Genomic DNA, 57,153 nt, shown 5'->3' with positions numbered 1-57,153 from the left:
TGGCGGGCGGCGCACTCCTCTGTCTCATACTCTCGTTTTGCATTGGCGCGAATTTCAAGATAGCGGCCCAGATTGCGCGCCAGCGCAGTGACATTGACGAGCGCCGTGTCCCGATCTTGCTCGTCGGATTTGCTGGGGAACAAACCCGTCTTGCCCTTGAGGGCACCGAAGCTACTCGGCTCTTCGGCGATCTTGAGCAGTGTCGCTGACGCCCTCGTCGTGTCAGCCAGCATCGCAGCGACATCGATGGCCTTGAATGCGGTCTCAGGTTGGGCATAGACGAGGTGGAACCGAACGAAGACATCTTCCCATAGCTTTTTTAAACCCGGGTCGGCCGCGAGCCTGTCCTCGACGACCTGCCCGATCGACCTCGAAAAAATGGTGATCCCGGAAACCATGGGCTCTGCCTCCTTGATTGCGTGGTATTTCATCGCCGGCCCGACCAGGCCGAGTCGGGATCCGACAGCGGCCAGGCGCGACGCGAGCGTGATGAGGTTGTGCTTTTGCCTGACTGTCCAAGCGAGCCGGTCACGAACAAGCGTTCGGGCGACATTGACGGCATGAAGGCCGCGTGCGTCAGCAAAGCGGAGCGCCTGTCGGTAGGGGCTGCCTTGCGCATAGTCGAGCGTCGTTTCCTTGACGTTCGTGCGAGACAGCAATTCGATGAGGCCTCCAGCCTTTGTGAAGGACCGGCGGCCATAATAGACGCTGAGATCCTCGCGGTGGCGGGTCATGGCGACATAGGTGAGGTGACGGTCGAGGGAAAGAGATGCCAGCAACTTCACTCGATCGACAGTAGCGCCCTGGGCTTTGTGCACCGTAGTGGCATAGCCGTAATCGACATTGTTGTAGAAGCGCTGCTCGACCGCGATCTGGCGGCGACGTTCGCCTTCGCCGATGACGGCAACGATGCGGCCAGGCCCCGCTTGAACGACCGTGGCAAGCATGCCGTTCTTGACACCAAGTGATCCCTCGTTCTTGAGAAAAACGATCTGGTCGCCGGCCGCGAAGTTGCGATCTCCATCGGCTGTCTTGAAGGTAGACCCGCCATCGATGACGCCGCGCTCAATGAGCTTGGCACGCGCCAACTCGTTCAGCGTCCGGACATCACGACGCAAATGCGCAAGGATCAGGGAAGACCTGGCTGGATCATAGTCGCGGCTCCAATCCGCAATGAGGTTTGAGACCGCTTCAATCTTCAGCTCGGCGCTGATCATCCTTCCATTCGACCGATAGGCTTCGACCGCCTTGCCGATGTTGCCATGCGCAAGATCGCGCGAGGCGTCACGCATCCATTGTTTGCGCTGGCGATATATCGTGTCGAGTTCGGCATAGCCGATACGATTGGCAATCGCTCGGAAGGCAGCGCCCGCCTCGATCGGCTGCAACTGTTCCGGATCGCCGACGAGAACGAGTTTGGCGCCGGCTTTGGTGACTGTTTCAACGAACAGCGCCATCTGCCGCGACGAGACCATGCCCGCCTCATCGAGAACGAAAATCGTCTTGTCGTCGAGCTGATCGCGGCCCTGGCTCCAACGGAGCCCCCACGACGAAAGCGTGCGGGAGATGATGCCTGCTTCCTTCTCGAGACCTTCCGCTGCCTTGCCGGCAAGGGCACCGCCAACGACGCGATATCCAGCTGCTTCCCATGCCTGTCGAGCGGCCCTCATCATTGTGGTCTTGCCAGCACCGGCCCGACCGATCACTGCCGCGATACCTTCGCCACCGGCGACATGTTCGATTGCGCTCGTCTGTTCATCGGACAGGCGATCATTGCGCGCAAAGGTCGCGCCGAGCACTGTCTTTTGAACCTTGTGCGACGATCGCTTCGACAACCAGATTGCTCGATTGACCATTTCGGCTTCCAGCCGGATCAACTCGCGGGTTGTGTACTTGTCCGGGGTACATTGACCTGTGGCGAAGTCGATCCTCTCCCGATCGAGACGCAGGGTCGCGGGGCTCTGCAGGATGCGAGCAAGAAGGCTTTGGAAAAGGATTGCGTCGTCGATATAGCGATGCAGGAACTTGGCGACATCGCGCTCATCGAAGACGCTCTTTTCCCGCGCAATCAGGTCAAGTACGATCCCCGGATTGCGCTGAATTCGTCGCGCATTCTCGGCCCGGCGCTCATCTTGCAATTCCAGCCGCTCGAGCGAGACCTGTTCGCCCGAGCCTTCCGCCTTCCGTTCGATTGCCTTGGCGCCGACACCGAGATGGATGGTCGGGGTCAGCTCGATACCCTGCTTTTCGAAGGAACGGCCATCGATGCGGATGTCGAGACCGGCAACTGCCAGATGCCGATTCTGGCAGGCAAACCAGCCGTCGCGAAAGACATTGAAATCATCCAGTCTTCCAGCCCAAAGCTCATAGACGATCTTGCCGCTGTCGTTGCGGAGCGGATTGCCGTCCGCTCCGAGCACGGGCACTTTCTTGGCACCGAAACCGTCTTCCGTCAGCGGCCGCAATGTGGTCATCAAATGGACATGCGGATTGCCAGGCGCATCGTGGAAGACCCAATCGGCCACCATGCCCTTGTCGATGACATGCCTTTCGACAAAATCGCGGACAAGCTCGATATTCTGCTTAGCCGAGAGTTCGATCGGCAAGGCAATCGTCACGTCCTTGGCAAGCTGTGCGTCAGAGCGCTTCTCGAAATCCTCGACCTTGTTCCAGAAGGCTTCCGACGCAGATGAAACCGAGCGGTCGGCAATGATTTCGCGTAACCACCCCGGCGCGTCGACTGGAATGACAAACTCCTCATGAAGCAGACCCTGCTTCCGGCTGTAGTCGATCGTCCGGGCTTCCCGCTCATATTCCATCTTGGTGCAATGGCGGTAGGCAGCCGACAGCACTGCGCTGCGGCCGGACCCGCGGGCAACGATCGTGACTGAAAAATGCGGGACGGTCACTGTGAAACCAGCTCCTTCGAGCAATCGAATTCAATAAGCTCGTCAGGAGCGGCGGCCCGAAAAAGGCCAAGCGCAGAGCGTCGCGTCAGCGACGTATAATTGCGCCCTTCGGATCCGCTCCTTCGGAACGGTCGGGATCATGCTCAAAGGTGTTGGCTGCGCCAACTCGCATTTCTGTCAGTAGATCATCTCGCCAATCTGCGGGACCTTCCTGCTTGAGGAAGTCGAAACCGTATGAAAGGCCGACCGGGAATGAAGAAACCGTCCGCAAGAATTCGCGAAGAAATCGTCCGTCTCCAGGAGCAGTTGAAGCAAGCCGAAACGCGGGAGGCCGAGCGCATTGGTCGCGTCGCTCTCAAGGCTGGGCTAGGCGACATGGAAATCGAGGAATCAGACCTTCAGACGGCATTCGAAGGTCTCGTCAAACGATTTTGCGAGACGAGACCCGCGTCGATAGAAAAGGACAAAGGCGGGGCAAGTAGAACTCCGCAAAGCGCGTCGAACCGCCCTGGAGCAGATCAAGTCAGCACTGGCGAGAATTGATCGGATGCAGCGCGCAAGAAACTCGCAAGCGCGGAAGAAGGATACACGCGACAAGATCGAACTCGGGGGCCTGATAGTCAAGGCGGGCCTTCGCTACGAGAAGCGCGCACTTCTTCTCGGCGCTCTGATCGATCTCAATCGCCGTCTCGGGATCGACGATGGCGAGCGAGCGCGACTGATGGCCATCGGCAACGAGGCATTCCGCCATGACAGCAAATAGGGTGGTGCTCCTCTTCATACCGATCATGTTGATGATTGGTGTTACCGTTGGCACCACTGGCATCGAGCAATGGCTGGCAACGTTCGGCAACACCGATGCGGCCAAGGCCGCGCTCAAGCATCTAGGTATTGCCGCGCCCTTCGTCGCAAGCGGAGGCGCCGGGGTGATCGTCCTCTTCGCCGCAGGCGGCTCGGTCAACATTCGTTCTGCTGCCTGGGGCGTCGTTGCCGGAGCCGCCGCCACATTCCTGATGGCATTTGCCCGCCAGGTGTTTCTCCTTTCTGTTTTTGCAAACCAATTGCCCAGAGGCAGCAGCATGGTTGCCGATCTTGAGACAGGGACGATAGCTGGGGCGGTGACTGCACTGATGACTGGATGTTTCGCGCTGCGGGTTGCGCTTCTCGGAAATGCGGCATTCCCGCGCGCCGAGCCAAGGCGTGTTATGGGCAAACGCGCCCTCCATGGGGAGGCCGACTGGATGACGATGCAGGAAGCGGCGCAGCTTTTCCCGAATAGCGGGGGCATCGTGATTGGAGAGTGTTACCGCGTCGATCGTGACGACGTTGCTTCACATCCATTTCGGGTTGACGATCCTGAGACCTGGGGCGTTGGCGGCAAGTCGCCGCTGCTCTGCTTCGATGGATCTTTCGGATCGTCCCACGGCATCGTCTTTGCAGGGTCCGGTGGCTTTAAGACGACTTCAATCACCATTCCAACCGCGCTCAAATGGGGCGGGGCGCTTGTCGTGCTTGATTCATCGAACGAGGTTGCGCCTATCGTGATCGAACATCGCCGAAAGGCTGGCAGGGACATTCTTGTCCTCGATCCAAAGCACCCAGACATCGGGATCAATGTCCTCGACTGGATCGGACGTTTCGGTGGCACCAAAGAGGAAGACGTGGCCTCGGTCGCATCTTGGATCATGAGCGAAAATGGGCGAGCACAGGGCGTACGCGATGACTTCTTTCGTGCTTCCGCACTTCAGCTCCTCACCGCAATCATTGCCGATGTCTGCCTGTCCGGCCATACGAAGAGCGAAGAACAGACCCTTCGCCAGGTACGCAGCAACTTAGCGGAACCGGAGCCGAAACTGCGCCAGCGACTGCAGGAGATTCACGACAACTCCAAATCCGATTTCGTGAAGGAGAACGTGGCCTCTTTCGTGAACATGACACCGGAAACCTTCAGCGGTGTCTATGCGAATGCAATCAAAGAGACGCATTGGCTTTCCTACCCAAACTACGCTGCGCTGGTATCCGGATCGAGCTTTATGACAGATGCGATTGCCGACGGCGACACGGATGTTTTCATCAACATCAATCTCAAGACGCTCGAAATGCACTCCGGGCTGGCGCGCGTCATCATCGGCACGTTCCTGAACGCCATCTACAATCGGGATGGCAGGATGAATACGCGCGCGCTTTTCCTTCTTGATGAAGTGGCACGCCTTGGGTACATGCGAATTCTAGAGACGGCGCGAGACGCTGGTCGCAAGTACGGCATCACCCTGATGATGATCTACCAGTCGATCGGTCAGTTGCGTGAAACCTACGGTGGCCGTGATGCATCAAGCAAGTGGTTTGAGAGCGCAAGCTGGCTTTCCTTTGCGGCGATTAATGATCCTGAAACGGCAGATTACATCTCACATCGCTGCGGCATGACCACGGTAGAGATCGACCAAGTCAGCTTGAGCTCCCAGTCGCGCGGATCATCGCGCACGCGATCGAAGCAACTGGCGCCGAGGCCACTGATTCAGCCGCACGAAGTCCTTTGCATGCGAGCCGATGAGCAGATCATCTTTACCACCGGCAAGCCACCGCTTCGCTGCGGCCGCGCCATCTGGTTCCGACGTGAGGACATGCGGCAATGCGTTCGGGCGAGCCGCTTTTCAGTCACGTCGGGCGGCCCCTGAAGGTGAGCTCGAACTAGCCCGCGTCACATCGCGACATCACTGAAATGAATCGGTGAGCCGGAACCGATTCAAAACTGTCGTTGGACCCGGAATCTCCAAAGCGCGATTCTGTGTGCATGATCTCGCAACCCTACAAACTCTACATCGAGCGCACCGATCCGGCCCGCAACATGGCTCGCTTTTATGCCATGTCGATTGACGCGACTCTGTTTGGTGACGTTTGCCTCACCCGTCGATGGGGACGCATAGGCGCCAAAGGACAGACAATGACCCACCATTTCGAGCGAGAGCACGATGCAGTGGTGCTCTTTCTGGATCTGATCCGGCTTAAGCGAAAGAGAGGGTACGCCACGGTCGCCAGTGGGCGTCGCTCATCCTGAAGACGACTGATGAGCAAAGGACCTCGCGTCAGAATTCTGACTGCCAGCTTTAAGCACTACGCGCGGGAGGCATCGTCCCTATCGCGATGAAACGCGATCCGCAGCAAAGGTGCACCGGGTCGCACTCGAGACGAAAGTGAACGCCCTAAGGGTGGTAGCTCGACTTGCGCGATATCGAACTGTTCGGCCATGGCGACGGCAAGCTCTGCTCTGGCAATTTCGAGCTCGGCTACGATTTGACGACGCCCAGAAGCCCAACCTGCATTGCGGAGTTCGGCGCGCAGTTCTTCGATCTGCTGTTCGATAAAATTGGTCATCGTTTCGTCTCCTGAAGTTCGTGAAGGACGACAACCGCTGCCAGTGACACTTAGATGGGGCAGGGGATCGCATCAATTCCGATGACGCGGGCGAGTGGGAAGCCTTTTTCAAGAGGCTCCGCACAATCGGGAAAACCGCTCATTGTCGGGGAGCTGACAGCCGATCAAGCTTTATTGGGCAGCTATACTCCCTCTGTTCGCAGCAAAGGCTGAAAACCGGCTCCGCCTTGTGGCGGAGCCGGGTCACTCGCTAGTCCCGGTTCGGGCGGGACCAGATAAGCTGGAGGCTTCCTCCGCCTTCGACTTCGGCGAGTGTCGCGTAAATCGGGGCAGCAAAGCTCGGGTCGTCAAGTTTGACGGAGAGGTAATCCCGGCCCTGCTCGGAGGTCTTTTGCCAAGCAGCGCCCAACTCGACATTTCCAGCATAGATGCGGAAGTGAGGGCCCTTTTCGGAGGGAGTCTCGACCCGGGAGATGCGAGCCTTGAGATTGAGGGCGAGAGTGCGGATCGAACCCGTAAATCCGTTCTCGGTGGAGGTGAAGGTGCCGATGGTTGCCATTCTAAGTTCCTTTCGTTGTTTCCGGCCGCGCCCATCGCGGCCTCGATGACAGTCACGAGTCCGTGGACGATCGGACCGCACCTATTTGGCCGAAATGAAACGGAGGGCGGCAGTCGCATGTTTGTTAGTAGGCGAGGAAAGACGGCGAAACGGGAAGGTGGAGTAAGAACACGCGACTGCCGTTGGGGGGATCGATCGAGGCGAAGCCGTACTAAGGTTAGGCACGTCTCATCGCGGTCGCAGACGGAGCGCCAACAATCCATGAAGGGAACTTGGGTCTGACGGCCTCGAATAGACGGTCTGTTCCAATGCCGGCTTATCGACGAAACGTCACCCAACGCGTTCAGTTCGGCCGTACCGGTGCACCGGAAAAGTCGCAGATGAAAGAACACGGTAAGGACGGCTAGCAACCGTGCCAGATCCAGCAGTTAGATAGTGCTGAGACATTTCCCAAGACCGCTTAATAAGCAGCGCACTCGGAAGCCCCGCCGCTTTGTCGAGCGGTTGGTCGATTTTGGCTCCGCTTCGATTGCGCTTCGCGTCAAACATTATTATCGTTTTATTTCAGATACTTAGCAAAACATGGCATAATATGCATTATGGAACCTGACTAAGTTCTCGCTTGCGTTGATTGTACTGTACTGCGCCGCGGCGGCGTCTTCGCGATCCCACCGTTTCACCCGGCACACCGGAGTCTCAAATCACGTCGATGTAGAAATCGGTGCCTTCCCACTGCTGCCAAGTTGTCCAGAAGATGGTGAAGACGACAAGGCCTGGGCCGAGCGTTTTGGTCGGTAAGTCGCAGACATGAGTACCGAAGCCCGTATCACGGGTATGGCTGTCCGTGACATGAGCCCAAGCGTCGGTTGACCAATGCACGATGGCAGTCTCACTCAGTTCAATGCGCAGGCTACGTCCTGCCGCCATCACAGTCCGCTTGTCGGTCAGCCGCCAGGCGAAAGGCGCGATCGGCGGCTGACCGGCGACATAGCGGGCAACAGTCTGGGGTGGTATGTCGAAAATGACACCATCGCGGATCGAGCGCAGCAATTTGATGTGTTCCGCATGGGCCCAGACCAAGGGCATGGCGCTACCGGAGGGGCGGCCAAGAAAAAGCTCCCGTTCGGGCACGTCCTCGCTATCCCAAATCTGCTCTGGCAGTAAACCGCCGTCGCATGCCGAGGCTTCCAGTGCCGCCAGCAGACGCCGCGCCTCATCCGGTCGCCCGGCGGCGAGCTCATAATGCGCGCGTTCACCGGTCAGAAGCGGCCAGAGCCTGCCGACGCCGCTGCCGGCGAACGGTGCGCCGTCGACGCGCTCGCCATAGCCGTCATCATTGTACCGATACCAGTAGGATCCGGCCGGAAGATCGCGCCTCAACTCGGCATCGATCGCCGCCACGGTACCGAGGATACGCGGATCGTCCGCGGATCGAAGTCCGAATCGAACAAGCGCAAGCGCATCGGGGCTGAGAAGCAGATCCGCTTCGATGATGGCCGCGCCGTCGTCGCGGTTGCGGATCGGGATGAAGTCGCGACCGAGCGAGGAGCTGCCGTCCGTCGCTGTGGCGATCCGCACATAGTAGCCATCGATGCCCAACCGGCGCGACAATTCCGTGTCGGAGGCGTAAGTCCATTCGTCGATCCGCTCGCACCAGCCGTCGGCTACCTCGCGAAGGTATTGCGCCGCCGATAATCGTCCGGTCGCTTCCACCGCGTCGGCCGCCGCCAGCAACCCGGCGATCTCGACGGCGAGCGTAAAAGGGGAGTAACCGGCATCTTCCTCCCAACGATCCTGCTGGGTGGCGGGACCGTTTCTGACAATATAGGCCGCAGCAGCCTCGATCATCGGCAGATATCGGCCAGCCCCCGACGCGTCGATCTCGCCGGCGCGCAGCAGCATGTCGTAAAGCAGGATGGGAAACGCCGTCTCGTCCATCTGGATGCCATGCCAGTAGGGGCGGCCGTCGAGCCAAGCATTCTGCACCCAATGGCCATCGGCTTCCTGGATCGCAGAAAGATAGTTGAGCACCGCACGCGCGTCGGTTCCCGCGCCCGCGGCAAGCAACCCGCCCGCCGTTTCCACCAGGTCGCGCGTCCAGACGAGATGGTAGCCGCCGAGGTCGTCGTCGCTCTTGTTGAAACCCCAAGGGATGGAAAGGCTCGCTATGATGGCGCCCGAGGCATCGTCACAGTGGGTGGCAAGCACACCTGTGCTGACGCGGTACCGGTTCAATTGGCCAGGTTCATGGGGCTCGTCGAGGGTAAGCAATCCCCCCTGCCAGTCCCGCCAGCCGTTGCGAAAATGCTTCAGCGCCGGCTCGACACCTTGTTCCAGGCTGAGTATGGCCCGAAAGGCAGCTTCCTCGGGTTGCGTGCCGAAGCCTATGGCGATCTGCACCCGCCCTTCAGTCGCCTCCATGTCGAGCGTCCCCGATAGCGCGACGTTGCCCGACGTCGCACAGTGGTATTCCTCCTTCAGCTCCTCCCCGCGCGACAAAGCCTGCCAGCCATCGGAGAAGCCGACATAGCCCGCTGAACGCGCAAGCCAGGGAGCAGAGGCAGCAATCGCAAGCGCCCTTCCCGAGCCCTCGGCGAAGAGCATGGGCCGACCCTTGAAATCACCATACCAGGCTGTGTTATCGGCGCCGCCATTGACGAGATGCGGCGCAATAAGTGCATGCAGCCGGTAGTCGGAAAGCTTGCCGGTCAACGCCTCAAAACGGAGGTCCTGCAACACCACCTCGCGCTCAGGGTCTGAAAGGATGGTCTTTGAGATCCGATAGCGGCCGTCGTGGGCGGTGTTGACGAGACGAAACGCCGGAACACCGTCCTCGACCGCATGTACTTGATGATCAGCGTCGCGCTTCTCCTCGGAAAAATAGCCGTCCGCCGTCACGATGAAGCCGAAATCGCGGACGCAGGCCATATCGAGCCGCGGCGCGTAGATCTCGTTAAGGATTCCGTGGCTTGCCGTGAACCAAACGCGGCTGGCCACGCTAACGGCGGTGCCAACCGCGCTCTTGTCGCTGGAGGTCCAACGGGGCTCGATACCGGGTGCGCCTGGTGGGACAAGAGCACCGGGGGGCAATGTCGGAAAGGCCAACTGCTGATCCTCCGTTCAAAATGCACTTCACTTCAGTGAGCCATCATCGGGTTGAAATCAAGCGACGCCGCATTGCCTTCCGGGACTTGACAGCCAGTCCTGATCTTGACCCCGATAGCGCAATGCGGGAGCAATTGTGGGCACGGCCCGTAGAGGAGCGCAGAACATGGCTGGGACGACTGTTACAATCGCAGCATCGCAAGAGCGCAAGCATGGCAAGCCCGAGGCGAGCACCGGACCGTCTGATCGCGCTGTGCTTGCCATCGATATCGGCGGGTCCCATGTGAAGGTTGAACTCAGCAGCGGCAGCGAACGGCGCGCGGTCGAATCCGGCCATCAGATGACAGCGGCCCAGATGGTAGCGGCATTGGGCAAGCTCACGGAAGACTGGCACTACGACCTTGTCGCGATGGGATATCCCGGACCGGTTATCGCCCACCGGGCCGCCGCCGATCCATTTAACCTCGGGCCGGGCTGGAAGAATTTTGATTTCGAAGCAGCGTTTGAACGACCAGTGCGGATGGTCAACGACGCACTCATGCAGGCGATCGGCAGTTACGAGGCGGGCCGCATGCTCTTTCTCGGCCTCGGCACTGGCCTCGGCTCGGCCATTATCGCCGAGAACGTTTGCATGCCTCTGGAACTGGCACACATGCCCTACCGAAAGGCGACATTCGAGGACTATGTCGGTGAACGCGGCCTGAAGCGTCGCGGCAAAAGCAAATGGCGAAAATCGGTATTCGACGTCGCCGACCGCTTGGGTGCTGCCCTGCTGCCGGACTACATCGTCATAGGCGGCGGCAATGTCGAACGGCTCAAGGAACTGCCACCGAATTGCCGCCGCGGCAACAATGACAACGCCTTCCGCGGCGGTTTTCGGGTCTGGTTGGACGACAGCCTGAGCATCTAAACTCGCCGCCTTTCACGAGAGTGGATGACCTATTTGGAACATCTGTAGGGCTCCGCCTAGTCCGGCGCGGAGGAGCTTCTGTGCAAATATCCGCAGTGTGAGAATTTGCGAGTTTTGTTGGTTGCGGGGCATGAAGCCACAGAGACTTGTAAATTGGATTGATCATCACTGATGATCGACCTGAGGCGTCTTAGTCGGGCTACCTTATTGCCATGCGTGCCTGCAATTTTTACGCGGCGTGCTTTCCAAAACCACACAAATGGCCGCGAACTTGCTGGACGCATGAGCTCGCACCCATCAGACTACCTTTCCCTAAGATACGCGACCGGGCGTCGAACTCCTATATGTAGTCTAAGGCGACCCGGAGCCAACACGCGGGCTATTTCGACGCCCTGACCCGATGAAGAATGCGATACAAGGGTCGGCCCCTCTCCCAGCAACGGAACCGCGAACAGCTTTCGCAGTGATCGGCGAGCCAGGCTCAGTCACGGCCGACTTCACGACTGAGCCAGCCATTAGATTAAGCAGCGTCGGGACGGTGAAGTGTTTTCACCTCTAGAAAATCTTCCAATCCGAACACCCCGCCTTCGCGGCCGTTGCCCGACTGCTTGTAGCCGCCGAACGGACTCCCATAGCGATGGGGCGCGCCGTTGATATGAACCATGCCGGCGCGCAGTCGTCCTGCCACACGCTCGGCGCGGGCTGGATCGCTGGTCTGCACGTATGCCGCCAGCCCGTAGCTGGTATCGTTGGCGCTTGCGATCGCCTCCTCTTCGGTTTCAAACGGCATGATAGCCAAGACCGGACCAAACACTTCCTCCCGGGCAATCCGCATGGAGTTGTTGACGTCGGCAAAAATCGTCGGCTTGACGAAATAGCCGGTTTCGAAGCCCGCCGGCTTGCCGGCACCACCGACGAGAAGGCGCGCGCCCTCCGCGATGCCGGCCTCGATCAATGCCTGCACGCGGCCATACTGGACGTCGCTGACAAGCGGCCCGATGTGGCCACCTTCCTCCGCAGGGCTTCCCACCGTGGCACTGCCGCCAACGCGCTGAGCGATCTCGACGGCCCTGTCGTAGACCGATTTCTGTACCAGTAGACGAGTTGGCGCGTCGCAGGATTGTCCCGAATTGTTGAAACATTCGAGGACGCTACCAGTGACGCGGTCTTCGAGATCGGCGTCCTCAAAGACGAGGTTGGGAGACTTGCCGCCGAGTTCCAAGGTGACACGCTTGACGGTATCCGCTGCGTCCTTGCTGACGGCGATGCCAGCACGCGTCGATCCGGTGAAGGACATCATGTCGACGTCCCTGTGCCTCGAAAGGGCGGCGCCGGCATTAACACCGTCGCCATTGACGAGGTTGAGTGTGCCGGCTGGGAAGCCCGCCTCATGTACCATCTCCGCATAGAGCATGGCGTTGAGCGGAGTGAACTCGGAGGGCTTCAGCACGCAGGTCGAGCCTGTTGCCAACGCCGGAACCACCTTCAGCGCGATCTGGTTGATCGGCCAGTTCCAGGGGGTAATGAGGCCGCAGACACCGATCGGCTCCCGCAAGAGCACGTCGCCGTTCGACAACACGTCGCGCACCTTCAATTGCTTCAGTGCATCGATGAAGCCCTGCAGGTGACCTACGCCGACATCAGCCTGCTGCTCGCGGCTCATGGTGATCGGCGCGCCGAGTTCGAGCGTGATCGTCTGTGCCATCTCCTCGTAGCGGCGCTTGTAGATCTCAAGCAGCCTTTCGAGAAGCGCAAGTCGTTCCTCCACGCTCGTGCGACTGTACGTGGCAAAAGCAGTCTTCGCGGCAGCAACCGCACGATCGATATCGGCGGGCGTGCCCATGGAAATCACCGCGACCGGCTTCTCGGTCGCCGGATTGATAACCTCCAGATCGTTGGCAGCAAGCGGCGCTACCCATTCGCCATTGATATAGAATTTGCGCTTGTCGAGCATGTCGTCACTCCCGTCATACTTTGTTCTGTTTTGCGTTCAGCCAGTCCGTGACCAGGCGGCGATACTGCTCGCCGCTGAAACTTGGAAAATGGCCGCCGTGTACCGTTCTGGCCGGAATTCCCAGGAGCCGCTCCATCGATGCGAGGTAATCATCGGCGTTCGAGTGGTAGGTGTCCTCGATCAACGGCCCGTCGTAGAGGATGTCTCCCGAAAACAGCGTTTCTGTTTCGGCTTCCCACAACGCGATTCCGCCTGGTGAGTGACCCGGCGTGTGGATAACCTCGAACCTACGGTCGCCGAGATCGATCACATCGCCATCTTCCAGAATGCGCGTGGCCGGCGCCTTTTTCACGCCATAGCACTTCGAGCAATAGGGCTCAGGCGGCAGCGTGTCGAAGATATCGTCGGTCACGTAAGGATCAGCAAGCGTGTTTTGCCGGGTAGGGTCGGCGAGCAGATCGGCCTCCGCCGAATGGACGGCCCGGCATTCAAACTCGTGATGGCAACCGATATGGTCGAAATGGGTGTGGCTCGCGACGGCAATCAGATCCCGCTCGGTGACGAGCGGCACCCATTCGCGCAGCGAAACGACGCCCATGCCGCTGTCGACCAGCATATCCCGATCCCGTCCGCGCACATGCCAGACGTTGCAGCGATAGAACTCCTGGATGAAGGGCTCGGAAATCTGCGTGACATCGTCGGCCAGCCGCTTCAGCTCATACCATTTGTGCGCAGCGATCCGTTCCATCGTCGGTGCCTATGCCTGTTTCGACGGCAGGGCGACGATATCAACAACGTTGACCGCAAGCGTGAGCACTTGACCTTCGGCGACGACGGTTGATTGCGGCATATGCGCGACGATGCTGATATCAGGAGCGCCATTGGGCGCCAGATGGCATCGATAGTGGGTTCCGAAGAAGGCGCTGTTGGACACCGTGGCCTGCCCGAGCGCCGTAACGGCGCCATCGCCTTCGCCGGCACGGCGGAAATGTTCCGGCCGGATGCAGAGCATTGTCCCCTGCCCGGCGGACGGCGAGCCAGCCGTGAAGCAGGCTTTCGGCAATGTGACCTTCCCCAGCGCTGTTTCGACGACCGCCCCGGTGCCGTCGATATCTCTGATCTTGCCGGGAACGAAGTTGACCTCGCCCATAAAGCCTGCCGCAAACAACGAGCGTGGCCGCATGTAGATTTCCGACGGTGGTCCGAAGTCTTCGATTTTACCCTGGTTCATCACCACGATCCGATCGGCAATTGCCATGGCCTCTTCCTGATCGTGGGTTACGTGGACGAACGTCGTGCCGATACGCTTCTGGATGGCTTTCAGCTCATCCTGCATCTGCCGGCGAAGCTTGAGATCAAGCGCGCCGAGCGGTTCGTCGAGCAACAGGACGTCAGGGTCGACGGCGAGGGCCCGGGCAAGTGCAACACGCTGGCGTTGCCCACCCGAAAGCTCATGTGGTTTCTTGTCCGCCGAAGCCTTGAGCCCAACGAGGTCGAGAAAGCTCTTTGCGCGCTCCTCGCGCTCGGCCCTGCCGATGCCGCGCATTCTGAGGCCAAACCCGACATTGTCCTTTAGCTTCATGTGCGGGAACAGCGCGTAGTCCTGGAACATCGTCGTCGTTGGACGTCTTGCCGGTGGAACGTGGGTCATTTCCTTGCCACCGATGGCAATTCGACCGCTACTCGGCGACAGAAAGCCTCCGAGAATGGACAGAAGCGTGGTCTTGCCACAGCCGGAGGGTCCCAGCAGAACAATGAATTCGCCTGCAGCAATGTCGAGAGAAACATCGTCGAGAGCGGTGAAACTGCCGAAAGTCTTCGTCGCGTTTTCGATTAAAACCGGAGCGGTCATGATTTTTTCGTCCTTTTGAACAGGAACAGTTCCAGCATGATCAGCAAGGTGACAGAAACGAGGAACACCAGCGATCCGATGGCATTGGTCTTAGGATTGAGGCCCGAACGAAGCAGTCTCCAGATTTCGACCGGGAGCGTGACGTCGAAGCGCGACAGCAGAAAAGCGATGATGAATTCATCCCAGCTAAATGTCATCGACAGGAAGAAGGAGGCGAGCAGCGACGGCAGCAGCATTGGCGCCGTCACCAGCACCATCACCTTGATATCGCTGGCGCCGAGATCGCGTGCGGCGCGTTCAATGTTGATGTGATGGTCCCCCATCGACGAGTAGATGATCGCAAAGCACAGCGGCAGATTAATCACCACGTGACCGATGCCGACCGTCCATAGCGATAGGCCAATTCCGAACGCGTTGAGGACGGTCAGGAGTCCGAGCGCAATGATGAGGTAGCTGACTGTCATTGGCGCGATCAGCAAGCCGCGCTGCCAGGCCGAGCCCGGCAGCTTGAAGCGGGCCAGCGCGTAGGCCGCCAGGAAGCCGAGGAGGCAGGCGACGAACGACGATATCGTCGCCACCAAGAAGGAGTGCAGCAGTGCCGACATCAGCTTGCGATCGGCAAAGACTGCTTCATACCATTGCAGGGAAAAGCCATTGAATGGCGGTACCGGCAGGCGCCCATCCTGGAACGAAAATAGCACCAGCACGATAACAGGCAAAAAGATGAAGCCGAAGATCAGAACCGCGTAGGCGCTGCAGGCGATACTGGTGATCTGGTTGCGCATCATCACGTTCTCTCAATCTTCAGCCAGCGCGCGCAAGCGACATAGGCTGCGGTGACTGCTAGCATCAGAATGATCGAGAGCGCCGCGGCCATCGGAAAGTCCGCGCGGCGACCAAGTTGCAGCATGATGATCTGAGGCAAGACAAGCTCGTTGTTGCCGCCCAGGATCTGCGGCGTGACATAGTCGCCGATGCAGAGCACGAAGGTGAGGAAGGCTCCCGTCATGATGCCCGGCATGGTCAGGGGCAAAATGACGTGCCAGAACGTCTGAAATGCATTTGCGCCGAGGTCGGCAGCAGCGCGGCGGTAATTTGGCGAGAGCTGCACAAGGTTTGCGTAGATCGTCAGCGTCAAAAGCATGACGAAGAAGTGGACGAAGCCGATAACGGTCGCCGTACGATTGCTGGCAAGCTCCAGCGGCTCGCTGATCACACCGATGTTCATGAGTGTCTGATTGATGACGCCATTGCGCGACAGCACGAGCAGCCACGAATAGGAACGGACAACGTAAGAGGTCCAGAACGGCAGGACCGCAAGAATTAACGCCGTTCGCTGGAACCTTTGCGGCACCCGCTCTGCAATGATCCAGGCCAGGGGATAGGCGAGCAGGATGGAGAGAGCCGTCACGATCGCGGTGATCTCGAGGGAATTCGTCAACCCGCGGAACAGCGCATCCTTCTCGAAGAAGGCGATGTAGTTGCCAAGGTTCCAAACGCGGACGATCGAGCCGCCCTGCTGCGCCCAGAGGCTCATTGCCGCCATGAACAGAAAAGGAGCAACGAAGAAGACGATCGTCCAGACGAGCGCCGGTGCCACGAAACCCCAGGCCTTTCGACGTTCGGCATCTTCAAGTGAATGAGCAGCCACAGGCAAGTCTCCGACCTCCCTCTCCCATCCACGGGGAGAGGGTCTTGTGATTCAGTATAGAAGGGTCGAAGCTGTCAGTTTTGCAGCATTTCGGTCCAGGCGTCCTGCATCTTTGCGTCCAGTTCCGCGCTTGGGATCGGGTAAAGCTGCGTGCGCTTGAGATAGTCGGCCTGCTCGTCCCAGCGTAAAGCGGTTTTCTGTTCGGCACTCAGCTTCTCGCCGGCCTTGGCATTTGCGGGCATCGCCCAATAGCAAGAGGACGTCGCAAGTCGCGCCTGCCCTTCCGGGCTTACAATGTACTGCACGAATTTGAGGGCGAGGTCCTTTTTCGTGGAGTCCTTCATAACGCCGATCGACTGTGCCCAGCGCACTGCGCCCTGCTCAGGGATGACCCACTCGAGGTTGGGTTTGTCTTTCACCAGACCGGCCGTCAGCCACTCGCCTCCGCCAAAAACGATATCAACCTCGCCCGTCGCAAGTGCCGTTTGCGACGAGACGACGTCGCTCACCTGCTTGGCGTTGGCCTTGAGAGCAAACAGCTTGTCCTTGATTGCCGGCAGGTCGGCGTCCGTCAGGCTCGCCGTTGCCTTGCCCAAATCGATACCGGTCAGGCCGATCATCGGCAGGTAGTAGTCATAGACCGCGATGCGGCCCTTGTACTTGTCGGACCAGAGCTTCGACATATCCTTCATGTCGGCCGGATCGACTTTTGTCTTGTCATAGGAAACCGTGTTGTAGCCGAACTTTTCGGTGACCGCATAGGTCTTGCCGTCGCGGGTGTTGTTGGGTTCCATGCGAACTTCAGGGAAGATATCTGCATTAGGAAGCGCGTCGGCCGGCATCTCAGCAAGAATGCCCTTGTCGACCGCGCGTTGCACGTCGACGCCATCGATAACAAGCACATCCCAGTCTCCCGGGCGCGACTGGTCGATGATGGAGAGACCCGCACCGGTACCCTCATATTCCTTCAAATTGACCTTTACGTTGTTCGCCTGCTCGAAGGGCTCGATCAGTGCGGGATCGGTGTGATCGCACCAGACAAGCGCATTCAATTCCTCCTGCGCCAGTACCGGCGCCGGGGTGATCGTTATTGTTGCGGCACCCAATGCGAGGATGGCAGCGGAGGCGAGGAGTCTGCGCGCAAAAGCGCCTTCAGTAATATCAATCATCATGTGGCCCTCTGTCGGTGGCGCTCATTTCGGCGCCTTCATGAAAAAGATTGAATGAGTTCATTTTTTTAGTCAATATGATTTTTGAGGACATTCATTATTTGAGAGAGTCGCATATGACGGGACTGCGCGCCAAGCAGAAAGCCGATCGCAATCGCCGCATACTGGAGGCGGCGACGAGCCTTTTCCGGGAGGTCGGATATGACAGCGCCCGCATCGAAGACATTGCCGAGCGCGCGGAAGTGTCGGTTGGCACGTTCTACAACTACTACGAAAACAAGGGCGACATTCTCGTCGCCACCGTTTCGATGGAAGTCGAGGAAGTGTTGGCTTCCGGCAAGGACATCGTTGAAAATCCGCCGACCACTACGCTCGAAGCCTTGCAAGTACTGATCGACCAGTATTTTGACCATTCGCTGGTCTATCTCAGCAAGGAGATGTGGCGTACGGCCATGGCGATCTCCATCCAGCAACCCGAGAGCCCATTCAGCCGTCGATATACCGAACTCGACGGGCGCCTGTGCGATCAGGTTTCGACGCTGGTCCAGAAATTGCAGCTACGCGGCGCTGTCATGCCTGGGATCGATGCGATTGCGGTGGGCCAGATGGTCTTCAATAACCTCAACATGATGTTCCTTGAGTTCGTCAAAGACGAAGCGATGACGCTGGATAGGCTCAAGGAACGCGTAGCACGGCAGAACCGGCCGCTTGCCGTCTTAATCAGCAGCCCCAAAATTCAATAGCAGGGAACATCAGGGATGGAACACCAGCAACAAGCTGTGCTTGCCGCAGCGGATCGCCTCGTCGAAGCCTTTGGCAGGCATGATCGTGATAGCTACTTCGCGGCATTTGCGCCCGCCGCCACCTTCATATTTCACAATCTCGACCGCCGCCTTCATACGCGTGCGGAATATGAGGCCGAATGGGCATTGTGGGAAACGCGCGACGGATTTCGTGTGCGGGCCTGCCGTTCCAGTGACCAGGATGTTCAGATTGCCGGCTCCGTCGCCATATTCACTCATTCCGTCGAGACGGATCTTGCTTTCAACGGTGAGCCGTCGACAAGCACCGAGCGCGAGACGATCGTCTTCGAGAAGCAGGCGAGCGGAGAATGGCTGGCGATCCACGAGCACCTTTCGCCGCAGCCCTGAGGCGACGATCGGAACCGCCCACAACGCTTTTTACCCAGGTCTGCGCCCCTTGGTCGTATTGCCGGGAAATTTCATAGGAAAGACAGAACGATGGTTGAGTTGAAGAAGCACCTTGAGGATCTACGCAAGAAGTTCGCCGATAGCGCCGAGTTCTTCGATCCGCGTTTCCGCCGTGTGGCCGAGAAGATCTTTAGGGGCGGCACACGCGCTGCACCTTATTCGGGCATTTCGACCTTCGCAGGCTTGCCCTACAGGGAGGTCAATTTCGCGGCCCCCGACTTCGGCGATCTGCAGGTCGCGGCAGTCGGCATTCCGATGGATCTCGGCGTCAGCAATCGGCCGGGTTCGCGATTTGGACCGAGGGCTGTGCGCGGCATCGAACGCATCGGTCCCTACAATCACGTGCTCGATTGCGCACCGGCCTATGATCTACGCGCTGCCGATATCGGTGATATCCCGTTCGGGAGCCGCTATCGGTTGGAGCAATGCCACGAGAATATTGAGGCAGCGATCCGCAAGATCGTCGAAGCCGGCGTCATTCCGCTCTCCGTCGGCGGCGACCATTCAATCACACACCCGATCCTCAAGGCAGTCGGCGCCAGAGAGCCCGTCGGCCTCATCCATATCGATGCCCACTGCGACACGGGGGGCCCGTTCGACCAGACGAAATTCCATCATGGCGGCCCGATGCGCAACGCCGTTCTGGACGGCGTCCTCGATCCGACCCGCACGATCCAGATCGGCATTAGGGGGCCTTCCGAATATCTCTGGGAGTTTTCCTACGAGTCCGGAATGACGGTCATCCACGCCGAAGAGGTCGGTGGCATGGGTATCCCCGCCATCATCCAGAAGGCCCGAAAGATCGTCGGAGATGGCCCGACCTATCTGTCCTTCGATATCGACAGTCTCGATCCTGCGTTCGCGCCGGGCACCGGGACGCCAGAAATTGGTGGCCTGACGAGCCGTGAGGCGCTGGAACTGCTGCGCGGCCTCAAAGGTCTCAATTTCGTCGGTGGCGATGTCGTGGAGGTGGCTCCGCAGTATGACAATACCACGAACACCGCACAGGCTGGTGCACAGGTATTGTTCGAGATCCTGAGCCTTTTGGTTTTCAGCCCGGCTGTCGCGAGCGTACGGTGAACGCCGTCGCCTCGGGCTGCTGCTTGACTTCCTTACTCACGGGTGACGGCGTCCATCACGCCGTCACCCGCAATGCCACTGTTATGTCGTTTTGCCTTGCGGCCATCGCATGAAGAGACTCGACGGCGCGCCTGCCAGGTGCACTAAGCCCTATTTCCTCAATGCAACATCGACGCGCCACGATCAGAAAAGCATCGAGAAACTGCTCCAGACGAGCATGGCGCGGTTACCGAAAGACGTCTTGTGGTGCTGACGGACGGCGGATCACGATGACGCTTGTAACTGGCGGAGGGCTCAATCATGACGGCCGAGTATTAGCCAAAAGCTTCATCACCAGTTAACCTGACAGCACAGTTCAGCGGCATGGGCGGATCGATGGTTTGAACACTCGCAAGTGCCCGCACGCCCTCGGAAATCTCGATGACCACGGCGGGAAGGCTCGCCCCCGATAGGGAGTGCCACATGGTTAAGGCACGCTCCCTACCGTCGCTTGTACAGTTGTGAGGGCGATGCCCTCACTGAGGGATACAAGCATCATATGACCAGTACGTGGGTTCCCACGGGTGCCCTGCCGTAGAGATGAAGAATGTCTTCATTGGTCATGCGAATGCAACCATTCGACACCGCCTGTCCGATCAGCCAGGGTTCGTTTGTGCCGTGGATCCGGAAGTACGTATCCTGTCCACCGCGGTAGAGATAAAGCGCAGCTGCACCGAGCGGATTGTTCTCCCCTCCTGGAACGCCTCCAGCGTACTCAGCCAACCGGGGCTTGCGTTCGATCATGCTGGCCGTCGGCGTCCACGATGGCCACTCGGCCTTGCGGCCAACGACCGCGTTTCCCTTCAGGGTAAGCCCTTCCTCCCCAACGGCGACGCCATAACGTATCGCGCGGCCTTCCGGCTCGACGTAGTAAAGGAATCGCTCGTAAGTGTTGACAACGATGCTCCCGGGCGCCTCACCGCCCGAATACGCAACCTCCCGTCGTTGAATAGGGGAAGTTCTTGAGGCATAGGGATTCCCGACTGAAGATATCGACGTGCTGCACGAGGTCGCCATCATCGCCAGACAGCCCAAGAGTAGGCTCCGGCGCGTAGTATGGTCTTTATCCATTGTTACCTGCTGATTGTGGTGTGCCCTGGTATTTTATTAGCAGTACCGCATGTTCATGCCAAGTCATTGCTCTCCCTATAGTTGCCAAGTCGTTCCGATCCGATCGATGGTTGGAATGCGTCCGAACGCATGAAGCTGGCGCAAATTTGTGGGCTGTGCCGCATAGACTTCATGAAGCGTCAGCATGCGAAGGGAAGCCTTCTTCACCTGGTTCAACACCACGCGCATGCATTCCCGGACACAGGTCCGCGAAGAGCATCGTGATAAGCTTAGACTCACTGCGCGGACGGAATATGCCGATGGCATGATCGAGCACGATGCCGTGGTGGGCGAGGTGCTAAAGTCGCTCGACATCGCGGACAACGCGATCGTCATCTGCACGATTGACAACGGCCCACACGAGAATTCCTAGCCTGACGCGAACTCACCGCAACGAGAAGACCCCGAACTGGGAAGGCGCTTTCCGGGTGCCGGCAATGATCCGCCAGTCTGGACATGTCAAGCCGGCGACACAGCTCAACGGCATCGTGTCCGGCCTCCACTGGTTTCCAACTGTCGCTTGCCAGTTAAAAGTGAGAATGTGGCTGTTTCGGCTTGGTTTAGCATTTAAAACTGAGAAATTGAGCGGCCGGATTCTCAAATTAACTGCAACTGCGAAGTAAAAGCGGTCGAATATAGTCTGCCCAACTGCATTGGGGACGGGTTGGTGGCATTCCCGCTGGCTGAAAGGGCGATTTTCAGACAGTGGCGTGAGAGGCGAGGTTGAGAGGTTCTCCGATCTCGCACTCGACGGCGTTGTTCGCCTACAGTTGTTCCATTGCGTTCCCACCTTTGGCAGGCGAGGCGACCCCGCCTTCCCGTGGCGGGCTTTCACGCGCCGCTAGGGTGCTGTATAGTAGGACAAGTACCTTGTTACGCTGCGCTCCACCCCTTCGGCCTTGGCTGTGCCGCTCGCGAAAATCGCAATTCTTATAATCGTGTTCGAAGGCGTAGGTGCTTCAGCCGAGAGGCGCAACCGGGACGTCCAAGCGAGAACGGCCCCAAGTGAGCGCTTTAGGGAATCCATCCCGCGCAGTTGTTTGAACCGCTCACGGTCTACTCCAGCTGAGGAAACACCCATGCGATATCGATCGGGATCCCCGTTTCAAAATGCCAGGCTGCTTACCGCTGCCTTGGCCCTCGCGGCGCTGGCCGGCGCGATGCCCGGCCACGCCGATGAAAAGCAGGCGAAGGACCTGCTGAAGGCCATGTCGGACTATATGGCGGCGCAAGAGGCAATCTCGTTCGAATATGACACGAGCCTGGAAGTCGTTACCAAGAAGCACCAAAAGCTGGCACTTGCGAGCTCCGGCACCGTGACGCTCAACAGGCCCGACAAGATACGCATTACGCGTCAGGGCGGCTTCGCCAATGTCGAAATGGTATTTGACGGAAAAACGCTGTCGGTGCTCGGCAAAGACGCCAACCTCTTTGCTCAGACCGAAGTGCCGGGAACGATTGATCACCTCATCGACGCATTGCGGGACAAATTCCACAGGCCGTTGCCGGCCGGGGACATCTTGATGTCTCAACCCTACGACGAGCTCATGCCCCATGTCGTCGATGTGAAGGATCTCGGGAGCGGCGTCATTCGGGGTGAGGAATGCGACCACCTCGCTTTTCGCACCGATGATGGGGTGGATTGGCAAATCTGGATTGCCCAGGGTCAGAGCCCGTATCCTTGCCGTTATGTCGTCACCAGCACGAAAGTGGCGGGCTTTCCACAATACACGATTGACATAAGGTCCTGGAAGGCAGGGTCGGACGCGGCGGCAGGCAACTTCAGCTTTAAAGCTCCCGATGGGGCCAAGGAGCGGAAGCTGAGCGACCTTCCCGACACCGACGAACTGCCCGAAATATTCTCCGTAAAATGATCAAACTCGAAGGAGGGACGACATGCTCAACCGGATCGCTATCATATTGCTGGCTTTGCTCGCAGGCGCTTCATGCATCGAAATTGGCGGCGGCCTCCCGGTCGAATTCAACTTCGTGTCAAACGCCGAGGCCAGAGTCGGGCGTCCGCTGACACCTGTCAGCGTCGCCGGCGTTGCTCGCAGGAGCGCGCGCCGATGCGCAGCTGGGGTCTATTATTGTTAGCTAAGGTGGCAGCCGAAGGCGAACAGCATCCATCTCCTCCTCTTCGGGGAAGCAAACTTCCTTCCTGAGGACGACGCGCTATCAGCCATGCGGAAAACCTTGCATCCAGGCATTTGCTGAAGCTTTGGTTACCTGTCCGGGCCTCCGCGCCACAGGCTGTGCCGCGGTTGACGATGGTGCTCGCTCTCGTTCTCGCCGTATTTCTCGGCGGCTGGTCTACACGGCAAATCGCGAGCCTTCTTAGGCGACAGATTGTCGTTTGTCAGGATTTGCAGCACCGCCGCCTCATCCATCGCCTGGTCATCGAACAGGGTCTTCGCCAGTGCATGGAAGATCGCCTTACGCCTCCTGAGGACCGCCGCCGCCCGGTCGAGCGCAGCCTCCATAGCGTGCAGCGAGAACCGCTCCCGGTGCATCTCGCCCCCCTGGTCGGAGAGCAAGGACCAGATCCTCCAACGATAGAAAGCACGACTGACGCCCAGACGAACAACGATGTCAAGGCGGACGTCTTCTGGTGGCCGAATTGCAAAGTTTGGTTGCGGGGGCCTGATGGCACGGAGACTTGCAATGTTTACCGGCAGAGGAAAACCTCACTTATGCGCCCGGAAGCAAGTTTCGCTCTCTTTCGTTTCACTGCGGATTGGGCAGACCGTAGCGGTCGCGTATCGTCTGCCCCTCGTATTGGCGGGGATACACGTTTCGATCCTGAAGGATCGGGATGATCTTGTCTACGAACTCAATGATGTCGTCCGGCGCCCGAGGCGGTTGCAGAGTGTAGCCATCGACCGTGCCGTCTTCCCAAAAGTCTATCATTTCGTTTGCTACCTCCTCCGGAGTGCCGAGCAAAAGCCGATGATGCCCCTCTGAACGACGTATGGCCTGCCGCGCAGTCAATTTCTCGTGGCGCAGCAGGTCGGATAGACCAAGCCCCATTCCCACCGCTTGCTGCCTGTTCGGGTCGGGGACGAAGCGTTCGTAGTCCAACACGGCATCCGGATCGAAACGGTCACGGTCCAAGCCATGCTCGCGCACAAAGCGTTCAAGCAGGCCATCTTCCGATCCGGTGCCGCTGTAAAGCTCATGCTTGCGAAGAGCCTCTTCCCGATTCGGCCCCAGGATGACAACAAGGCCCGGAACGATACGAATCCCGGATGGATCCCTGCCGAGCACAGCAGCTCTGCCGCGCACCTTGTCGCCGAAGGCTTTCCCTGCGGGTTTGGAAAGGATGTTGCAGTAGATGATCTCGCCGTGCCGCGCCGCAAGCTCGATGCCGCCGTCCGATGCGCCGGCCTGGGCAATCACGGGATGTCCCTGCGGTCCGCGCGGCACATTGAGCGGCCCGCGCACCTGAAAGAATTCGTCCTCGTGATTGATCGCGATTGCGCTGGCGCTATCCCAGAAGCGATCGGAGGCAACCTCACTCTCGCGGCGTGGGTCCCAGCTCGACCACAGCTTCTTCGCCACATCGAGAAATTCGGTCGCACGCGCATAGCGCTCGTTGCGTGGCGGAAGCGCCGCGCTGCCGAAATTGGCGGCGACGTTGGGATTGAACGACGAGACGATATTGACGATCAGGCGCCCGCCCGAAACGATATCGAGCGACTGGACGCGCCGCGCGAAGTTATAGGGCGAATTGTAGGTGGAGGAGACCGTGACGACAAAGCCGATATCAGGTACCTGAGCGGCTAGCGCCGTACACAGGATCAACGGATCGATCGTGTGGAAGGGGCGCCCGAGCGGTTCCGTCATCAACGCGGGATGGTCGGAAAAGAACACGGCGTCGAACAGCCCCTTGCGGGCGATTTCCGCCAAGCGCCGGTAATAGGCGGGATCGTTGATATCATGCCGACCACCGCTACGATATTTCCACGCATTAGCGAGATAGCCGGTGGAATTCAGCCCCACGTTTAGGTTCATGCGACGTTTTTCAATGCTCATGCGTCAGTCCGTTCTGCCTCTTCTTCTCTTGCAACGCCCACGCCCGCCTGCGGGCCCGGGATCGTACCGTTGACGGCGAAATCACCGACAATGCGATCATGGTAGATACGTGGATTGTGGGACGCGATCGTGCGGGCGTTGCGCCAGTGGCGGTCGAGACCGTGGCCGCGCTTGGCGGCGGATGCTCCCAACGCGTCGAACAGCACCGTGCTGGCGTCAAGGATCAGCGAGGTGACGACGGTCACGGACTGGCTGACCTCGAGTTCGGCATTGCGACCGGCCAGCGCGATCTGCTCCTGATCGCCGCCCTGGTTGGCCTCATAGGCCCGCTGCAGGGCCCTTGCCGCCTGCAGTACGATCGCACCGGCACAGTAGGCAGCGCCCCTCACCTTCCCCACGACCTGCTGGACCTGGGGGTCCTGTGCCGATCGGGACGCATTGCCACGATTATAGACCCTTTTTCTCGCGGCGACATGCCGCGCCAGATCGTTTGCCGCAGCGCGACCGATGCCGGCGAGCGAGGCGAGGTGGACCAGTTGGAAGAACCCGCCGGAATAGCTGAATCGCACCGCGCTTGGCTTGATCAGATCGTCGGCGACCTCGACGTCGCGGAAACGGGCAGTGCCGCTCGCTGTCAGCGACTGGCCGAAGCCATCCCAGTCGTCGATGATTTCGACGCCCGGCGCCGATGTCGGCACCAGCGCGCCGATCGGCTGCCCTTCCCCGTCGATCGCACCGAGCGTGATCCAGTCCGCGTAAAGCGAGCCGGTGGTGTAGAATTTCTCGCCGTCGAGCCGCCAGTTGGCGCCATTGCGGACCAGTCGCGTCGAATAGCTGCCGAGCGGCGTGTCGCCGACTTCGGAGAATCCGCTTCCGATCGTCTCGCCCTGCCCAAGCCTCTTCAGCCAAGCATCGCGCCAGGCGCTTTCGGGTGCATTCAGCAGATCCTCGGTAAAGCCGAAGTGGCTCCGATAGGCATTGGTGAGGTTCGGATCGGCTGCCGCGAGCTCGATGATGAGGCCGAAGAGTTCCGGCAAGGTCGCGCCTAGGCCACCGTTCGCGACTGGTAGCCGTAATCGCGAAAAGCCGGAGGTTTTGAGCCACTCATAGGCATCGAATGGCAATTTGTGCGCGAGGTCACGATCGACCGCACGCTCGCCAATCCGGGCGAAAACCGACCTGAAGGTTTCTGCGAGCCGCTCGAAGCGTTCGCTGGGCGGCGCGCCCCAGGCCCCATTGATATCAGTCATGACGTTGTTTCCTATTCAAAGCCGCACTGCCGGCGGCTGACGACGGCGGTATCCGAGGCTCGGTTCCCGTTCCGGCCGAGGCGAGCCTCGCCTCAAGCGGCTGCCCGCTTCTCCGCCTCGAAATCGTGAAGCAGGATCGCGATTTCGAAGCCGCGGCGGGCCAGCCAGTGGGCAACGATGCGGGCACGCGATCCCAGCAGATCGTCGATCAACACGACGCGGGCGCCGCGAACGGCGATTGTCCTATAGGCCACGCCGAGAAGCTGTCCGCCCTCGGACGAGATCGATCCGGGAAGGCTCGCGCGCGCGAATTCCTCCGGCGTGCGAACATCGAGCAGGTAGGTCGTACGCGCAGGATCGGCGTTCCATCGCTCGGCAGTCTGTCGATCGATGAACGTCAGGCCGTCCTTTGCAGAAAGGCTATCACCGCGCTCAAGCGCAAATTGGCGCGCCTCTTCGCTTGGCTCACCGCAAGAGGCGGTGCGCCCGGTCTCCAGTTCGAAACCGGCATCCGTCCAGCCACGCGTGCCGTCGTCGAGATAGGAGACGGCATTGGCAACGCCGGCATCGATCAGCGTCTGGGCTCCGAGAATGGCGCGTGGCAAGCCGGCGCAGGAAACGACGACCTTTGTTTTCGCCGAGGGGACGAGGTCCTGGAAGCGCAGCAACAGTTCGGCTCCTGGAACGCCGACGGCGCCCGGCACATGAGCCTTCTCGTATTCGGCGAGCGTGCGCGTATCGAGGACGATGACGTCCTGACCCTGATCGCGCAGCGCTTTCAGTTCCACAGCGGACGTCACCGGCGTCTTCTTCTCCTCACGCACCCTGGTGACAAAGGGAACACCGGGAATATCGAATGTCGGAAGCTCTTCGCCGCCTTCCACCCAGGCGGGAATGCCCCCTTCCAAGAAGTGGATATCCGTCCAGCCCGCTTGCCGCAAACGGCTGACCGCCGCTTCGGCATTGCCGTCGCCGCCATCGGCCAGAACCGTGCGAACACTACGGCGCGGCACGAAGCGGTCGAGTTCGACGTCCAGGCGCTCGGCCGGCAGGTTCGTCGCAAACAGCGGCGACGCATAGCCGACGTCTTCGGCCGGGCGGATATCAAGCACCGCCAATTCCAGCTCATCGCCCAGCCAATCGATCAATGTGGCCTTGTCTATCAGATATTTAGACATGTTTCCTGCTCCTCGATATCAAGCGTTCGGATCCAGCCACAGATCGCCGAAGCTCCAGTTGAGGCCCTGCGATCCGGTGACGTAGTTCTTGACCCGCTTGTTGGCGACGATCTGGGCGCCGGCGGCGACGAGGTCGACAGAGGCGACTTCGTCGTGGATGAGGTGCTGGAACTTGCTCCAGACCTCCCAGCGCTTCTTCTCGTCGGGCTCGATCGCGGCCGCCTCGAGCAGCGCATCCGCCTCTGCATTCGCGTAGTGGCTGGCATTCGAGAACGGCAGCCCGATCTTGAAGTTCTTGCTCCAGTAGGCGCGCTGGATGCCGAGCGACGGATCGAAAGTGTTGGAAAGCGACTCCACGACGAGGTCGAAGGCGCGGTCGGTGTAGACTGTCTTCAGGAAGGTCGGCAGGTCGTATTTCTTGATCTCGATGCCGACACCGATCTTTTCCAGCTGGCTTTTCAGCACATCGGCATAGCCTTGCGGCAGGTACGAGTTGTAGGTCAGCCGGAGATCGAAGCGCTTGCCATCCGCCTTGCGGGGATAGCCCGCCTCATCCAGCAGCTTTTCGGCTGCGGCCGTATCGTAGGGATGGGCCACGACGCTCTTGTCGTACCACTGCGGCAAGGCCGTGCTCACTGGGCTGGGCGACACCTGCGCATAACCATAGAGCGCGACGTCGACGATTTCCTGCAGGTTGATGGCCTGTGCGATGGCAAGCCGGACCTCGCGCTTGGCAAACAGCGGATTGTCGTAGTTGAAGAACAGCTGCTGCTGCGGGCCGGAATAGACGTAGGTGGTCGTGTCGACGATGAGATTGGGGACCTGCTTCAGCCGGTCGAGATCGGCAAGCGGCACCGGATTGTCGCCGATGTCGGCTTCACCTGTCTCCAGGGCCGCGGACCGGGCGGCCGGATCGGTGACGATGCGCAGGATGATGCGGTCGAGATAGGGCTTGCCCGCATCCCAATAGTCGGGATTGCGTTCGAAGATCAGATGGCTGCCGGCCACCCATTCCGTCAGCTTGAAGGGGCCTGTGCCGATCGCGGTCTGCAGCGTCTGCCCGTCGCCCGGCGCCAGTTTCTCGAAGATATGCTTCGGCACGAATCGGGGATTCCGAGCTCGACTGCGCAGCAAGCAAGAACGGGGCAGGCTTTGACAACACGATAATCGCGGTGAGCGGATCCGGCGTCTCGACCGCCACCACGTTCTGATAGGTGATGCGACCGCGCGGATGCGCTTCCTTCAGTCGGAAGATCGAGAAGGCGACGTCATCGGAGGTGAAGTCCTTGCCGTCGTGCCACTTCACGCCCTTGCGAAGCTTGAATGTGTAGCGAAGATTGTCATCGGAGACCGCCCATTCCGTTGCCAGGAGCGGCTGCGGCCTGACATCGAGGTCGAAGGTGAGCAGGCCCTCAACGATCTTCGGGCCGATCGCCTGGCCGGTGCCCGACGACGTGTTGATGGCAAAGAGAGCATTGCCGGGATCCACCCGGTAGAGCCAGTTCAAGGTGCCGCCCGTCGCCGGTGCAGCGCCTTGTCCAAAGGAGATCGACGGGAGCAGGGTGCTGGCGCTTGCAAGCAACATCAGCTGGTTGAAACTGCGACGGTTGATGGACACGCGAAGAGCTCCTCTCGGGTTTGGATTGTGGTCCGCTGAGGGGAAGCTTCAGTTCTGTGCCTCGAAAGCCGAAGTGAAAGTTTCTTCTCGTCCGGGAAAGAATAATTGCGTCTGAACGATTGTTCGAAGTCGGCGCACCACAGAGGAACAGCTACTCAATTTCCGCGATTTGACGGGATGATGTTTTCGTCGATGAGCACCCCGACGAAACGCAGGAATTGAGCGCGCCGGCGAAAGAATTTCTTTCCGTGAAATCAAACAGATATTTCTGGACTTGAACCGCCGGCCAGCCAACCGTTGACGGGAAATAGAGGGGTGAACGCCCCTTTCACCGTCATTCCCGGAGGCAAAATGCCGTTCGAAACAAATGCTGACGACACGCTGCTGGCAAAAGCGGCCGAGCTGCGCCAGTCGTTCCACCGTGATGCCGTCGAGAGAGACAAACAGGGCGGCAGCCCCGTCGAGCAGATCAGGCTTCTGAAGGCTAGCGGCCTGCCCTCCGCGCAGATCGCCAGGGAATATGGCGGCCAGGGCGCCTCATGGCTGACGATCCTGCGTATCGTCCGGGAGTTTGCCAAGACCGACGGTTCGCTCGCGCACCTGTTCGGCTACCATCATCTGCCGCTCAACCTCATCCTGTTTCGCGGCTCGGCGGCGCAGAAAGAGAAATGGCTGACCGGCTCGGCGGCCGGCGGCTGGATCTGGAGCAATTCCGGGAACGCCTTGTCGAAGACGTCGAGCGGCGAACGGACGGCAACGGGCTGGATCATCAACGGCAGTCGCCCATTCTCCTCGGGCACGCATATCGCCGATTACATCCAGATCTCCTGGGAAAATGCCGACGGCGCCCGGCTGACCGCGGCCGTTCCCGCCGACCGGGAAGGCATTGTCATCGTGAATGACTGGGACGGCATCGGCCAGAGGCAGACCGGCAGCGGCACGGTCCGCTTCGTGAATCTTGAGGTTCACGACGACGAACTGATCAGCTCGCCCGACGTTCCGCTGACGCCCTACTCCTCCCTCACATCGCTCCTCCAGCAGAGCGTGCTCCTCAATGTCTTCGTCGGCAGCGCGCAGGGTATACTGGAGGAAGGCCGCGGCTATACGGCAACGAGTTCGCGGCCATGGGTCTATTCCGGCGTCGAGCGGCACACCGACGACCCCTGGGTCAAGCGCCAATATGGCGACCTCTACATTCGAACGCTGGCGGCAACGGAGCTGGCCGACAAGGCGGCGCGCAGCCTCGATGCTGCCTACGCCGAAGGGCCTTCGCTGACCGCCGCGGGCCGTGGCGCGGCGGCGATCGATGTCGCGACGGCCAACGTCTATGCCGGTGAAGTCGGACTTGCCGTCTCCAGCGAGATCTTCGAGGTGATGGGCGCCCGCTCCGCGACCAATGCCAACGGCTTCGACCGCTTCTGGCGCAACGTCAGAACGCACACGCTCCACAATCCCGCCGAGTACAAGAAGCGCACCGTCGGCACATGGCTGCTGACTGGTGAATTTCCCGTGCCGGCCATCTATCGCTGAAAGGGACCGCAATGGCGAGACGCAAGGACAAGATCAAACTCGGCGCATTTCTGCTCTTCACCGGGCATCACGTGGCCGCATGGCGTCATCCGAAAGCCTCCGTCGGCACCGAATTCGAGAACTATGTGGAACTGGCTAAGCTCGCCGAAGCGGCAAAGTTCGACACGATTTTCTTCGCAGACGGTGTCGCCGCGCGCATCAAGGATGTCGAGGCTGCGAGCCGAAAGGCTCACAGCGGTGTCTATCCCTTTGAGCCGATCACCCTGCTCTCCGCGCTGTCCTCCGTTACCCGCAATATCGGGCTGATCGCCACCGCATCCACCAGCTACTCCGATCCCTACAATCTCGCGCGGCAATTCGGCTCGCTCGACCGGCTGAGCGGCGGCCGGGCCGGCTGGAACCTCGTGACTTCCTCCGACCCTGACGCCGCCTTCAATTTCGGCCACGAGGCTCAGATCCTCCATTCCGACCGCTATGAACGAGCCGAGGAATTTGCTGATGTGGTGCTCGGCCTCTGGGACAGCTGGGAAGACGATGCTTTCTTGCGGGATCGCGAAAGCGGCCGCTATTTCGACCCGGCCAAGCTGCATCGCCTTGATCACAATGGAAAGCATTTCAAGGTCCGCGGCCCGCTCAACATTCCGCGCTCGCCACAGGGGCGACCGGTTGTCGTCCAGGCCGGCGCCTCCGAACCCGGCAAGGAGCTTGCCGCCCGCACGGCGGAAGCCATCTTTGCCGCCCAGATCACGCTGGAGGAAGCGACGAGCTTCTACGCCGACGTCAAGGGAAGGCTTGCCAAATACGGCCGCTCGCACGACGATCTGAAGATTCTACCCGGCATTTTCCCGGTCGTCGGCCGCACGCATGCGGAGGCCCAGGAAAAGTTCGAATCCCTTCAGGAACTCATTCAGCCGGAGGTCGGGTTGAACCTGATTTCCCAGCTATCCGGCGTCGACCTCAGGGATTATCCGCTCGATGGACCGGTGCCCGAAAATCCGCCTGCGACGAATGCTGGCAAGAGCCGTCAGGCGCTGGTTCTGGACCTCGCCCGGCGTGAGAACCTGACGATCCGGCAACTCTACCTTCGCATCGCCGGCGCACGCGGCCATTGGCAGGTCGTGGGAACGCCGACCGAGATTGCCGATACGCTGGAAGAGCGCTTCGAAAACTATGGCGCCGACGGCTTCAATATCATGGCGCCGATCATGCCGGGTGGCCTTGCGGATTTCATCGAGCATGTGGTGCCGGAACTGCGCCGCCGCGGTCTTTTCCGCCATGAATATGAGGGCACGACGTTGCGCGAAAACCTCGGCCTCAAGCGCCCCGAAAACAGCCATGCTGTCAATCGCGGCGCAGTCGCGGCCGAGTAAGGGGAAACACATGAGCCGCGATACGCTTTTTCTCATCGCTCCCGGCTTCTCGGATCCGAAGCACCCCGGCCAGACCTTCGTCTGCCCCCATTGCAACGCGATCGAGGGCTTGCTTTCGAGCTTCCCCGAACTTGCCGCCCGCATCGAGGTGCGGAGAGTTCCCTTCCCTCGCCCGCGCACGCAGGTGATCGAGGCGGTGGGCGAGGAAAACCAGTCCTTGCCGGTGCTGGTCCTCGCATCCAACCCGCCACCCGATGCTGCGGACTGGAAAGGCAAGCGCTTCGTCTCCAAGACCAGCCGCATTCTCGAGCTGCTTGCCGAGCGGCATGGCTTTCCGCGACTTCACGACTGACGGAGATAAGACGATGACCGTAAAGCCCTCAGGCTTCGAACCAGCCCTGCTACCTCCCCTCCTCTTCGAGCCGGACCAGACCGATCCCTATCTCGCCAAGGCGGTCGAACTCAGGAACATCTTCGCTGTCGATGCCGTCGAGCGGGATCAACAGGGCGGGAGGCCGACGGAGCAGGTCCGGCTTCTCAAGGAGAGCGGCCTCGTCAATCTCCTCATTCCCACGGAATTCGGTGGCGAGGCACAACCCTATTCGACGGCTCTGCGCATCGTGCGCGAATTCGCCAAGGTCGACGGCTCGCTTGGCCACCTGTTCGGCTATCACTTCAGCCCGATCCAGAATGCCCTGACGGGGGTCAGCGACGAACGATCGGCCGCGATCCTGCGGCAATCAGCCGAGGGTCGGTGGTTCTGGGGCAATACAACGAACAGCTTCTCCAAAAGCCTCTTCGGCAAAAGGATAGAAGGTGGCGTCCTGTTGAATGGCTATCGGCCATTCGCCTCCGGCTCGCATGTCGCCGACTATTTGATGGTCGCATGGGAGGACGAGGAAACAAACGCCCGCAGCTTCGCCTACATTCCCGCCAATCGCGACGGCATAACGATAGCCGACGATTGGGATGGGATTGGCCAACGGCAGACCGGCAGCGGTCGCGTCCTCTACAAGGATGTGGCGGTGAAGGATGAAGAGATCCTGCCGGAACCCCCCAGGGATCCGGCTGCCCTTCTCATTCCGCAGCAACAGCAGAGCGTTCTCCTCAACGTCTTCATCGGCAGCGCGCAAGGCGCCCTGATCGCAGCGCGGGATTATACGATCACGAAGTCTCGGCCGTGGATCTACTCCGGAGTCGAACGCCATTCGGACGACCCGTGGATCAAGCGACAGTACGGTGAACTCTGGACCAAGGTGCAGGCCGCAACCGCGCTGGCCGACAGGGCCGCGGTCGCCATCGATACGGCCTATGCCAAGGGCCCGGCGCTCACGGCAGAGGAGCGCGGCGCCACCGCAATCGCCGTGGCCTCCGCCAATGTCCTGGCCGGCAAGGTGGCGCTCGACGTCACAAGCGAAATATTCGAGGTGATGGGTGCTCGCTCCGCCGTCCGGCCCTACGGCCTCGACCGTTTCTGGCGCAACGTCCGTATCCACACGCTTCACAATCCGGCCGAGTACAAAACCCGCAATGTCGGCTCCTGGTTCCTGACTGGCGACTATCCCGAGCCGGGGATATTCCAATGAGCCGACGGCAGCTTCATCTCAACATCAATATCCTGCACTCGGGGTTCTCCCCGGCAGCCTGGCGCATGGAAGGCAGCGACCCGCGCGCCTCCTTCGACATCAACCACTACATCAAGGTCGCTGGCATCGCGGAACGAGGCACCTTCGATGCCGTCTTCCTGGCCGACCAGGCGGCCATATCGGACCGCATCGACTTCCGCCCACTGACTTCGCTGGAACCGACGATCGTGCTTGCGATTATTGCGGCCAGCACGGAACGGATCGGGCTGATCGGCACGGCCTCCACCACCTACAACGAGCCCTACAATATCGCCCGGCGCTTCGCGACGCTCGACCATGCCAGCGGCGGGCGCGCGGGCTGGAACATCGTCACCAGCGCGGATCTGGCGCAAAGCCGGAATTTCGGCCTCGAAAAGCCCGTGGCCCATGCGAGCCGCTATGAGCGGGCCGGCGAATTTGCCTCCGTGGTCAAGGCGCTATGGGACAGCTGGGAGGAAGAGGCCTTCGTCGGCGACGTCGCGACGGGACGTTTCGTCGATCCCGGCCGCGTGCATCCGATCGCTCACAACGGCAAGCACTTCTCCGTGCATGGGCCGCACAATATCCCGCGCCCGCCACAGGGGCACCCGGTTCTCGTGCAGGCGGGCGGATCAGACGACGGGCGCGAGCTCGCCGCCGAACATGCCGAAGCCGTGTTCTCCGCCTCGCAATCCTTCGAAGAGTCGCTGGATTACGCCAGGGATTTGCGCCGTCGCGCCGCTCGTTACGGCCGCCCGGAAAACAGCATCCTTGTGCTTGCGGGCCTCGCCACCATCATCGGCAGCACCGAAGCGGAAGCAAGGCGCAGACAGGAAGAGCTGCGCGACCTTATTCCGCTGGAGTACAGCCTTGCCCGGCTGGCCGGCGTCCTGCAGGTCGATCAGAAGAAGCTCGAACTCGACAAGCCATTGCCTGAGGACATACCGCTGCCGGCTGACGGCGGGCACACGTTCTTCCACGCCACGTTGGCGCTGGCGCGGCGGCAGGGATTGACCGTTCGAGGCCTGATACGCGCGCTCAACGGCGGCACCGGGCATCGCACGATTGTCGGAACGCCGGCCGCGATCGCTGATGATATCGAGACATGGTTCACCGCCGGTGCGGCTGATGGTTTCAACCTCATGCCTGATGTGCTCCCGCATGGGCTTGAAGTCTTCGTCGATGAAGTGGTTCCGATCCTGCGTCGCCGCGGTCTGTTCAGGCACGAATACGCTGGCCGCACATTGCGCGATCACCTTGGCCTAACGCGACCACACAACCCCTACGCCAGCGCGGCGGAATAGCGACCCGGAAAGGACACTCCCATGACACCATCCCTTGCGGCAAAGCCAACCGGCACCGACCGGCTGGCGGCGCTATCAGCCGAACGCTATCGCCAGGTGCAGCACCTCGGCAGCGAATGGAACGAAGCGATCGATACGCTGCTCTCCCACCGTAGCGTGCGCAGCTATCTGCCGGATCCGGTTCCACACACCGCAGTCGAACTTGCCGTTGCCGCCGCACAATCGGCTGCCAGCTCCTCCAACCTGCAGGCATGGAGCGTTGTCGCCGTCGAGGACCCCGAGCGCCGTAACCGCCTGAACGCCGTTGCCGGCAACCAGCGCCAGATCGCCCAGGCACCTCTCCTGCTCGTCTGGCTCGCCGATCTTGCCCGGCCTCGGGCGATCGCTGTGGACGGCGGCTCGGCGGGAGAAGGTCTCGACTATATCGAGAGCTTTCTGCTTGGTGTGATCGATGCGGCTCTTGCAGCACAGAACGCGGTCGTTGCTTTTGAATCGCTCGGGCTCGGGACCTGCTACATCGGCGCGATCCGCAACGATCCGGAAACGGTGGCCCGGGAACTCGCCTTGCCGGACGGCGTCTTCCCGGTCTTCGGCCTTACGGTCGGCTTTCCCGATCCGGCGCAACCTGCCGGTGTAAAACCACGCCTGCCGCAGTCGACGATCCTGCATCGAGAACAATATGCGGATGGCGCCCGGGCGCGGGATCTTGCCGGCTACAACAAGGCATTGAGAAGCTTCCAGGCGGAGCAGGCGATGCCGGCGATCGACTGGACGGATCAGGTCGGCAATCGTATTGGCACGGTCGAGGCGCTGAAGGGCCGGCACGTGCTAGCCGCGGCCGCGCGCAGGCTGGGCTTCCCACTCAAGTAGAGGCAAGGCGTCCGGGACGACGTTACTCGGCCGCCATCATGTCGGCGGCCGGCCGGATGCGGCGCGCGATGATCTCGTCCATTGTCTGCAAGGCCCGCGCTTCGGCAAGCAACCACTCGCGAAACAGATCGACGCGCATCAGTCGCGCCGCATGCGCCGTGGTGGCGAAGAAGTAGGAGGAACTGACCGGCTGCGGTACGCCAAAGGGGCAGACCAGTCGCCCCGAGCGGATCTCTGCTTCCGCCAGCCTGATCTTGCCGAGCCCCAGCCCCTGCCCTGCCAGCGCGGCATCGAGTACAAGAGAGGAATGGTTGAGGCGGAACCCACCCTGCGACGGCAGGTAGGAAAGCCCGGCGGCGCGCAACCATCCACCCCAATCCGGGCAGGATTGATCATGCTCGGCGCCCTCCTCATGCAGCAGCGGCACATCTTCGATCGCCTGCGGATTGCCCCACAGCCCATGCGTATCGGCAAACTCCGGGCTGCAGACCGGCAGCACGGCCTCGGAAAAGAGATGATCGACGATGAGCCCCGGATATGGACCGCTGCCGTAGCGGATCACGCAATCGGCGTCGCCGGCATCGAGGTTCGTCAGCTTGGTCGACGCGTCGACCAGGACCTGAAGGCCCGGAGCTGCTCGCCGCAGCGCATCGAGGCGCGGGATCAGCCATTTGCTGGCGAAGGACGGGGCGACCGAAACGCGGATCGGCTGTTCATGATCGCTCTGCACGAAATGAGCCATGGCGGCCAGAACAGCATCGAAGGCACCGGTCAGTCCGGGCACCAATGCCAACCCGGCCGGCGTCAGATGCAACTGGCCACGCACCCGGTTGAAAAGCGGTTGGCCAAGGTAGTCCTCCAGCAGGCGGATCTGTTGACCGACCGCAGCCGACGTCACATGCAACTCTTCGGCAGCACGAACGAAATTCAGATGTCGCGCCGTCGCGACGAAGGCCCGCAGCGACGTCAACGGCGGCAGCCGCGCAAGCGTGGGTTGGATTGCTTTTCTGCGGGAGTCGGCAAAGGTGCTCATTGCGTGATTGCACCACAAACCGCCCCATGAAGACGAGAACCGGCTTTCCTTCCAACCCTGCCGGCGGAACATTTTCTTGCGCTGCAGACCTCGATCAGAGATGCAAAAACTCATTTTCGGAAATTGTCTATATTTTTAGTAGATTAAATGGATCGACTACCTGCCGACGCACTGGCGCGAAGTTTTCCTTTCCCGGACGCGGAGAAAAACATTCTTCCGGTTTTGCGCCACGCTGCCCGATGATTGCCGCGACGATGCTTCGACAGAGGCATTTTAATCGCAATTCAGGGGGTATTCATGGACATCAGCAGACGCCAGCTCAACAAGCTTCTTGCCGCGACAGGTCTTACAGCGTTCCTACCGCTTAACGCCTTCGCCGGGACTGCGGCACCGACAAAGGGCGGCACCTTGAACTTCATCGTCGAGCCGGAGCCGCCGACGATCCTGGCGCTGGCCCACACGGCTGGCGGTACCCAGAAAGTCAGCCCGAAGATCACCGAAGGTCTTTTGACCTACGACTTCGATCTGACACCGAAGCCACAGCTCGCCACGGAATGGTCAATCAGCGACGATGGACTGAACTACACCTTCAAGCTCCGCCCGAACGTGAAGTGGCATGACGGCAAGCCCTTCTCATCGGACGACGTTGCTTATTCCATCGAGCTTCTGAAGCAGGTCCACCCGCGTGGCCGCGGCACCTTCGCCAATGTCACGAAGGTCGAAACGCCCGATCCGCTGACCGCCGTGATCCGGCTTTCCAAACCGGCGCCCTATCTGCTGAGTGCTCTCTACGGGGCCGAGTCGCCGATCGTGCCCAAGCACGTCTATGACGGCGTCAAGATCGCTGACGTCCCAACCAATCCGAATGGCAGTGCCCCGATCGGCACGGGGCCATTCGTCTTCAAGGAGTGGGTACGCGGATCGCATATCATCCTCGAGCGCAATCCTGATTACTGGGACGCCGGCAAACCCTATCTCGACCAGGTCATTGTGCGCTTCGTGCCTGATGGCGCGGCCCGCGCCGCCGGTTTTGAGACCGGCGAATTCGATATCGGCGGCGACAATCCCATTCCGCTGAGCGATCTCGAACGTGTGAAGGCACTGCCGAACATTGCCGTCGATTCACGCGGCTACGAGACCAAGGGCGACCAGACGCAGCTGATCTTCAATCTCGACAACGAGTATCTGAAGAATGTCAGCGTTCGCCGCGCGATCGCCCACGCCATCGACCTCGACGTCATCCTGAACACCGTCTGGTACGGCTACGGCCATGTTTCGCCGACCCCGATCAGCACCTTCCTGCCGCGCTATCTCGACACCTCGATCAAGCCCTACGCCTTCGACCTGAAAGCCGCTGAACAGCTGCTCGACGAGGCCGGCTACAAGCGCGGAGCGGACGGCGTCCGCTTCAACCTGCGACTGACCCACAATTCCTACAACGAAGGCTTCAAGCGGGTCGCCGAATATCTGAAGCAGAACCTGACGCGCATCGGCATCAACGCCACGATCGATTCCTACGACTTCTCCACCTACATCAAGAAGGTCTACACCGACCGTGCCTTCGACGTGACGGCCGAATATCTCGGCAACCAGTTCGATCCAACGCTTGGCGTGCAGCGCATCTACTGGTCGAAGAATTTCAAGCTCGGCCTGCCGTTCTCGAACGCCAGTCACTACAACAACCCGGAGGTGGACAAGCTGCTCGAAGCCGCATCCGTCGAGATCGACGATGCGAAACGCAAGCAGCAATTCTTCGCCTTCGAGAAGATCGTTGCCGACGAAGTGCCGGTGGTGAACCTGATTTCACTGGAGAACGTCACCGTCTTCAACAAGCGGGTCAAAAACCACACGATCGGGGCCGAGGGTGTGCAGTCCAACTTCGCTGATGTCTACATCAAGGACGGCGAAGGCTGAGGTGCGGCGGCAGGACCTGCACAGGAAAGGGGCGCATCGTCGATGCGCCCCTTTTGCTTTTGGAGATGAGATCACGCGACGCGGACGGGCGTGAATTTCGTGAGGATACGATCGGCGAGTGCAATCGCCTGGGCGCGCTGCTCGGTGATCGAACTCGACTCCCATGCAACGCCCCGCAGCGGATGGCCGATGGCGCTGAGATTACGGTGGACGAGCCCCTCCTCGTTGATGAGATCACCCGCCGGCGTCGCATCAATGCCATAGCCGGTGCTGTGAGGGCGAACCTCGCCGCTCGCGAGCAGGCTCTTCACGAAGGGGTCGGATACCCGGCGCCAATCATGCAACTGATGGCCACGACAATCGATCACGCCGTCGAAGGGCACCGTCTCAACGCCTGTCGCTGTCTTCAGGCTGGCGGTGATCTCGCTGCCCTCAACGGCAAATCCAAGGATACGGGCGCGGCCATGCTCCAGCCGACCTTCCGAAATCACCCGCTCGATAATCGCGTGGCTTTCCGGCGCCGAGCGATGCGCGGTAACGTCCCAGAAGGCCCTGAGATGCCGGGTGAACCGCAGACGCTCACGATCGCTGGCCCCTTGCCACAGCGAGAGAATATGGGGGCGGATCGCCAAGGGCAGCCCTTGCCAGTCTGCACCCTCAGCCGAAATCGACCGTCGTTCCGCCTTGACGCGCGACAACAGTTCGCGCGCGGTTGATGGCAACGGGCCATCGGCCAGAAAGTCGCGCGCTGCGTCGACAGTCCTGCGACCCTCCACGAACTGGCCACGGCGCGATATCACGCGGTAGCGGCCGCGATAACCCCGCGCCTCCATGCTGGCCACGGCATCGACCATCGACAGGCTCGAACCTATCAGGAGAATTTCCTCGCAGCCTTTCAGACGGTCGAGCGCCAGTGCGTCCCACGGATTGGCTGCAAAACGCGGGTGACCGGCGAGTTGAGCCTCGGCGGCCGACAGGCGCGGTTGGAAAACGCCAAGGGCCAGCACGGCCTCATCCGCCTCCACAGAGGTACCGTCAGCCGTGGTAATGCGGATCCGGCTCGGCGTTGCCACCAGCCCGGATGCCGACGACCGGATATGCCTTAGCGTCGAACCGAGCCGCGCGTTCGCGACCGCACGCGCGAGCTCGTCACGGACATAGGTTCCATAGAGGTAACGCGGCGGGCTGCTTGTGCCCGCCTCGGCGGGAGGCGTCCAGCCGTAGGCCGGGCCATTCTCGACGAGCCAGCGCGAGAGATGGCCGGGATCCTCGGGATAGAGGGAGAAGATTTCAGCCGGACCGTTCACGAGATGGGCCGGATCGGGCGTGCTGTAGGCAACACCCCGACCAAGCTCCTCGCGTCGCTCGATAATGGTGATCGCCAGCGGAACTTCGGTCTGGTCGAGCAGCTTGAGCGCCGTCAGCGCCCCGCCGAAGCCCCCGCCGACAATGGCAACGGAGTGATGCGGAATACGATCGATGCGCAATAGACCTCCTCTCCCACCGGCGTCGGTGGAGCGTGATATGTCGGGATATGAGAACGGGCGGACGCCCTTATGCGATCAGCTTGTCGCGACTGCGATGGCGCCCATTCAGCAGTTCGAGGGCGTTTCGGCTGGCAATCAGCTCGGCTTCATGCTCGCCCAGTCCTGCCGCCGCAAAGGCTGCGGCCAGTCCGTCCTGCGTCGGATCGTGCCCAAGGATCGGCCAGTCGCTGCCGGTCAGAACATGGTCGGCGCCGACGAGACTGGTCACGAAGCGGATGAAGCGTGCTTCCGACGGCATGATGTCGATATAGAGGTGACGCCGCTTGCCCGCTGGCGCCTCCGCGAAAATGGACGGCAGTTCGCCGAAGGGGCCGGTCAGGGCGAGTGCCGAAATGCCGAGCGCGGTAATGACGACCCGAAGTTCCGGCAATTCGTCGAAGACGCCCGACGTCACCAGCGAGATCGCGGCGGCGGCGTTGATCGTGCCACGACTTAAGCGGGTCCCGAGCCTGCCGAGTCCGGACAGCTGCGTTGAAAGCGGCTCGGGGTTGATGGGATGCAGGAAGACGGGAACGCCGAGCTCCGCAGCAACCCTCAGGACGGGCCGGGCTTCCGGCGCATCGATCAACCTGTCACCTCTCGCGCTGTCGAGAAACAGGCCGGACAGATTGAGGTCGACGATGGCGCGCCGTGCCTCGAGCGCCGCCGCTTCTCCGCCGAAGGTGTCCACGGTCGCCAGCGCGAAAAGCCGATCGGGATGGCGCGCAACCATCGCTGCCAGGTCGTCGTTCAGCTTGCGGCTGACCGCGCCAAGATCGGCATCAGGCGCCGCGACGATCGACAGCGCGACCCCGATCACGCGGCGCGAGATACCGGCCGCATCGCTATCTGCGATCAGCGCATCGATATCGGAGATCTTCGCGCCGATCCGTGCCCACAGCGGATCGAGCGGGCGACCGGGCGCGCGGTAGACCTCCCAGCCTTCGGGCAGGAAATGCGTATGGAAATCGACGATATCGAGCTTGCTCATGGTGGCTCCGTGACGATCGCTGCGCGGCAGGGACTAGAAGACCTTACCTTCTTCCAGGTGTGTCGTGGTTCCGTTGATGTAGAAGTCACCGACCACCCTCGCCTTGTGCAGCAAGGGATTGTGATTGAGCACGGTGCGGATGTTGCGCCAGTGCCGATCGAGATTGAGATGGCGCGACGTCGCGGAGCCGCCGCCGAGTTCGAAGACGTTGGTTGCGGCCGCCAGTGCAATCTGCGAAGCCACGATCTGTGTGCGTGCAGTCGTCAGCGCGCTCTCGATCAACGCGGTCTCCAGCGCCTGCGGATCGGCTGCGGCGAACGCGGCGGCCGTCTTGTCGAGCGCACGCGCGCTTTCACGGATCAACGTGTCGACGGCAAAGGAGCCGGCGGCGACCTCACCGAGAATCTTCTGGACGAAGGGATCCGCACTGGCGGTTTCTGCCGCGCTATGGGCTGCCGAGCGGGCCTGGCGGCGCACATATTCCGTCCCTTCGGCGAGCGCGCCACGCACAGCGCCCGCCATTGACGCCGCAAGGTGCAACTGCCGCAAGGTCGAGGTGTGGCGTCCAACGAGCGTGTTGAGGCCGCGCGTGGAGATTTCATGCGGCAGTACCTCGACGTCTTCGAGCAGAACACCACCGCTCGCGGTCAGCCGCTGGCCCATGCCATCCCAGTCGTCGAGAATGGTGATGCCGGGACGATCGACCGGAAGCAAAACGCTCACGAACTCACCGTCATCGTTCTTCGCACTGAATGACGCGAAGTTCGAGAACGCCGTGCCCGTCGCATACCATTTGCGGCCGTTGAGACGGTAACTATCCTCCGATCTCGTCAAACGTGTCGTCACCTCGCCCGGCCGCTTGGTGCCCTGCTCCGTATGAGCTCCGCCGAAAAGCTTGCCCGAGAGAACGCGACTGAGCTGTGTTCGGTCGATAGCAGTGCTGGGGCTGAGGATCAGGCTTTCGGTGAAATTGAAATGGCTGCGCAGCGCGTGAGCGACATTCGAATCCGCCGCGCCGATCGCCATGATCGTTTCGATGTAGTCGGCAACGGATCCACCCGGTCCACCGAGCGCCACAGGAATGCGCAGCGCCCCAAGACCGGCCTCCTTGAACAGGCGGAAGGCCTCGAATGGAAGCTCCCTTTCCAGATCGCGTCTTGCCGCCTCCTTCGCGATTTCGGCCGCCAGATCAGGAACTTTTGCCAATAGCGTCGAGAGATCGTTCACCGCCTCCGCAGGTTTCGGGGTGGCGGACAGTGCTGAAGGAGCGGTATTCGGCATGCGGAAACCTTCTCGGCCGGAAAAAGAAAAGAAGGGACCCGCCATATCGGCGGATCCCTGAAGTCATGATCAGGCGACCGCGCGTGTCAGCGGCACGACATTGTCGGCACCGCCTGCGGCGTTACGCGGCACGCGACCTTCGACCGGATGGCTCGGATCGTTGAAGCCGGGCGTCGAGGGATGCCCCGTCGTGACAAGTCGGTCGACCAACGCCTCGTCCTCAGCGTCGAGCTTGACGTCGAGCGCGCGGATGTAGCTGTCCCAGTGCTCTTCCGTGCGCGGACCGGCGATGGCCGCCGAGATCAGCTTGTTGTTCAGCACCCAGGCGAGCGCGAACTCGGTCGGAGAGACGCCCTTGCGGGTAGCGTGGGCAGCGATCTCGGAGGCAATGGCGATCGATTCAGGACGCCATTCTGTCTCGAGGATACGCTTGTCGCCGCGACCGGCGCGGGTATCGGCGGCCGGTTCCTTGCCCGGCTCGTACTTGCCCGTCAGGACACCGCGGGCCAGCGGCGAATAGGAGACGACGCCGAGACCATAGTGATGGGCCGCCGGCAGCTGCTCGGCTTCGGCGGTGCGGTTGACGATGTTGTAGAGCGGCTGGCTTGCGACCGGACGATCGATGCCAAGTTCATCGGCCAACTGCGCGACTTCGGCGATGCGCCAGCCGCGGAAGTTGGAGACGCCGAAGTAGCGGAGCTTGCCGGCGCGGATCAGGTCAGCGATCGCGCGCACCGGCTCTTCCAGCGGCGCATCGAAGACAGCGCGGTGGAAATAGAGGATGTCGATATAGTCGGTGTTGAGACGGCGCAGCGAATTCTCGACGGTCTCGATGACCCACTTGCGGGAATGACCGCCGAGGTTCGGGCCCTTCTTATGCGAATTGACAAACTTCGTCGCCAGAACCCAGTGATCGCGATGCGCCTTAATGCCCTTGCCGACGACCTCTTCCGACTTGCCGTCGTGATAGACGTCGGCGGTGTCGATGAAGTTGATGCCCTGCTCGCGCGCCTTGTCGATGATGCGGAACGCGACGTCATCGGGCGTCGGGCCGCCGAACATCATGGTTCCCAGGCTGAGCGGTGACACCTTGAGCGCGCTGCGCCCGAGATAACGATAATCGACCATTGTATTCTCCTTCTTACTGAGCGTGATGGCAGGCGGCGGCGTGGCCGCTGCCGAACTGGCGGAATGCCGGATCTGCGGACCGGCAAATATCGGTGGCGAGCGGACAGCGCGTATGGAAGCGGCAGCCGGCCGGTGGATTGTGTGGGCTCGGCAGATCGCCTGATATGGGCGCGGCCTGCTTGCGCCGCGACGGATCGGGCACGGCGGCGAGCAGCGCTTGCGTATAGGGATGCTTGGCGCCCTTCCACAGCTCGCTCGTCGGAGCGCTCTCGACGATGCGGCCGAGATACATGACGAGCACGCGATCGGCGAAATAGCGAACCACCGAGAGATCGTGAGAGATGAAGAGATAGGAAAGCGATAGCTCCGTCTTCATCTCGACCAGCAAATTGAGGATCTGCGCCTGGATCGAGAGGTCAAGCGCCGAAACAGGTTCGTCGCAGATGACGAGTTCCGGCTGCAGGATGAGCGCACGGGCAATGCCGATACGCTGGCGCTGGCCGCCGGAGAACTCATGTGGATAGCGATCGAGCGAATCCGCCGGCAGGCCGACATGGGCCACCATCTGCGCGGCGATCGCCTCGCGCTGCTTGCGCTCGCCGATACCGTGAACCGCGAGAGGAGCCGTTAGGATGGTGCGTATCGTCTGCCGCGGGTTAAGCGAGGCAAACGGATCCTGGAAGATCATCTGGATGCTGCGCCGGACGGACTGCAGTTCCCGCCCTGCCATGGCGGTGACGTCCCTGCCCTTGAAAGTGACGCTCCCCGACGATGGATCAACGAGCCGCACCAGCGATTTGCCGAGAGTAGACTTGCCGCAGCCGGACTCGCCGACCAGCGCCACGGTCTCGCCTTCGGCGATATCAAGCGACACGCCATCGACGGCGCGCACGGTGCCAGCGGCTCCGGGATAATGGGTCGAAAGCCGATCAACCGACAGAAGCGACATGGGCGTTCTCCGCAATGGCTGGAACATAGGGGCACGCCACCTGCCGGCCGGCCGGCAGTGCGATAAGTTGCGGTACGACGGAGGCGCAGGAGGGCCGCGCGACCGGACAACGCGGACGGAACGAACAGCCCTTCTCGCCGGCAGCCGAAACGATCGAGCCCGGGATCTCCGAGAGCCGTCCGTCGCGGTAGTGATAGTCCGCCTTCAGGCGCGGCGAGGCTGATAGCAACCCATTCGTATAGGGATGATACGGCCTGTCGAACACCTCGCCCGGAAGTCCCTCCTCGATCTTGCGCCCGGCATACATGACGACGACGCGATCGGCCCATTGCGCGACGATGCCGAGATCGTGGGTAATCAAAATGACGGCCATGTTCAGCTGCACCCGAAGATTATCGAGCAGCTGCAGCACCTGCGCCTGGATCGTCACGTCGAGTGCGGTCGTCGCTTCATCGGCGATCAGCAGTTTCGGATTGCAGGCGACAGCGATGGCGATCATGACGCGCTGGCGCATGCCACCGGAAAGCTGGTGCGGATACTCGTCGATACGGCGGCGGGCTTCTGGAATGCTGACGAGATCCAACAGCGCAATGGCGCGCTCTCGGGCCTGACGCCGGTTGAGATCCTCATGAATGCGCAGCACTTCGATGATCTGGTCGCCGATCGTCAACACCGGATTGAGCGAGGTCATCGGCTCCTGAAAGATCATGGCGATGTCTCGGCCGCGGATGCGGCGCAGGTCCCGTTCCGGGAGACCGACAAGATCACGGCCGTCGAAGCGGATCTGCCCGCCAGCCTTTGCGTGCCGCGGCAACAGGCCCATCAGGCCGAGCGCCGTCAGCGACTTGCCCGAGCCGGATTCCCCGACGATCGCGAGCATCTCGCCCGGATTGGCCGAAAAGCTGACACCCTTCACAGGTTCGGCGGCCCCAAAACCCACCGAGAAGTCTGAAACCTCAAGGAGTTTCGTCATCAGCGATCCTCCGAAAAGCGCGGGTTGAGCGCGTCGTTCAGACCATCGCCGATCAGGTTGAGCGAAAGCACTGAGAAGACGATCGCAAGACCGGGAAGCGCCGTCAGGTACCAGGCGGTGCGAATGACATCGCGCCCTGCACCAATCATCGAGCCCCAGGAGACGCGGTTGGGATCGCCAAGCCCCATGAAGGAGAGCGCCGATTCCATCAGGATCGCGCTTGCCACCATGACCGAAGAGGTGACGATCAGTGGCGGCAGCGCATTGGGAAGGATCTCGCGGAAGATGATGCGGGAATGGCCGAAGCCGAGGCTGCGGGCAGCCTGCACATAGTCCTTCTCGCGAATGGTCCGGAATTCCGCGCGCGTCAGTCGCGCCACCGTCGGCCAAGAGACGATCGCGATGGCGATGGTCACGGTCGCTGTCGTCGGCTGGGCGATTGCCACGAGAACGACGAGCAGCACGAAGCTCGGAATGGTCTGGAAGATCTCGATAAACTTGACGAGGATATCGTCGATCAGACCACCGAAGTAGCCGGCGACGGCGCCGATGGCGATCCCCACAGTCAAGCCGAGCGCGGTGGCCGCCAGCCCGACGGTCAGCGATATACGGGCGCCGTGAACGATGCCGGCAAGCACATTGCGGCCCATGGAATCCGTACCAAGCGGATAGGCAGGGTTCTGCCCGGGCCACAGGAAGGGGCGCGCGACCATCTCGAGCGGGTCGCCGGGAAAGAGAAGCGGCGCCAGCAAGGCCGACAGGGCAACGAGCAGCAGAATGCCTGTACCAAAGAGTGCATTGTAGTTGCCGAGGAAGACTTTCAATTCCCGACGCATGCCGCGCCAGGCCGTACCCGAAACCGAGGCACGGACGTCGGGGGCGTGGATATGTGTCCAGCGCGGCTGCTTGGGCGCTTCCGGTGCTGGTTGATCGCGCTCGACCTTTTTCTGTGGCGCGAAGTCTATCGCCTGGCCGGCCAGTGTTCCAAGTTTTTGAGTATTCATCGGCTTGCTCCAATTCGGGGATCGATCCACGCCTGCAGCAGGTCGACAGCGGCATTGGCGACAATCACGAGGAAGGAAGACAGGAGGAGAATGCCGAGCAGCACGCTGAAATCGCGGGCCATGACCGCTTCGAACGCCAGCCGCCCGAGGCCGGGCCAGCTATAGACGGTCTCGACCACGACCGCACCGCCCAGCATCCCGCCAAAGTGCATGCCGGCCATGGTGGTGATCGGGATCAGGGCGTTGCGCAGGATGTGTCGCGTCGTCAACACGAAGGGCGAGACACCCTTGGCGCGCGCGGTTCGCACGAAATCCTGCGACTTGACTTCGAGCATCGAGGCGCGCGTCAGGCGGGCATAGATCGCAAGGTAAAAAAGCGCGAGCGAGGTTGCGGGCAGCACCATGTAGCGCGCCCTGTCGAGCAGCGCCGGGAACCCTGTCAGCCGCGAGCCAATCGTGCTGTCTCCGCCGCTCGGCAGCCATCCAAGCTTGACCGAGAAGAGCAGGATCAGCATCAGGCCGATCCAGAAGCCGGGAATCGAATAGAAGAGCAAAGAGACGACGGAAATTATACGATCGGGAAGGCGCCCGGAGAAGGCGGCCATCAGCGAACCGAGCAGCAGTCCGACGGCAATTGCAATTGCCAATGCCGCCAGCATCAGCACCAGCGTGCCCGGCAGCCGTTGGCCGATCAGATCGGCGACCGGCATACCGTAGCGCGGCGAAAAGCCAAGGCTGAAATGCGCGAGGTTGTCCAGATAGTTGGCAAGCTGAACAAGGATCGGGTTATCAAGCCCGAAGCGCTCGCGCAGTGCCGCCATCGTCTCGACTGTGGCCGAGCCGGATTCCGCCGCCATCACATCGGCCGCATCGCCAGGCGCCAGCTTCAGCAGGAAGAAATTGAGGATGACGATCCCGATCATCGTGGGCACGGCCTGAATGATCGTCCTGCTGATCGTTCGACCGATCCGCCTTAAAGCCGACATGTGCCCCACCTCGCGATCTGAAAAGAATTCACCTCGTCTCGTCGCTCAGTAGTTGACTAATTCTGTGGGTTTTGTCAAATCCATATTGGTAAATAATTCCAACGATGTCGCCATTTGGCGCGCTTTTTGAAACATAATACCGCATATCGACACTGCGTAGGTTTTCATCCCACTTCAAAGCAGTCACGGGGCAAAAATCTCTAAAGCAGGCGCGATCCGCGGAATGACACTGAAGCGGGCCGTGACGGCCCCTGAATCACGAGGGTTGAACAAGATGTCACTATTTCCCGCACCCACGCGCCGCAGCTTTCTTCTGGCCTCGGTCGCACTCGGCGTCACCGCGACAGCACGGCTTCCCGCCTTCGCAGCCACCGCAACGCGCGGCGGCACGGCAACGCTTCTACTGGCAGCCGAGCCGCCCGTCCTGACGACGATCGCCCATACGGCCTATAACGCGGTCTATGTCTCGCCGAAGACCACTGAAGGCCTTCTCACCTATGACTTCGACCTCAATCCGAAACCGCTGCTGGCCAAGGAGTGGACTGTCAGCCCCGATGGCCTGACCTACACCTTCAAGCTGCGCAACGGCGTGAAATGGCATGACGGACAGCCCTTCACCTCCGCCGATGTAGCCTTCTCGATCAAGACCCTGAAGGAAGTGCACCCGCGCGGCCGCAACACCTTCCTCAATCTCACCGACATCGAAACGCCCGATGCACAGACGGCCATCCTCAAGCTTTCCAAGCCCGCGCCCTATCTGATCACCGCACTTGCCGCCTCCGAAACGCCGATCGTGCCGCGCCATATCTATGAAGGCACCAAGGTTGCGGAAAATCCGGCCAATCTTGCGCCTATCGGAACCGGTCCTTTCAAGTTCAAGGAATGGGTGCGCGGCAGCCACATCGTCTACGAACGCAACCCCGATTACTGGGATCAGCCCCGCCCCTATCTCGACCAGCTGATCATCCGTTTCATTCCTGATGCCGCCGCCCGCTCGATCGCGATCGAGACCGGAGAAATCGATCTGGCGCCGTCGACACCCGTGCCGCTCAGCGACCTCGAACGGCTGCAGAGCGCCGAAGGGCTCGCCTTCGAGACCAAGGGCTACCAATACCAGAACGGCGTCAGCCGCATCGAATTCAACCTCGAGCGCCCGTTCTTCAAGGACGTGAGGGTGCGTCGCGCCTTTGCGCACGTCATTGATCGCAACGTCATTCTCAACACCATCAACTACGGCTACGGCGCCGCGATCCCCGGCCCGATCAATCCCAACCTCGCGAAATGGTTCGTGCCGGATCTCAAGACCTATCCGATCGATCTCGCCGCGGCCGAGAAGCTTCTCGATGAAGCAGGCTTCCCGCGCGGCGCAGACGGCATCCGTGCGCGCATCAATCTCGACTTCGTGCCGAGTGGCGAAACCTATCCGCGTGGTTCGGAGTATATCCGCCAGGCGCTTGCCAAGGTGGGTATCGACGCCAAGGTCCGCAGCCAGGATTTCGCGACCTACACCAAGCGCATTTACACCGACCGCGATTTCGACTTCGCCTTCGAAGGCATGAGCAACCTGTTCGACCCGACGGTCGGCGTTCAGCGCCTCTACTGGAGCAAGAACTTCAAGCCTGGCGTCCCCTTCTCGAACGGCGCGGCCTACAGCAATCCCAAGGTCGATGAATTGCTCGAAGCCGCAGCGATCGAAGTCGATCCGGCAAAGCGTGTCGAGCAGTGGCGCGAGATCCAGCAAATCCTCGTCGACGACGTGCCCGCGATCGACATCGTCAGCCAGCCGGAACTGACGATCTACAACAAACGCATCTCCGATCACACCGTCGGCGGCGAAGGCATCGCAGGCAGCCTCGCCTTCGCCTACGTCGCAGCATCCTGACGCCAAACCAGCAGGAATATACTCATGACCATTCAACATCCCCCCGGATCGATCGTCGGCCTGCCGAAGTTTGCGGCACCCACCGACTTCCCGGAAAGCCCGCTATCCCAGGCGCTGAAGCAGCCCGTTCTCCTCGGCCTCTTCTTGCCGATTCAGGCCGGGGGCTGGACGCAATCGACGCTCGAGCGATCGACCGACTGGCGCTTCGATTACAACAAGGCCTTGACGTTGAGAGCGGAGGAACTCGGCTTCGACCTCGTCTTCGCGCTGTCGCAATGGTTGCCGAAGGGCGGCTATGGCGGCGTCTTCGACGGCCAGGCGCTGGATAGCTTCGTGTCGACGGCGGCGCTGGCGGGCCTCACCAAGAAGATTATGCTCATCTCGACCATGCATGTCCTTTATGGTCCATGGCATCCGCTGCATCTGGCAAAGTTCGGCGCGACGCTCGACCATATCACCGGCGGCCGCTGGGGCATTAACGTGGTCACCGGCCACCGGGCGGTCGAGCACGAGATGTTCGGCTGGCCGCGCATCGAGCATGACAAGCGCTACGAACTGGCCGCCGAATTCCTCGAGGTCGTCCAGCGCCTCTGGAGCGACAGCGAGAACTTCTCCTTCGAAGGCGAAAGCAGCTGGAAGCTCGGCGGCGGCTTTGTCACGCCGAAGCCAAACTTCGGCCGCCCGATCCTCGTCAACGCCACCGGTTCGGATGCCGGAATTGCCTTTGCCGGTCGCTATTCGGATATCGTTTTCATCACCAGCCCGACCGGCGCCGACATCAACAGCGCACTGGAATCGCTGCCGGCGCATACGAAGCGGGTCAAGGATTCGGCAATCAGCGTCGGCCGTACTGTGCGCACGCTGCTCAATCCGATGGTGATCTGCCGGCCGACGGAGAAGGAGGCGTGGGAACTCGCCGACCGCATCGTCGCCCATGCCGACCAACGCTCGCCGCAAGGCTTCCAGTCGCTGAACTCGGACGCGCAGGCCTGGAAGGGCCGCGATCCCCAGGATCCATACCGCGCCATCGGCGGCAATATTCGCGTCATCGGCTCGCCCGAACAGGTGGTCGATCAGTTCGTCAAGCTGAAGGAGGCCGGCGTCGACGGCCTGCAGCTCAGCTTCTTCGACTTCCGCGACGATCTCGAATTCTTCGGCACCGACGTCCTGCCCCTGATGAAGCAAGCCGGACTGCGCCACTAGGAGGAACGCCATGACAAGCCCAGCTACAACAGGCAATGCCATTTCCGAAATCTGGTACACGCGCTGCCCGGTGCCGACGCCCGTCGGCCTTGCCGCGCAACTCGGCTATCTCGAGGAAAACTTCCGCAAGGACGGCGTGACGCTGAAGTCGATCATCGATTCACCCGACCGCAACATCCGCCAGAGCCATTTCAACCACACGCTCGACTGGTCGTTCCGCCATGGCGGCAACGTTCCGCCGATCCGCGCGCGCTCCGAGGGACGCAAGACACGCCTCGTGGGCATCACCTGGACCGATGAATTCCAGGCGATCATCACCCTGCCGGAAACCGGCATCAAGACCACGAAGGACCTGAAGGGGCGCCGTTTCGGCATTGCCCGTCGCCCGGAAGGCATCGTCGATTTCATGCGCGCCACCGCGTTGAAGGGGCTGCTTTCGGCGCTGTCGCTTGACGGGCTGGCGCTCGACGCTGTGGAGATCATCGATATCGCGCTTTCCGATTCCGTGCTCTCGACCCAGGAAGGCCCGTCTCTCTTCGGGCTGAAGCGCAAGCAGCCCTATGGCGAGGAAGTTGCAGCCCTCATTCGCGGTGACGTCGACGCAATCTATGTGAAGGGCACGGCCGGCATCAATGTCGCCAACCTGATTGGCGCAGTGCAGGTGGCCGAGTTCGGCTTCCATCCCGATCCCAAGATCCGCATCAACTCTGGCTCGCCGCGCGTTTTGACGGTGGACGAGCTTCTGGCCGACGATCGGCCGGATCTCGTCGCCCGCCTTTTGGAATCGATCTTTAAGGCCAGCGCATGGGCCGAAGCGCATCCCGAGGAAACGAGGCGCTTCGTCGCGCGGGAGGCCGGCGCCACCGAAGAGCAGGTTGTCGCGGCCAATGGCCCCGACATCCACAAGCACCTTGGCCTTGGCCTGCAGCCCGAACTGGTGGATGCGATCGGCCACTACAAGGACTTTCTGCGCGACTTCGGCTTCCTCGCCGCCGACTTCGACATCGCCGACTGGGTCGACCGCCGTCATATCGACAGCTTCAACAGGCGTGCCGTGGCCTGAACCGGGAGATTGAACAACCATGCTTCAGGAAAAAATCGATCCGGTGGACAAGGCACGACGGCTCGCCGTCGACTTCGCCGGACGCGCCGCGCATTACGACAAGACGGGAGATTTTCCATTCGAGAACTTCACCCGTCTCTTCGACGCCGGCCTGCTCGGACTGGTGACGGCGGCTGAGCACGGCGGCCATGGCGCCGGCCTTGCCGAGGCGCAGGCCGTCATCAGCGAGATCGCGCGCGGCGAACCTTCGACCGCGCTCGTGCTCGCCATGCACTACAATAGCCACTACAGCCTGCGCCGCTTCGCAAAGTGGCCGGACCACCTTGCCGAGCGGGTACTCACGGCCAATCGGCTTGGGCCGGCCCTGATCAATGCTGCCCAGGCCGAGCCGCGCATCGGCTCTCCCGCCCACGGCGCGCTGCCCGAGACCATCGCGCGCCGAGACGGTGACGTCTGGCGCATCAGCGGCCACAAGAGCTACGTGACAGGCACACCCGTGCTGAAATGGGTGTCGCTGCTGGCACTGACCGACGAGGAGGAGCCGCGACTGGCCTCCTTCCTCGTTGCGACCGACAGCCCCGGCCTGCAGATTGAAAAGGCATGGAATGCCGCCGGCATGCATGCGACAGCCAGCGATGATATCATCCTCAACGACGTCGTCATCCCCTTGGACGACATCATCGAATCCCAGCCGGCATCCGAACCGCTGCGCCGCGAAGAACATGCAACCGCCTTCTTCTTCTCGCTGATATCAGCGGTCTACCACGGCGTGGCGCTTTCCGCCCGCGACCGCGTACTCGCCTTCGCCGCCCACCATACGCCGGCAAGCCTCGGCGCTCCGCTATCGACGGTTCCGCGCATTCAGGATGGGCTTGGAGAGATCGAAGTCCGGCTTGCAACCAATGCCCGATTGCTGCGCTCGCTCGGCGAAGACGTCGACGCTGGCAGGGTCGTTGGAATGGACGGCATGCATGTCCGCCACGTCGTCATCGACAATGCGGTGGCGATCACCAGCCTCTCTCTCGAGCTCGCCGGAAACCCTGGCCTCAATCGTGATTTCCACCTCGAGCGCCACCATCGAGACGCCATCACCGCCCGCTCCCATGCCCCGCAGAGCCACATGATCCGGACGATCGCCGCCCGCAACGCACTCGGTCGTCTCGCATCACGATAGCGGGACGCCGATCTCCGGTTTTACTATTTAATTTCACAAGCACAGGCCGACGATGAACAAAGACAGCGAATTCCTCTGGTACATACCGAACGACACGAGGCCGGGGCATCGCGGCGATTCCGTGGTTGAACATCACAACAGCCTGGCCACGTTGACGGAACACGCCAGGGCGCTCGAGGAGCATGGCTGGAAGGGTGCGCTGATCGGAACGGGTTGGGGCAGACCGGACACATTTACCCTTGCCGCTGCACTTGCGGCACGCACGACGACGTTCGAACCGCTGATAGCGATCCGCCCGGGTTACTGGCGACCCGCGAACTTCGCCTCGGCCGCCGCCACCCTCGACCATCTCACTGGCGGGCGTGTCCGTGTCAACATCGTCTCCGGCCTCGACAATCTCTCGGCCTATGGCGACCGGGAGGGAGACCAGGCAGAGCGCTACGCTCGCACAAAGGAATTCATGCGGCTGGTGCGCAGGCTCTGGACGGAGGAAAACGTCAGCTATGACGGCGAATACTTTGGCGTCGCGGAATCGACCGTCGTTCCGCGCATCGAGGCGCACGGCGATCGTCGCCACCCGAAGCTCTATTTCGGCGGCGCTTCCGAGGCGGCCGAGCGCGTCGCGGCCACCGAAGCGGATGTCCAGCTCTTCTGGGGGGAGCCGCTCGATGGTGTCCGCGAGCGCATCGCGCGCCTGCAGGCGCTAAGCCGGGAGCTTGATCGAGATCTGCCGCCACTCGAGTTCGGGCTCAGGATCACCACGCTGGTGCGCGACACCACCGAGCAGGCCTGGGCCGACGCCGAAGCAAAGGTGGCAGAGATGGCCAAGGGCAATGGCGCCGGCTGGAGCGATCATCGCAGGGCAGTCGCGGTCGGCCAGCAGCGACTGTTCGACCTGCATCGATCGGGAGACGTCCTGGACGACAACCTCTACACCGCCCCCGGCAAATACGGCGGTGGCGGCGCCGGCACGACCTGGCTGGTCGGCTCGGCGGCCGACGTCGCCAAGTCCCTGCGCAAGTACGAGGACCTGGGCATCACCCATTTCGTGCTCTCCGATACGCCCTACCTCGCGGAGATCAAACGCCAGGGTAACCAGTTGCTGCCGCTTCTACGCAGGTGAGCCCTAAGTGACCACTTCATTGCGGACGCTCGCGCAATCACGCAAGATCCCGCGCAACACCAGCTCGTTACGCAGGAGTCTGCCCATGCAGCAGAGGCGGGTGTGCGCTCTGTTCCCCACTTTGTGTTCGGCGAACACATTGAGATCAATGGGGGTCGAAGCGAAGATGAGATTGCATCTGCGACAAGTGAAGCAAAGTGCAATTTTAGCGGACGATGAATCGGGGTAAACCCCTATTTCGCCCGGTGCCGACCGGCATCCTCCCCTTATCCCCAAGGGGATTTGTCAAAGACTCGGGCTGACGGACGCGGCATGTCATAACGTCTGTGGCCACCGCTGATGGGCGTGCATGACGGTGATGATCTCAATATCTCGACCGACGCGGTACGCGATGATGTAGGGAATATCGGCCAACACCACTTCGCGGGTGCCGTTGATACGGTCGGGTCGCCCACTTGCGGGCAAGTCGGCGAGCATATCCACGGCCGTCACAATTCTGGCAATCACGCGCGCTGCCGCATCGGGATTGTCCTGCTCAAAAAGCGCCGATTCATCAAGCCGCCACAACGCCCGAAGCGTCCAGCGAACACGTTTCCGGCTCATGATTGGCGGGCAGACTTGGCGTACTTCCCAACAACCTTCGCCACGTCTTCGGCGCTGGCGAATTCGCCGCGATCGGCCGCATCCAACCCGGCTTCGATCTCGGCAAGCTGCCACTCCTGCTGCTCAACGAAAGCCTCGATGGCCTCGGCAGCCATATAGGCGCGAGAGCGATCCAGCTTTTCCGCAATCTGATTAAGCTTGCTCGCGGTTTCATCCGAAACCCGCGCGGTAAATGCAGTGGTCAAAGCACCTGTTTTTCCTTGGTTCACTTTTATTATTGGTGAACCACGATGGTTCGTCAAAGTTCTCGCCACACGTGTTTTCGGGCGATTATTAGGAATACGCGATGCCACCCTCCAGATTGAGCGGCGGCAATACATCGTTGTCGTTGAGTGGAATTTGGTTGCGGGGGCCTGATAGCACGGAGACTTGTAAAAGTGCCGGTCTTGATGGGATTCGAACAGAGATTTGCGCGTTAGATAAGAGATTACCGGTTCGGTACCTTCGTACGCGAAGGATCGACTGCGGCATACCCCCACTATGAAACACCTTCAGTCGTTTCTCACGCAAGCGCCGCCATCCGTTGGGTTCAACATGTCATTTGGCTTTTTACGTCGCGGCCGTGATCGCCAAAGCGACCTCGTTGATGCGGGTGCTAGGACTTTGGATAGACCGACGCGATAACTCGTGCTGTCGCGGCACCGGTCAAGAGGTAGGGCCTCGGCGGTGGCGGGACAGGAACTTGCCTTGTCCCGCCTCCCGAAACGCACTCAATGTCGCCAATAGCAGGAGATCATCCGCCACTGACGTGCCACGCGAAGGTCAATTGACGGCAGTTTAAGATACTATCCTCGCCCGGTTTCGATCGCCGCGCGTTCAGACTCGACAGCATCGCTTTCGCCATCACTCAGCTTGCACTGCATCTACTGTCAGTCAGACCGTCTGGGCGATATCCCGCTCCCAGTACCAGGCAACATACATCGACTTTCGGTCATGCTTGCGGCTCTTGAGAAAACTGCGAATGGACCGGGCGTCTGCTTCTTCACAGGCAGCCCAGACGAAGGTGTCGCCACCGCAAGCAACGATCGCGGCTTTGGCCTGATCCGCAGGAATACCGCTCGCAGCCATGGGATAATGCCTACGATGCAACCAGCGCCTTGAGCGTGCTCTCGGTCGGCAGCGGCTGCTCCTCGCGGCCATCCTCCACTTCGATGATCGCCTCGATATCAGTCCCAGGCGCGGCTTCCGCGATGATGCGGGCGATCGCCGGCGGGGGCAGGATTTAATCATTACTTGCGATCCCCTCGATCGTCGGCGACCGGCATGTCCGAACCGGGCAGGATCAGGGACAGCCGCTTGGCGTCGGTGAAGACTTCAGGTTATGCGCCTTGCTCTTGCTGTCGCGCTTCCGCCAGCGATGCGACGATTGCGGCGATGGAGCGAAACAGGACGAGCGGGTCGTCCTTCGAGGGCGTGAAGCCTCGGCGCTGCCAGAACTGCGCCGCTTCGTGATCGACGGCGTTGACCATCAACGCCCGCCCGCCGATCAGAGCGGCGGCCTGGACGCAACGCTCAAGAGCATGTTTCACCAGACCTGTGCCGATGCCTATCCCCACCCATTCCGTATCCGTGGCAAGCTGGCCGAGGAGAAGACAGGGAACCGGATCGGGCGGTTGCCCGGTGCGGATCGAGCGCGGGAGGATCGCAGGGACGACGGCGGTAGGCGCCAGGCCGTAATACCCGACGACGCGCCCGCCCTCATGGACGACGAGAACCGCCGTGAAACCTTTCTCCTGATTGGAAAGCGCGCGCGTCTTCAGCCAATGATCGAGCGTCGGCTTGCCGCAGGAAAATTCGGAAACATCACGCGCCGCCGTAAGCGGTTCTGGAGCCGATAAGGCCACGGTTTATTGCTTCGGCTCGTAATCAACTTCCCACGGCGCGGGCCGCCTGACCAGTTCCACCATCTCCGGAACAGGAGCGACCGGTAGGGACAAGACACCCATGAAATCGGCAAAGCCTTCAGGGCTCATGCGGATGAGCCCCTGCTCCATAACGACTTCCTCTGCGGCGCGCACGGCCGCCTCCCGCACAAAATCGGTGCGCGAGCGGCCGCGCAGGCTTGCCGCGCGATCAATCATTGCAACATCTGCTTCAGGCAGACGCATCGAGATCGGATATTCCTTGCGTTCGACAGTGGCGGCCATGACATATCTCCTTTACGAGGAAAATAGCGATTTGTAGTGCCAAATGCAATACGAAACTATCAGTCTCGTTCACGGGTTCAGCGACTCTACGAGTCGCTCGAGGACGTTTCCGAGGAAAAGTGTATTGAAGCGGCGAACGTGATCCGTTCGCTGGTCAAGGACATCATCCTCACGCCGGTGAACGGAAAAATCGAGATCGACGTTCGCTTCGATCTAGCGGGATCCTGACGCTTTCGGTCAAAAAGGAAAACCCCGCAGCGTGTGCAGCGGGGTCGCAAGTAAATTTGGTTGCGGGGGCAGGATTTGAACCTGCGGCCTTCAGGTTATGAGCCTGACGAGCTACCGGGCTGCTCCACCCCGCGCCAAGTGCAAAACCCTTTGGGTTTTGTCACGGTGCGTAAACTGCGAAGCAGTTTACGCTACTGCCCGAGCA

52 protein-coding genes, 1 tRNA gene and 2 pseudogenes (1 of these 55 only partly in view) are annotated in these 57,153 nt (G+C 60.9%); 25 read left to right on the top strand and 30 right to left on the bottom strand.

What is annotated here, in order from left to right; genetic code table 11:
• Positions 1-2,909: the 5' portion of a Ti-type conjugative transfer relaxase TraA gene (gene traA / locus AC1DPR_RS19125; protein WP_018860155.1), read on the bottom strand. The gene continues 394 nt to the left of window position 1, outside the view; only the first 2,909 of its 3,303 coding nucleotides appear in the window; the start codon lies at positions 2,907-2,909; its stop codon lies beyond the left edge, outside the window.
• Positions 2,910-3,161: 252 nt separating this feature from the next.
• Here traA and traC point away from each other — a divergent pair, with 252 nt between their 5' ends.
• The 5 genes from traC (at position 3,162) to AC1DPR_RS19100 (ending at position 6,296) form a co-directional block, all read left to right on the top strand.
• Positions 3,162-3,452: a conjugal transfer protein TraC gene (gene traC, locus AC1DPR_RS19120; RefSeq protein ID WP_018860153.1), complete on the top strand. Its 291-nt coding sequence runs from the start codon at positions 3,162-3,164 to the stop codon at positions 3,450-3,452.
• Positions 3,453-3,456: 4 nt separating this feature from the next.
• Positions 3,457-3,672 (top strand): type IV conjugative transfer system coupling protein TraD, encoded by a 216-nt coding sequence (traD, locus tag AC1DPR_RS19115; protein WP_018860152.1) that lies wholly within the window; start codon positions 3,457-3,459, stop codon positions 3,670-3,672.
• Positions 3,659-5,584, top strand: a complete 1,926-nt coding sequence (traG, locus tag AC1DPR_RS19110) for a Ti-type conjugative transfer system protein TraG (RefSeq protein WP_018860151.1) — start codon at positions 3,659-3,661, stop codon at positions 5,582-5,584. The genes traD and traG overlap by 14 nt, the downstream gene beginning before the upstream one ends.
• A 116-nt stretch (positions 5,585-5,700) precedes the next feature.
• Complete coding sequence (locus AC1DPR_RS19105) at positions 5,701-5,964, top strand: WGR domain-containing protein (RefSeq protein ID WP_018860150.1); 264 nt, start codon at positions 5,701-5,703, stop codon at positions 5,962-5,964.
• Between the two features lie 164 nt (positions 5,965-6,128).
• A complete protein-coding gene (locus AC1DPR_RS19100) occupies positions 6,129-6,296 on the top strand; it encodes a hypothetical protein (protein ID WP_018860149.1) in 168 nt (55 codons plus the stop codon).
• A gap of 235 nt (positions 6,297-6,531) precedes the next feature.
• Here AC1DPR_RS19100 and AC1DPR_RS19095 read toward each other — a convergent pair whose 3' ends face one another.
• Positions 6,532-6,840 (bottom strand): DUF736 domain-containing protein, encoded by a 309-nt coding sequence (locus AC1DPR_RS19095; protein WP_018860148.1) that lies wholly within the window; start codon positions 6,838-6,840, stop codon positions 6,532-6,534.
• A gap of 696 nt (positions 6,841-7,536) precedes the next feature.
• Complete coding sequence (locus AC1DPR_RS19090; protein ID WP_477816892.1) at positions 7,537-9,945, bottom strand: glucan 1,4-alpha-glucosidase; 2,409 nt, start codon at positions 9,943-9,945, stop codon at positions 7,537-7,539.
• 166 nt (positions 9,946-10,111) lie between these two features.
• Between AC1DPR_RS19090 and AC1DPR_RS19085 the strand changes: the two genes are divergently transcribed.
• Positions 10,112-10,855: an ROK family protein gene (locus tag AC1DPR_RS19085; RefSeq protein ID WP_477816891.1), complete on the top strand. Its 744-nt coding sequence runs from the start codon at positions 10,112-10,114 to the stop codon at positions 10,853-10,855.
• 520 nt (positions 10,856-11,375) lie between these two features.
• Here AC1DPR_RS19085 and AC1DPR_RS19080 read toward each other — a convergent pair.
• From AC1DPR_RS19080 to AC1DPR_RS19055, 6 genes are all read right to left on the bottom strand, one after another.
• Complete coding sequence (locus AC1DPR_RS19080) at positions 11,376-12,809, bottom strand: aldehyde dehydrogenase family protein (RefSeq protein ID WP_113470326.1); 1,434 nt, start codon at positions 12,807-12,809, stop codon at positions 11,376-11,378.
• Between the two features lie 13 nt (positions 12,810-12,822).
• Positions 12,823-13,557, bottom strand: a complete 735-nt coding sequence (locus tag AC1DPR_RS19075) for an MBL fold metallo-hydrolase (RefSeq protein WP_477816890.1) — start codon at positions 13,555-13,557, stop codon at positions 12,823-12,825.
• Positions 13,558-13,566: 9 nt separating this feature from the next.
• Positions 13,567-14,661: an ABC transporter ATP-binding protein gene (locus tag AC1DPR_RS19070; RefSeq protein WP_477816889.1), complete on the bottom strand. Its 1,095-nt coding sequence runs from the start codon at positions 14,659-14,661 to the stop codon at positions 13,567-13,569.
• The gene (locus AC1DPR_RS19065) at positions 14,658-15,449 is read right to left on the bottom strand and encodes an ABC transporter permease (RefSeq protein ID WP_477816888.1); all 792 of its coding nucleotides are present in this window, start codon (positions 15,447-15,449) and stop codon (positions 14,658-14,660) included. The genes AC1DPR_RS19070 and AC1DPR_RS19065 overlap by 4 nt, the downstream gene beginning before the upstream one ends.
• A complete protein-coding gene (locus tag AC1DPR_RS19060; protein ID WP_018859534.1) occupies positions 15,449-16,312 on the bottom strand; it encodes an ABC transporter permease in 864 nt (287 codons plus the stop codon). The genes AC1DPR_RS19065 and AC1DPR_RS19060 overlap by 1 nt, the downstream gene beginning before the upstream one ends.
• Before the next feature lie 74 nt (positions 16,313-16,386).
• Positions 16,387-17,484 (bottom strand): polyamine ABC transporter substrate-binding protein, encoded by a 1,098-nt coding sequence (locus AC1DPR_RS19055; protein ID WP_340650412.1) that lies wholly within the window; start codon positions 17,482-17,484, stop codon positions 16,387-16,389.
• A 113-nt stretch (positions 17,485-17,597) separates the two neighbouring features.
• Here AC1DPR_RS19055 and AC1DPR_RS19050 point away from each other — a divergent pair, with 113 nt between their 5' ends.
• From AC1DPR_RS19050 to speB, 3 genes are all read left to right on the top strand, one after another.
• Positions 17,598-18,224 carry a TetR/AcrR family transcriptional regulator gene (locus AC1DPR_RS19050; RefSeq protein ID WP_026372095.1) on the top strand — a complete coding sequence of 209 codons (627 nt, stop codon included), beginning with the start codon at positions 17,598-17,600 and terminating at the stop codon, positions 18,222-18,224.
• Positions 18,225-18,239: 15 nt separating this feature from the next.
• Positions 18,240-18,632: a YybH family protein gene (locus AC1DPR_RS19045; RefSeq protein ID WP_018859531.1), complete on the top strand. Its 393-nt coding sequence runs from the start codon at positions 18,240-18,242 to the stop codon at positions 18,630-18,632.
• A 90-nt stretch (positions 18,633-18,722) separates the two neighbouring features.
• Positions 18,723-19,772 (top strand): agmatinase, encoded by a 1,050-nt coding sequence (gene speB / locus AC1DPR_RS19040; RefSeq protein ID WP_018859530.1) that lies wholly within the window; start codon positions 18,723-18,725, stop codon positions 19,770-19,772.
• A 534-nt stretch (positions 19,773-20,306) separates the two neighbouring features.
• Here speB and AC1DPR_RS19035 read toward each other — a convergent pair.
• Positions 20,307-20,882 (bottom strand): L,D-transpeptidase, encoded by a 576-nt coding sequence (locus AC1DPR_RS19035; RefSeq protein ID WP_018859529.1) that lies wholly within the window; start codon positions 20,880-20,882, stop codon positions 20,307-20,309.
• 184 nt (positions 20,883-21,066) lie between these two features.
• On the opposite strand from AC1DPR_RS19035, the gene AC1DPR_RS19030 reads away from it, so the two are divergent.
• The 3 genes from AC1DPR_RS19030 (at position 21,067) to AC1DPR_RS19020 (ending at position 23,018) form a co-directional block, all read left to right on the top strand.
• The gene (locus AC1DPR_RS19030) at positions 21,067-21,294 is read left to right on the top strand and encodes an alkaline phosphatase family protein (RefSeq protein WP_113470323.1); all 228 of its coding nucleotides are present in this window, start codon (positions 21,067-21,069) and stop codon (positions 21,292-21,294) included.
• A 706-nt stretch (positions 21,295-22,000) separates the two neighbouring features.
• Positions 22,001-22,795 (top strand): DUF2092 domain-containing protein, encoded by a 795-nt coding sequence (locus AC1DPR_RS19025; RefSeq protein WP_477816887.1) that lies wholly within the window; start codon positions 22,001-22,003, stop codon positions 22,793-22,795.
• Positions 22,796-22,817: 22 nt separating this feature from the next.
• On the top strand, positions 22,818-23,018 hold the full coding sequence (locus AC1DPR_RS19020) for a hypothetical protein (protein WP_018859526.1): 201 nt from the start codon (positions 22,818-22,820) through the stop codon (positions 23,016-23,018).
• A 128-nt stretch (positions 23,019-23,146) separates the two neighbouring features.
• On the opposite strand, the gene AC1DPR_RS19015 is transcribed toward AC1DPR_RS19020, so the two are convergent.
• The 5 genes and pseudogenes from AC1DPR_RS19015 to AC1DPR_RS18995 form a co-directional block, all read right to left on the bottom strand.
• Positions 23,147-23,458 (bottom strand): hypothetical protein, encoded by a 312-nt coding sequence (locus AC1DPR_RS19015; protein ID WP_018859525.1) that lies wholly within the window; start codon positions 23,456-23,458, stop codon positions 23,147-23,149.
• Positions 23,459-23,648: 190 nt separating this feature from the next.
• On the bottom strand, positions 23,649-24,956 hold the full coding sequence (locus AC1DPR_RS19010; RefSeq protein WP_026372094.1) for an NtaA/DmoA family FMN-dependent monooxygenase: 1,308 nt from the start codon (positions 24,954-24,956) through the stop codon (positions 23,649-23,651).
• Positions 24,953-26,206, bottom strand: a complete 1,254-nt coding sequence (locus AC1DPR_RS19005; RefSeq protein WP_477816886.1) for an acyl-CoA dehydrogenase family protein — start codon at positions 26,204-26,206, stop codon at positions 24,953-24,955. Before AC1DPR_RS19005 ends, AC1DPR_RS19010 begins: the two co-directional genes overlap by 4 nt.
• 92 nt (positions 26,207-26,298) lie before the next feature.
• On the bottom strand, positions 26,299-27,384 hold the full coding sequence (locus AC1DPR_RS19000; protein ID WP_477816885.1) for a rhodanese-like domain-containing protein: 1,086 nt from the start codon (positions 27,382-27,384) through the stop codon (positions 26,299-26,301).
• An 18-nt stretch (positions 27,385-27,402) separates the two neighbouring features.
• Positions 27,403-29,002, bottom strand: a pseudogene (locus AC1DPR_RS18995) (ABC transporter substrate-binding protein).
• Between the two features lie 351 nt (positions 29,003-29,353).
• Between AC1DPR_RS18995 and AC1DPR_RS18990 the strand changes: the two are divergent.
• Genes AC1DPR_RS18990 through AC1DPR_RS18965 form a run of 6 tightly spaced genes read left to right on the top strand, consistent with a single transcriptional unit; the run spans position 29,354 to position 35,680 of the window.
• Positions 29,354-30,532, top strand: a complete 1,179-nt coding sequence (locus AC1DPR_RS18990; protein WP_018859520.1) for an acyl-CoA dehydrogenase family protein — start codon at positions 29,354-29,356, stop codon at positions 30,530-30,532.
• 11 nt (positions 30,533-30,543) lie between these two features.
• Positions 30,544-31,902, top strand: coding sequence for an LLM class flavin-dependent oxidoreductase (locus AC1DPR_RS18985; protein ID WP_477816884.1), 1,359 nt, complete (start codon positions 30,544-30,546; stop codon positions 31,900-31,902).
• 10 nt (positions 31,903-31,912) lie between these two features.
• Positions 31,913-32,254 carry a DUF3088 domain-containing protein gene (locus tag AC1DPR_RS18980; protein WP_018859518.1) on the top strand — a complete coding sequence of 114 codons (342 nt, stop codon included), beginning with the start codon at positions 31,913-31,915 and terminating at the stop codon, positions 32,252-32,254.
• A 13-nt stretch (positions 32,255-32,267) separates the two neighbouring features.
• Entirely contained in the window at positions 32,268-33,488 is a 1,221-nt protein-coding gene (locus AC1DPR_RS18975) for an acyl-CoA dehydrogenase family protein (RefSeq protein WP_018859517.1), read from the top strand.
• The gene (locus AC1DPR_RS18970) at positions 33,485-34,810 is read left to right on the top strand and encodes an LLM class flavin-dependent oxidoreductase (RefSeq protein ID WP_018859516.1); all 1,326 of its coding nucleotides are present in this window, start codon (positions 33,485-33,487) and stop codon (positions 34,808-34,810) included. Before AC1DPR_RS18975 ends, AC1DPR_RS18970 begins: the two co-directional genes overlap by 4 nt.
• Before the next feature lie 21 nt (positions 34,811-34,831).
• A complete protein-coding gene (locus AC1DPR_RS18965) occupies positions 34,832-35,680 on the top strand; it encodes an NADPH-dependent oxidoreductase (RefSeq protein WP_018859515.1) in 849 nt (282 codons plus the stop codon).
• A 22-nt stretch (positions 35,681-35,702) separates the two neighbouring features.
• On the opposite strand, the gene AC1DPR_RS18960 is transcribed toward AC1DPR_RS18965, so the two are convergent.
• Complete coding sequence (locus AC1DPR_RS18960; RefSeq protein ID WP_018859514.1) at positions 35,703-36,713, bottom strand: LysR substrate-binding domain-containing protein; 1,011 nt, start codon at positions 36,711-36,713, stop codon at positions 35,703-35,705.
• Positions 36,714-37,010: 297 nt separating this feature from the next.
• Between AC1DPR_RS18960 and AC1DPR_RS18955 the strand changes: the two genes are divergently transcribed.
• Entirely contained in the window at positions 37,011-38,627 is a 1,617-nt protein-coding gene (locus AC1DPR_RS18955) for an ABC transporter substrate-binding protein (protein ID WP_018859513.1), read from the top strand.
• A gap of 71 nt (positions 38,628-38,698) precedes the next feature.
• Here the strand turns inward: AC1DPR_RS18955 and AC1DPR_RS18950 are convergent, their stop codons facing one another.
• From AC1DPR_RS18950 to AC1DPR_RS18915, 8 genes are all read right to left on the bottom strand, one after another.
• On the bottom strand, positions 38,699-40,114 hold the full coding sequence (locus tag AC1DPR_RS18950) for an FAD/NAD(P)-binding protein (RefSeq protein WP_477816883.1): 1,416 nt from the start codon (positions 40,112-40,114) through the stop codon (positions 38,699-38,701).
• Positions 40,115-40,181: 67 nt separating this feature from the next.
• Positions 40,182-41,144 carry an amidohydrolase family protein gene (locus tag AC1DPR_RS18945; RefSeq protein WP_018859511.1) on the bottom strand — a complete coding sequence of 321 codons (963 nt, stop codon included), beginning with the start codon at positions 41,142-41,144 and terminating at the stop codon, positions 40,182-40,184.
• A gap of 33 nt (positions 41,145-41,177) precedes the next feature.
• Entirely contained in the window at positions 41,178-42,425 is a 1,248-nt protein-coding gene (locus AC1DPR_RS18940) for an acyl-CoA dehydrogenase family protein (RefSeq protein WP_026372093.1), read from the bottom strand.
• 69 nt (positions 42,426-42,494) lie between these two features.
• The gene (locus AC1DPR_RS18935) at positions 42,495-43,553 is read right to left on the bottom strand and encodes an aldo/keto reductase (protein WP_018859509.1); all 1,059 of its coding nucleotides are present in this window, start codon (positions 43,551-43,553) and stop codon (positions 42,495-42,497) included.
• Positions 43,554-43,566: 13 nt separating this feature from the next.
• A complete protein-coding gene (locus AC1DPR_RS18930) occupies positions 43,567-44,502 on the bottom strand; it encodes an ABC transporter ATP-binding protein (RefSeq protein ID WP_018859508.1) in 936 nt (311 codons plus the stop codon).
• Positions 44,483-45,475 (bottom strand): ABC transporter ATP-binding protein, encoded by a 993-nt coding sequence (locus AC1DPR_RS18925; RefSeq protein ID WP_018859507.1) that lies wholly within the window; start codon positions 45,473-45,475, stop codon positions 44,483-44,485. Before AC1DPR_RS18925 ends, AC1DPR_RS18930 begins: the two co-directional genes overlap by 20 nt.
• Positions 45,475-46,479, bottom strand: a complete 1,005-nt coding sequence (locus tag AC1DPR_RS18920; protein ID WP_018859506.1) for an ABC transporter permease — start codon at positions 46,477-46,479, stop codon at positions 45,475-45,477. Before AC1DPR_RS18920 ends, AC1DPR_RS18925 begins: the two co-directional genes overlap by 1 nt.
• Positions 46,476-47,465 carry an ABC transporter permease gene (locus AC1DPR_RS18915; RefSeq protein ID WP_477816882.1) on the bottom strand — a complete coding sequence of 330 codons (990 nt, stop codon included), beginning with the start codon at positions 47,463-47,465 and terminating at the stop codon, positions 46,476-46,478. Before AC1DPR_RS18915 ends, AC1DPR_RS18920 begins: the two co-directional genes overlap by 4 nt.
• 274 nt (positions 47,466-47,739) lie before the next feature.
• On the opposite strand from AC1DPR_RS18915, the gene AC1DPR_RS18910 reads away from it, so the two are divergent.
• From AC1DPR_RS18910 to AC1DPR_RS18890, 5 genes are read left to right on the top strand one after another with little or no spacing between them, the layout of a single operon-like run.
• Positions 47,740-49,347: an ABC transporter substrate-binding protein gene (locus AC1DPR_RS18910; protein ID WP_477816881.1), complete on the top strand. Its 1,608-nt coding sequence runs from the start codon at positions 47,740-47,742 to the stop codon at positions 49,345-49,347.
• Between the two features lie 24 nt (positions 49,348-49,371).
• Positions 49,372-50,550 carry an LLM class flavin-dependent oxidoreductase gene (locus AC1DPR_RS18905; RefSeq protein ID WP_018859503.1) on the top strand — a complete coding sequence of 393 codons (1,179 nt, stop codon included), beginning with the start codon at positions 49,372-49,374 and terminating at the stop codon, positions 50,548-50,550.
• A gap of 10 nt (positions 50,551-50,560) precedes the next feature.
• On the top strand, positions 50,561-51,613 hold the full coding sequence (locus AC1DPR_RS18900; RefSeq protein WP_477816880.1) for an ABC transporter substrate-binding protein: 1,053 nt from the start codon (positions 50,561-50,563) through the stop codon (positions 51,611-51,613).
• A 19-nt stretch (positions 51,614-51,632) separates the two neighbouring features.
• Complete coding sequence (locus tag AC1DPR_RS18895) at positions 51,633-52,787, top strand: acyl-CoA dehydrogenase family protein (protein ID WP_477816879.1); 1,155 nt, start codon at positions 51,633-51,635, stop codon at positions 52,785-52,787.
• A gap of 52 nt (positions 52,788-52,839) precedes the next feature.
• Positions 52,840-53,910, top strand: a complete 1,071-nt coding sequence (locus AC1DPR_RS18890; RefSeq protein WP_477816878.1) for an LLM class flavin-dependent oxidoreductase — start codon at positions 52,840-52,842, stop codon at positions 53,908-53,910.
• A gap of 315 nt (positions 53,911-54,225) precedes the next feature.
• On the opposite strand, the gene AC1DPR_RS18885 is transcribed toward AC1DPR_RS18890, so the two are convergent.
• The 5 genes and pseudogenes from AC1DPR_RS18885 to AC1DPR_RS18865 all read right to left on the bottom strand — a co-directional run bounded on the left by AC1DPR_RS18885 (position 54,226) and on the right by AC1DPR_RS18865 (position 56,720).
• The gene (locus AC1DPR_RS18885; RefSeq protein ID WP_477816877.1) at positions 54,226-54,513 is read right to left on the bottom strand and encodes a type II toxin-antitoxin system RelE/ParE family toxin; all 288 of its coding nucleotides are present in this window, start codon (positions 54,511-54,513) and stop codon (positions 54,226-54,228) included.
• Positions 54,510-54,758 carry a CopG family ribbon-helix-helix protein gene (locus AC1DPR_RS18880; protein WP_477816915.1) on the bottom strand — a complete coding sequence of 83 codons (249 nt, stop codon included), beginning with the start codon at positions 54,756-54,758 and terminating at the stop codon, positions 54,510-54,512. Before AC1DPR_RS18880 ends, AC1DPR_RS18885 begins: the two co-directional genes overlap by 4 nt.
• Before the next feature lie 688 nt (positions 54,759-55,446).
• Positions 55,447-55,783 (bottom strand): annotated as a pseudogene (locus AC1DPR_RS18875) (SIP domain-containing protein); the annotation flags it as partial.
• 109 nt (positions 55,784-55,892) lie between these two features.
• Complete coding sequence (locus AC1DPR_RS18870; RefSeq protein WP_477816876.1) at positions 55,893-56,417, bottom strand: GNAT family N-acetyltransferase; 525 nt, start codon at positions 56,415-56,417, stop codon at positions 55,893-55,895.
• Between the two features lie 3 nt (positions 56,418-56,420).
• Positions 56,421-56,720 (bottom strand): type II toxin-antitoxin system TacA family antitoxin, encoded by a 300-nt coding sequence (locus AC1DPR_RS18865; RefSeq protein ID WP_025662864.1) that lies wholly within the window; start codon positions 56,718-56,720, stop codon positions 56,421-56,423.
• 36 nt (positions 56,721-56,756) lie between these two features.
• On the opposite strand from AC1DPR_RS18865, the gene AC1DPR_RS18860 reads away from it, so the two are divergent.
• On the top strand, positions 56,757-56,948 hold the full coding sequence (locus AC1DPR_RS18860) for a hypothetical protein (RefSeq protein ID WP_477816875.1): 192 nt from the start codon (positions 56,757-56,759) through the stop codon (positions 56,946-56,948).
• Positions 56,949-57,005: 57 nt separating this feature from the next.
• Here AC1DPR_RS18860 and AC1DPR_RS18855 read toward each other — a convergent pair.
• Positions 57,006-57,082: transfer RNA gene (locus AC1DPR_RS18855), tRNA-Met, on the bottom strand.
• Positions 57,083-57,153 lie beyond the last annotated feature (71 nt).

This window comes from Rhizobium sp. 01T417 (assembly GCF_056398905.1).
Note: the sequence above shows the minus strand (reverse complement) of the source record. Positions and strands in the feature narration are given on the sequence as shown.

Coding starts and splice junctions, on each gene's coding strand:
- traC (WP_018860153.1), top strand. CDS start 3,162: ATGAAGAAACCGTCCGCAAGAATTCGCGAAGAAATCGTCCGTCTCCAG.
- traD (WP_018860152.1), top strand. CDS start 3,457: ATGCAGCGCGCAAGAAACTCGCAAGCGCGGAAGAAGGATACACGCGAC.
- traG (WP_018860151.1), top strand. CDS start 3,659: ATGACAGCAAATAGGGTGGTGCTCCTCTTCATACCGATCATGTTGATG.
- AC1DPR_RS19105 (WP_018860150.1), top strand. CDS start 5,701: ATGATCTCGCAACCCTACAAACTCTACATCGAGCGCACCGATCCGGCC.
- AC1DPR_RS19095 (WP_018860148.1), bottom strand. CDS start 6,840: ATGGCAACCATCGGCACCTTCACCTCCACCGAGAACGGATTTACGGGT.
- AC1DPR_RS19085 (WP_477816891.1), top strand. CDS start 10,112: ATGGCTGGGACGACTGTTACAATCGCAGCATCGCAAGAGCGCAAGCAT.
- AC1DPR_RS19080 (WP_113470326.1), bottom strand. CDS start 12,809: ATGCTCGACAAGCGCAAATTCTATATCAATGGCGAATGGGTAGCGCCG.
- AC1DPR_RS19075 (WP_477816890.1), bottom strand. CDS start 13,557: ATGGAACGGATCGCTGCGCACAAATGGTATGAGCTGAAGCGGCTGGCC.
- AC1DPR_RS19070 (WP_477816889.1), bottom strand. CDS start 14,661: ATGACCGCTCCGGTTTTAATCGAAAACGCGACGAAGACTTTCGGCAGT.
- AC1DPR_RS19065 (WP_477816888.1), bottom strand. CDS start 15,449: ATGATGCGCAACCAGATCACCAGTATCGCCTGCAGCGCCTACGCGGTT.
- AC1DPR_RS19055 (WP_340650412.1), bottom strand. CDS start 17,484: ATGATGATTGATATTACTGAAGGCGCTTTTGCGCGCAGACTCCTCGCC.
- AC1DPR_RS19050 (WP_026372095.1), top strand. CDS start 17,598: ATGACGGGACTGCGCGCCAAGCAGAAAGCCGATCGCAATCGCCGCATA.
- AC1DPR_RS19045 (WP_018859531.1), top strand. CDS start 18,240: ATGGAACACCAGCAACAAGCTGTGCTTGCCGCAGCGGATCGCCTCGTC.
- speB (WP_018859530.1), top strand. CDS start 18,723: ATGGTTGAGTTGAAGAAGCACCTTGAGGATCTACGCAAGAAGTTCGCC.
- AC1DPR_RS19035 (WP_018859529.1), bottom strand. CDS start 20,882: ATGGATAAAGACCATACTACGCGCCGGAGCCTACTCTTGGGCTGTCTG.
- AC1DPR_RS19030 (WP_113470323.1), top strand. CDS start 21,067: ATGCGAAGGGAAGCCTTCTTCACCTGGTTCAACACCACGCGCATGCAT.
- AC1DPR_RS19025 (WP_477816887.1), top strand. CDS start 22,001: ATGCGATATCGATCGGGATCCCCGTTTCAAAATGCCAGGCTGCTTACC.
- AC1DPR_RS19020 (WP_018859526.1), top strand. CDS start 22,818: ATGCTCAACCGGATCGCTATCATATTGCTGGCTTTGCTCGCAGGCGCT.
- AC1DPR_RS19010 (WP_026372094.1), bottom strand. CDS start 24,956: ATGAGCATTGAAAAACGTCGCATGAACCTAAACGTGGGGCTGAATTCC.
- AC1DPR_RS19005 (WP_477816886.1), bottom strand. CDS start 26,206: ATGACTGATATCAATGGGGCCTGGGGCGCGCCGCCCAGCGAACGCTTC.
- AC1DPR_RS19000 (WP_477816885.1), bottom strand. CDS start 27,384: ATGTCTAAATATCTGATAGACAAGGCCACATTGATCGATTGGCTGGGC.
- AC1DPR_RS18990 (WP_018859520.1), top strand. CDS start 29,354: ATGCCGTTCGAAACAAATGCTGACGACACGCTGCTGGCAAAAGCGGCC.
- AC1DPR_RS18985 (WP_477816884.1), top strand. CDS start 30,544: ATGGCGAGACGCAAGGACAAGATCAAACTCGGCGCATTTCTGCTCTTC.
- AC1DPR_RS18980 (WP_018859518.1), top strand. CDS start 31,913: ATGAGCCGCGATACGCTTTTTCTCATCGCTCCCGGCTTCTCGGATCCG.
- AC1DPR_RS18975 (WP_018859517.1), top strand. CDS start 32,268: ATGACCGTAAAGCCCTCAGGCTTCGAACCAGCCCTGCTACCTCCCCTC.
- AC1DPR_RS18970 (WP_018859516.1), top strand. CDS start 33,485: ATGAGCCGACGGCAGCTTCATCTCAACATCAATATCCTGCACTCGGGG.
- AC1DPR_RS18965 (WP_018859515.1), top strand. CDS start 34,832: ATGACACCATCCCTTGCGGCAAAGCCAACCGGCACCGACCGGCTGGCG.
- AC1DPR_RS18960 (WP_018859514.1), bottom strand. CDS start 36,713: ATGAGCACCTTTGCCGACTCCCGCAGAAAAGCAATCCAACCCACGCTT.
- AC1DPR_RS18955 (WP_018859513.1), top strand. CDS start 37,011: ATGGACATCAGCAGACGCCAGCTCAACAAGCTTCTTGCCGCGACAGGT.
- AC1DPR_RS18945 (WP_018859511.1), bottom strand. CDS start 41,144: ATGAGCAAGCTCGATATCGTCGATTTCCATACGCATTTCCTGCCCGAA.
- AC1DPR_RS18940 (WP_026372093.1), bottom strand. CDS start 42,425: ATGCCGAATACCGCTCCTTCAGCACTGTCCGCCACCCCGAAACCTGCG.
- AC1DPR_RS18935 (WP_018859509.1), bottom strand. CDS start 43,553: ATGGTCGATTATCGTTATCTCGGGCGCAGCGCGCTCAAGGTGTCACCG.
- AC1DPR_RS18930 (WP_018859508.1), bottom strand. CDS start 44,502: ATGTCGCTTCTGTCGGTTGATCGGCTTTCGACCCATTATCCCGGAGCC.
- AC1DPR_RS18925 (WP_018859507.1), bottom strand. CDS start 45,475: ATGACGAAACTCCTTGAGGTTTCAGACTTCTCGGTGGGTTTTGGGGCC.
- AC1DPR_RS18920 (WP_018859506.1), bottom strand. CDS start 46,479: ATGAATACTCAAAAACTTGGAACACTGGCCGGCCAGGCGATAGACTTC.
- AC1DPR_RS18915 (WP_477816882.1), bottom strand. CDS start 47,465: ATGTCGGCTTTAAGGCGGATCGGTCGAACGATCAGCAGGACGATCATT.
- AC1DPR_RS18910 (WP_477816881.1), top strand. CDS start 47,740: ATGTCACTATTTCCCGCACCCACGCGCCGCAGCTTTCTTCTGGCCTCG.
- AC1DPR_RS18905 (WP_018859503.1), top strand. CDS start 49,372: ATGACCATTCAACATCCCCCCGGATCGATCGTCGGCCTGCCGAAGTTT.
- AC1DPR_RS18900 (WP_477816880.1), top strand. CDS start 50,561: ATGACAAGCCCAGCTACAACAGGCAATGCCATTTCCGAAATCTGGTAC.
- AC1DPR_RS18895 (WP_477816879.1), top strand. CDS start 51,633: ATGCTTCAGGAAAAAATCGATCCGGTGGACAAGGCACGACGGCTCGCC.
- AC1DPR_RS18890 (WP_477816878.1), top strand. CDS start 52,840: ATGAACAAAGACAGCGAATTCCTCTGGTACATACCGAACGACACGAGG.
- AC1DPR_RS18885 (WP_477816877.1), bottom strand. CDS start 54,513: ATGAGCCGGAAACGTGTTCGCTGGACGCTTCGGGCGTTGTGGCGGCTT.
- AC1DPR_RS18865 (WP_025662864.1), bottom strand. CDS start 56,720: ATGGCCGCCACTGTCGAACGCAAGGAATATCCGATCTCGATGCGTCTG.